Source organism: Paraburkholderia jirisanensis, from assembly GCF_054782355.1.
The window spans coordinates 1-56846 of sequence record NZ_BAAGSQ010000005.1; the positions used below are offsets into that span (position 1 = coordinate 1).

Below are 56846 nucleotides of genomic sequence, written 5' to 3' on the forward strand. Positions count from 1 at the left end.
GCCGTATGCACATAGCCATGATGCGGCAGGTATGACTGGTCAGTCTGCTGCATCCAGAGCGTGACGGGCTGCGCGATCAGTTGCTTGAGTTCGATCTGGCTCGCCGTCGAAACGGTATCCACCTTGAAACTATAATTGCGGCCGATGCGCGAATGCCCCACAACACGCAGCGGCAGCAATACGTCCTTGCCCAAAGGCGTATCCAGTTTCAGCATGCGATTGTTCTGGACCACGCCCCGGCTGACACTTTGAATCAGATCGTTGAGGTTCATCAGATGTGTTCCTGTCGTCGAGTCTGTGCTGGACTAAGCGAGAATCGACTCGCCACTACGGGCCTTGCAGCGGATGAGTTCCCGTCGGGTCTTCTTTGACAGGACTGTCAGTTGCGTGAAGTTGTTGATGTGGACGTACAGGCCAAAGAACCGGTCCAAGACACTGATGAAGGTGCTCAGACTGGAGCTGACGAAGTGTTCTTCGTCCAGAGTAAGCCGGATCTCGATGCCAGGAACGTAGATCGGAAACGGATGCTTACCCATCTCCGGTGTTGGTGCCATCCGCTCCATTGCGGGTGTCGCTTCGAGTGACGCGATTCCATTGATATGTAGCGCAGACACGGATGTGTGCCGTTGATCGTAGATCCTCAGCATTTCTTTTAGCGTTGTCTCGCCATTGGTTGCGAGCGAAAGCTGGTTCAGCGACAGATGCGAAATGATCTGCCAATGCGCCGCGTTCCGCCGGTCGAAGCGTGTAGTTTGCGTTGGCCTCATCAGCAGCGCGATTCTCTGGCCAAGTGGCGCGCCGCTGATGAAAAGATCGCCGCCCGGCTGCCCGATCGAAAGATGTTCAGGCAGTTCTCGATTGGTGGCGGTGACATCGATGCTGAGCGTATCGACCTGGGCCGCGGTTGGGTTGAAGCCCAGATCTACGACGGATAATTCAGTTTCGTAACCGGGGCTGTGCTGGGCCACCCAGTCATTTCGACGCGCGTACCAATAGAGCCCGGCCTGCGATGCCTCCGCGTGGCGCAGAGAAAAGAAAGGCCGGAGTTCGGCGATCTCCTCGCTGCGGTCCTTCTTCTTGTGCACAAGGCGAACAGAGTCGATGGAGTAAACCTCGTACGCAAATGCTTTATGGCTGTCGCTCACAACCGGGTATGCCGTGGCCTGCTGCGTGAGCAGCACAGGTGTGGCCGGCTTTCTGAACAGGTTGATGACCGGCGTGCAGAAGAGGCGCAGGTGATGTGCCGCGAGGGAGTCCAGTATTCCCGCCGCGTGTGAGCCGCCACGCATCTCCCTGACGGCCAGGTGCAACGTGATGCGCTGGCATGGACCAGCCGCTCTGGTCATCGCAGCCAGATCGAAATCGACGAAACCGAATTTTTCAGGGAACGCGAAATACTCGGTAAGCAGTCGATAGGCCGGGTTTGCGTGATCCGGGAAGTCGATCAGTGCATCGATCTCATCGAAGCCGACCTCGGCAACCGGAACGCGCGCCAGGCGCGTCCAGCGTCCTCCGGATTCTGTTTCGACGAAAGCTTCCAGCGAGTGAAGAAACAGTGCGTCGTTTAGTGATGCAACGATCGGTTGATCACCCGACAAATGCGCGCGCACCTGATCGAGCTTCAGGCTGCCCAAGTCAAACTGGGGTGCAGTCGATTCGAATGTGATTGAAAGCACGCCCGCAGTATTGGGCGGCACGACAGCTACGCCGGGGCCTGGGCCGCCTGGTGCGTAGCGGGCGCTGAGCACACGGATCGGAGCAAGCACTACATCATATGCCGTACGGAAGGTGCAGCGAACGCCGCGCACCGGATGGGATTTCGCTTGCGTACCTCGTGCAATAACGTGGGGCTTCGTCAACTGATTGATTTCGTCCCCACCGCTGAACTGTGCGATGGAACAAGCCGGAAATGGTCGCAAGTAGTGTGGATACTGCACTTCGAGCAGCGCGTCCGTAAATTCCGGGTAATCGTCTTCGAGTTTCTTGCTGATGCGCGCGTTCAGAAATGCCACAGACTCTATGAGCCGTTCGACGTGCGGATCCGCGGCCATCTCGCCACGCATGCCGAGGCGCCCCGCGGTCTTTGGATAGCGTTCGGAAAATTCGCCCGAATACCGGCGCAGATACGCCAACTCCTGCTCGTAATACGGCAACAGATCGTCCATCGCGGAAATTCCTTAAACCTTGCCTTTGGCCCGTGTCACGGAGTACTGGTGGGTCGATGGTTGCAATAGCGCGTCGAAATTAACCGGCGCTTGTGCCGGATGTACAACGAGCAAGGCCTTGATCGCGAAGTGCAGCACGCTGACGCACTGTTCACGAACGGCAAGCGCCACCTCGACACCTTGCAGCCGCGGCTCGTGACGCGTGATCGCACGCTTGATCGACGCACAGATGAAGCTTCGATCTTCGGAGCTCGCAAGACTGCGATCCGAGAAATCGTTTAGCCCGTAGGTCAGCATCGACCCGGCACATTCGCGAAACAGCTCCAACTGAGCTTCGGAAAACGCCATGCGGGTGTTCAGCAGTGACTCCAGATCGCGGGCCACGGAGTGCTTGATCTCATCCAGTGAATGGGTGCGCACGGTCGACGGGTTCGACTCCGTCGGATAGCCGCCAAACAGCTTGTCGAACAAACTCGGATTGAAACGCATCTGTGATGCCCGCCATTCGAATAAAGTCGATGCGGGCTGCGCGGAGGTGCTCCAGTGCGAACCCACGCGCTGGAGAATACGATAGACAGGGATGCGAAAGTTCTGCTTTTTGAGTCAGCCTTTTCCGCTATGCAGGCAGGCCAATCGAGTCGCTGATCATTACCTCTTTCCAGAGCGAAGAGTTTATCTAACGCGAAGCATCAATTTATCTGGTTTGCTGACTGGTTCGAGGGCAGGGTAAGCTTGCGACACCGCTGCGCCATCAAGCCCGCTCACTTACGCCGAGGATTGCGTCATGCTGAAAAACATCGTCACGCCACTGCTCGATATCGCCTACGACGAACAGGGCGATTCATCCGGATGGCCGGTCGTGCTGCTGCACGGCTTTCCCTACGATATCCATGCGTACGACGAGGTCGCGCCACTTCTCGTGCCGCGCGGCGCGCGCGTGATCCGTCCTTATCTGCGTGGCTATGGGCCCACGCGTTTCCTCGCATCGACAACCGTCCGCTCGGGCCAACAGGCCGCACTTGGCGCAGACCTGCTCGCGCTGCTCGACGCGCTAGAGATCGAAAAGGCCGTGCTGGGCGGCTACGATTGGGGTGGCCGCGCCGCATGCGTAGTAGCCGCGTTGTATCCATCGAGAGCACGTGGTCTGGTATCCGCCAACGGCTACAACATCCAGAACATCGCCGCTTCCGCGCGGCCGGACGATCCTGAGAAGGAATACCGCCTGTGGTACCAGTACTACTTCCATGGCGAGCGCGGACGCGCGGGCTTGACCGAAAAGCGCCGTGCGTTGTGCCGTCTCCTATGGTCGCAGTGGTCACCGACCTGGCGCTTCGACGACGCCACCTACGAGCGTTCAGCCAGCGCCTTCGACAACCCGGATTTCGTCGACGTCGTGATTCATTCGTATCGGCATCGGTATGCGCTCGTCGATGGCGATCCACAGTTCGAAGAGATGGAGCGTCGTCTGGCAGCGACGCCGCAGATTGCCGCGCCGACCATCACGCTCGAAGGCGACGCCGATGGCGTGACGCCACCGGGACGGTCATGCGATTTCTCTGCACGATTCACCGGCCGTCACGAGAATCGCCTCGTGCCGAATGCCGGCCACAACCTCCCACAAGAGGCGCCGCAAGCCTTCGCCGATGCGGTGCTCGACGTCAACAGCTGGGCGGGGTAACGCGTCGCTGTCAGGCGCCGTCGTGAGCGATGACTTTCTGAAGATAATGCTCGAGCACCGTCACGTCGTGTTCCGGTCCGCGCGCGGCGATCACCTGATCCGGCCGGATCAACACCCATCCCGCCGCGTCGAACCCGTAGCGGTTGCGCGCATCGCCCCGCGGATCCGCTGCTGTACCGATCGCGATCGTCTGCAGTGCGGCCGCGTGAGGTGCCGCACACAATGCCGCCGGCGCTTGCGCCGGGCTCCCATCGCCGAACACCAGCAGCGTGTGGCGCTCGTTGAGCAGCGGCCAGAGCCTGCGCTCATCGTCCGCATCGCCAAGCCAGTTGATCTCGAGCGCGCGGGTTCCCACCGAGCCGCGTGAGCGGTGCTGCGCCGCTCCACCCAGGGCCACCAGCGGACCGTTGCGATAGGCGATCTCCGTTTCCGACATCTCCGTGCGCAATTTATGCTGCAACGCCGGCATATGGTCGAGCACGCGTACTGCAGCATCGCGCACCACTCGCGCGAGCGCGTGCGGCGCCATGCCGACGTGCAACATGCGCGCCGCGTTGGTGATCACGTCGTGCGCAACCGGCCGCCGTTCGGCTTCGTAGCTGTCCAGCAGCGTCGGCGCATGGCCGCGGCCGTGGATCACATAGGCGAGCTTCCAGCCGAGATTGGCGGCGTCCTGAATGCCGGTGTTCATCCCTTGTCCACCGGCCGGGCTGTGAATATGCGCGGCATCGCCGGCAATAAACACACGCCCGCTTCGATAGTGCGCGGCTAAACGCTCGTTGATGCGGAACGTCGACATCCACCCCGGCTCCGACAGGCGCGCTCCGGGCGGGCCATGACGCGTCATGTTCTGCTGCAGTTCGTCGAGCGTCGGCGGTTCCTCGCCGCGCGCGTCCGCGACGTCGTCATGGCGCCGGCTGATCACGCGCCATACGTTCTGCGCGAACGGAAACAGTGCGATGGTCCCGCCGTCGTGCCACCAGATGTGGATGCTGTGCTCATCGAGTTCGGTATTGTCGATGCGCACGTCGCCGAGCAGATAGCTTTCCGATTCCGTATAGCCATCGAAGGGAATGTCGAGCGCGTGGCGCACCGCGCTGCGTGCGCCGTCGGCGCCGACCACCCACGCTGCGTGCGCCGTTTCCGTGCGTCCGTCGGCGTGGCGAAGCATGACCCGCACGCAATCCGCTTCTTCAGTCAGGCCGGTCAATTCGACGCCGCGCTCTATCGTGCCACCCAGTTTGACAAAGCGCTCGGCGAGGATCGCCTCGGTTTGCGACTGCGGCAGCAGAATCGGCTGCGGATATGCGCTGTCGATGCCTTCGCCCATCGGAATGCGCGCAAGACGCTGCGCGCCGTCGCCGAAGGTGACCTGCCGCAACGGCACGCTGGCGCGCCCGAAGTCCGGCCCGACGCCGAGGCTGCCCAGCACTTCGAGGCTGGCCGGCCACACAGCCAATGCCTTCGACAGGTTCGCCGGCTGTTCCAGCCGGTCGATCAGACGAACTTCGATGCCGTAGCGCTGCAGCGTCAGCGCTAGCGTCAAACCGGTTGGACCGGAGCCGACTATCAGTACGCGGGCAGGTTGCTCCATGACGATCTCCACGTTGGATGAAGAATGCAGGCAGGGAAGGCGACCACGAACGGCGACTACGAACGGCACAAGCGGCTTTGCATCAGTCTATTGGCTGGCGCGGAATTAGCAAAGGGTCGGCGCGCAGCGCGCGTTACGGCAGCTCCCTGACGTCGGTCGTCGCCAGTTTGCCGAATTCGTCGCCGAGCACATAGTCGAGCATCTTCGCCGCCGCGTCGTGCGGCAGCGTCAGCTTGCCGCTTTGTTTCAGCTCGACAAAGCGTTCCCGTTGCGGAAACTTTTCGAGTGCCGAAGCGCGCACCTCGGCCTGCATATTCGTATCGACCACACCGGGCGCGATGCTGCAGATGCGCAGCGCGCGATTCGCATCGAGCGCGACCGAGCGCGCGTGATGATCGAGCGCCGCCTTGGTTGCGCAATACACGCTCCAGCCGGGGTACGGATTGCGGCCTGCGCCGCTCGAGATGTGGACGATGCGGCGGTCCTCGGCCTGCGTACTGGCCGTCGTGACTGCGCTGGCGAGCATCAGCGGCGCCGCAACATTCAGGCTTACCGCTTGAGCGATCGTGGCGGGGTCTTGCGTGTCGAGCGGGCCGACCGGCTGCACCGTGCCTGCGTTGTTGATCAGCAGCACCTGCTGCGCATCGCCGATAAAACGCTGCAGATGATCGCCTGCCAGCCATTGCGCGACGCGCGCCGTATCGGCGAGATCGAGCTCGATTTGCTCGAACAGGTCCGCATGACGCTGCGCGAGCGTCGCGTGCCGCGAACGCGCGATGCCGAGCACGGCAAAGCCGCGGGCGAGCAATTGCTCGGCAAGCGCCTCGCCCAGACCATGTGTATGCCCGGTGACGATTGCGCGACGCGTGGAGGTGTGATTGTGGACCGACATGTTTTTAATTTCCGTGAAAGGTGGCCGTAACTTCGCAGTGGCGTATTTTCTCACGTGAGCTTTTTGTGTTGCCGGCGCGCAGCGCAAACCAGAAAAACGAACCTGCTACGGGCTCGGCTAGCAGGCTCAGGTGTTTTGAAAGCGCTCGCGATACTGCTTCGGCGTCGCACCTATCCGCTTCGCAAACACAATCCGCATGCGGTCGGCCGTACCAAAGCCGCAGTCGTACGCAATCGTCTTCAACGCGAGGTTCGTGCTTTCCAGCTGCGTGCGCGCCGCATCCATACGCGCGCGCTCGATGAACTCATGCGGCGTGACCTGCGTTTCCTGCACGAACACGCGCGCAAAATTGCGTGCGCTCATGCCGGCTACGTCCGCCAGTTCCTTCACGGTAAAGCTGTTGCCGATATGCGCCATCACATGCGCTTGCACTTTCGCGACCGGCGAGGTGTCATCGGCAGGCGCGGTCAGATACGGGCTGAACTGCGACTGCCCGCCCTGGCGCTGCGAAAACACCACCAGCCGCTTGGCCACCGCGAGCGCGACTTGCGGGCCGTGGTCTTCGGAAACCAGCGCGAGCGACAGATCGATGCCCGCAGTAACGCCCGCCGACGTGACGAGCCGGTCGTCGCGCAGATAAATGCGGTCGAAGTCGACCTGCGCCTTCGGAAATTGCGCGGCGAGTTGCGCTGCATGCTGCCAGTGAGTCGTCACTTTGCGTTCGTCGAGCAGCCCCGCATGACCAAGCGCGAACGCACCGGTGCAGATCGAGCCATAACGGTTGCAGCGCGCCGCGACGTTGCGCAGCCAGTCGACCAGACGCGCATCGGGTTCGGCCTCCGGCAACGTCGGGCCGCCGGCGATCAGCGCGAGATCGAAACCGTGCGCGCAGCGCTCGAAGGTTTCGTCGGCCGTGAGGGACATGCCGTTCGACGCGCGCATCGTGCCGCTATCGGCCGCCAGCAGCGTGACCTCATAGCGCTGCGCGGCATCGATGAACCGGTTCGCTTCGTCGAACACGTCGACCGGGCCCGCCACATCCAGTGCCTGTACGCCCGGAAAGATCGCAATCGCGACGCTCGACATCGACTCGTCTCCTGAAAAAACGTCCGCGCCGTGCCGTGGCAGCAGACGCGGTATGTCTGGCAGAGTTGTGCGGTGCGCCGCGATTGTCCGGCGAGTCTCGCTCGCCAATACTGCAATCAACTTATCCGTTTCGTCATCGATCAGGAGCGCACCATGAAACAGCATAGCAAATCCGTCCCCCAATCCTCGTCAGAGGGTAACGCTGCCCACGCGCCGCACGTCATCAGCGCCGAGCGACAAGAGCAACTGGTCGATCAGGCCTTGATGGATAGCTTTCCGGCGAGCGATCCGGCGCCGCTGTATTCGTTTAACTGATGCGGCATTGCAGTATCCGTATCGAAGCACGCGACGCGCGCAGCGGTAGCGCTTCCACACACGCAATGCGAAGCGGCATCGCGCGCGGCGCAGTGCGCATCGTGTTCGCGTAACGCCCGTGGGGCGGCACTTTGCCCGATTGCCAGCGATGTGAGCCGCATCACGGCAAAATACGGACCGACTCCCACTCCTCGCTTTGTGCGCACCAGACATATGGTTTTGAAGAACCTGCTTAGACGTCTCGATCTCACGACCTTGCAGCTATTCATCGCTGTCTATGAAGAAGGCACGCTGACGCGCGCTGCGGAACGCGAGGCCATTGCCATTTCAGCGGCGAGCAAGCGTCTGCTCGAACTCGAGCAGGCGGTCGGCGCGACGCTGTTCCAGCGCACCGCACGCGGCATGACGCTGACGGCGGCGGGTGAAACGCTGCTGCATCATGCGCGGCGCGTGATGCGCGACGTCGAGAATATCGGCATCGAGCTCGCCGGCCACGCAACCGGCGTGCGCGGCTACGTGCGGATGATGGCCAATCTGTCGGCCATCGTCGAATTTTTGCCGGAAGACCTGCGCGCCTTTCTGTCCGCCAACGAGCAGATCAAGATCGACCTCGAGGAGCGGCCGAGCGGCGGCGTCGTCGAAGCGGTTGCCGATAGCCTCGCGGACCTCGGCATCTGTTCCGGCGAGGCCGATACGCGCGGCCTGCAGGCCACCCACTATCGGCACGATTCGCTGGTGGTGGTGATGCGCGAAGACCATCCGCTGGCGGGCCGCGAGCGCGTAGCGTTCGCCGAAACGCTAGACAGCGATCACGTCGGCCTGCATTCGGCCAGCTCGATCAATGCACGCACGCACATGGCCGCGCGCCACGCGGGCAAGCCTTTGCGGCTGCGCATCCACGTGCCGGGCTTCGACGCGGTATGCCGGATGGTGCAGGCCGATATGGGCGTCGGCGTGCTGCCGGCCAACGTGTTCGAGATCATGGGGCGGCCGCTCGGCCTCGTCGCGGTGAAGCTCGAAGACGACTGGGCCGAACGCAATCTGGTGATCGTGGTGCGCGACGTCGGCGCGCTTTCGCCAGTCGGAAAACTGCTTTTCGACCATCTGCAAGCCGTCGAGAAGGCCGTCCCAGCAGGGGTTTGAGCCGGGTCCCGATGAGCGTTCGCGTTTCGCGAAAGCTCATTGGTAAATTGCGGTTGGAAGTCGCTGCGCGCCGCTTCTAAGCTGTTCTCCAACGTGTTTTCAAGATTCAGGAGACAGCATTATGAGTGGCCCCTTGAAGGGTATCCGGGTCGTCGAGATCGGAACGCTTATCGCCGCGCCGTTCGCCGCGCGGCTTCTCGCCGAATTCGGCGCCGAAGTCATCAAGATCGAAGCCCCCGACGGTGGCGATCCCCTTCGCAAATGGCGCAAGCTGCATGAGGGCACGTCGCTCTGGTGGTATCTGCAATCGCGCAACAAGAAGTCGATTTGCGTGAACCTGAAGTCGGCCGAAGGCGCCGACGTCGTCAAGCGTCTGGCTGCAGACGCGGACGTCTTTATCGAAAACCTCCGCCCGGGCGCGCTCGAAAAGCTCGGCCTCGGCTGGGACACGCTGCACGCGATCAATCCGAAGCTGACCATGGTGCGCATCTCGGGCTACGGTCAGACCGGCCCGTACCGCGATCGTCCGGGCTTCGGCGCGATCGGCGAAGCGATGGGCGGGATCCGCTTCACGACCGGCGAGCCGGACGGCGCTCCGGCGCGCGTCGGTGTCAGCCTCGGTGATTCGCTGGCTTCGCTGCATGGCGTGATCGGCGCGCTGATGTCGCTGCTGCGCGTGAAAACGGGGCAGGGCGAAGGGCAGGTGGTCGACGTGTCGCTGGTCGAGAGCGTGTTCAACCTGATGGAAAGCCTCGTACCCGAGTACGACCTGCTCGGCCACGTGCGCGAGCGTAGCGGCGGCGCATTGCCGGGCATCGCGCCGTCGAACACGTATCGCACCGAAGACGGCAGCTACGTGGTGATCGCCGGCAACAGCGATCCGATTTTCAAGCGGCTGATGCAACTGATCGGCCGTCAGGACCTCGCGGACGATCCGGCGCTCGCACGCAACGACGGCCGCGCCGCACAAAGCGCGATGCTGGATGCGGCGATTACCGCATGGACGTCGCATCACTCTGCCGCCGACGTGCTGGCTGCGCTGGAGCGCGCCGAAGTGCCGGCGGGCCGTATTTACTCGGTGGCCGACATCGTTAGCGATCCGCATTATCAGGCGCGCGAGATGTTGCTGCAGGCCGATTTGCCGGGCGGCGCGCAGGTGAAGATGCCGGGCATCGTGCCGAAGCTTTCCGATACGCCGGGTGAAGTGCGCTGGACGGGGCCGACGCTCGGCCAGCACACCGAGAGCGTGCTGGCGGATCTGGGTTTCAAGGCGGAAGACATCGAGCGGCTGCGCCGCGAAGGGGCCGTGCAATGAGAGACGACGTTCAATACGACAAGCTGATCGTTCAGGAAGTCGCACCGCGCGACGGCCTGCAGATGGAAAAGACGTGGGTCGAAACGGCCGACAAGGTCGCGATGATCGACGCGCTGTCGACCTGCGGTTTCACGCGCATCGAAGCGGGTTCGTTCGTGTCGCCGAAAGCGATTCCGGCGCTGCGCGACGGCGAAGCGGTGTTCCACCAGATCAAGCGCAACCCGGATACGGTCTACACCGCGCTGATTCCGAACCGGCGCGGCGCGGAGCGCGCGCTCGAAGCGAAGGCCGACGAACTGAACCTCGTGATGTCGGCGAGCCAGACGCACAACCAGGCGAACATGCGCATGACGCGTGAGCAGTCGCTCGCCGCGTTCGCCGATGTGATCGCGCTCGCGCGCGGCAGCGACGTGCTGCTCAACGGCACGGTCGCGACGACTTTCGGCTGCCCGTTCGAAGGCAAGATCGACGAAGACCTCGTGATGTCGATCGTCGATCAGTACCTCGAGCTCGGCATGCAGGGCATCACGCTCGCCGATACGACCGGCATGGCGAACCCGCGGCAGGTGGCGCGCATCGTCAAGCGCGTGCTGACCCGCATCACGCCGGGCCAGTTGACGCTGCACTTCCACAACACGCGCGGCCTCGGCCTCGTCAACGTGATGGCCGCGTATGAAGTGGGCGCGCGCCGCTTCGACGCGTCGCTCGGCGGCCTTGGCGGCTGCCCGTTCGCACCGGGCGCGTCCGGCAACATCTGCACCGAAGACCTCGTGAATATGTGCGACGAAGTGGGCATTCCGCACGGCATCGATCTGGACAAGCTGATCACGCTGTCGCGCGCGCTGCCTGCATTGCTCGGCCACGAAGTGTCGGGGCAACTGATGAAGGCTGGCCGCAACAAGGATCTGCATCCGGCGCCGGCTGGACTCGCTTGCCTGTAACGCTGGTTTTATCGACGTTTGTTCTTGAACAGCAGCACCCACACCGTAACCCAACCACATCGAACTACATTCATGACCGGAGGGCCTCGCCGAATCCGGCACGGAGACACAAATGAGTGACCTAGGCGCAGTCGCAGCACAGCAACCGACCACCACCGGCATACAGGACGCCGCGGCCATCGTCCGCAAGGTGGCCTGGCGGCTAATGCCGCTGATCATGATCTGTTATCTGTTCGCTTTCTTCGACCGGATCAACATCAGCTTTGCGAAGTTTCAGCTGCAAAGCGATCTCGGCTTTTCCGATACCGCCTACGGCCTGGGCGCCAGTCTCTTTGTGATCGGCTATGTGCTGTTCGAAGTGCCGAGCAACATGTTCCTGTTCCGGGTCGGCGCGCGGCGCTGGATCGCGCGCATCATGATTTCGTGGGGTCTCGCGACGGCCGCGATGGTGTTCGTGCATACCGAGTGGCAGTTCTACGGGCTGCGCTTCGTGATCGGCGCGATGGAAGCGGGCTTCGCACCGGGCGTGCTGTACTACCTGACGCTGTGGTTCCCGCAGAGTTTCCGCGGCCGCATTACGTCGCTGCTGTTCCTTGCGTCGGCGTTCTCGGGGCTGATCGGCGCGCCGCTGTCGGGCCTTGTGCTGAGCAACATGGATGGCGTCGCGGGCATTCGCGGCTGGCACTGGCTGTTCCTGCTCGGCGGCCTGCCGTGTATCGTGCTCGGCTTGCTGGTGCTGAAGGTGTTGAAGGATCGCGTCGAGGATGCGGGCTGGCTGAATCCGCAGGAGAAGGCGTATCTCGCGGGCCAGATTTCGAACCAGACGCAGCAGAAACATGGCAACCAGTCGCTTGCCGATGCGATCCGCACGCCGGGTTTCCTGACGCTTGGTCTGGTGTATTTCCTGATTCAGATCGCGTCGTATGGCCTGAACTTCTGGGCGCCGCAGCTGATTCGCAGCGCTGGCACGCACAACCCGACGATCATCGGTTTGCTGACCGCGATTCCGTATGTGTTCGGCGCGATCTGCATGGTCGTCGTAGGTCGCATTTCGGATGCGACCGGCGAGCGCCGCAAATACATCGCCGGCCTGCTGCTGATGGCCACGGTGGGCTTCCTCGCGGCCGGCATTTTCGACAAGCAGACTGTCTTCCTGGTAATCGCGCTGGCGGTGATGGGCGCGGGCGTGGTCGCATCGATTCCGGCGTTCTGGGCGTTGCCGCCGAAGCTGGTGACGGGCGCCGGCGCGGCAGGCGGCATGGCGCTGATCAATACGCTTGGGCAGTTGGGCGGCATCGTCAGCCCGGTGATGGTCGGCCGGATTCGCGATGTGACCGGCAGCACGACACCGGCCCTGTATGTGATCGCCGCGATGAGCTTCGTGTGCGCGCTGATCGTGATGTTCGGTTTGCCGGAGGCGCTGCGCCGCAAGGATCAGGTAGCAAACTGAACGATGCAGGGATCAGGTACGGCTCGCTGTATGCGGGCTGACGAGGGAGCGGGATGGGCGGTCTGCGAAGGCCGCGCTCCGGCTCCCTTGGCTTTTGTGCGAGTGTGTTCCGGCTTCCTCCGTTAGCGCGCGGCCTGCTCTTTCAAAAACCCGCTCACTCTCGCAAGCCCTTTTTCGAGCACCTGCCGGTTGTTCGCAAAGCCGATGCGCACGTAGCCTTCGATGTCGAACGCGCTGCCCGGCACGAACATCACGCCGGTCCGCTCCACCAGCGCGACGCACAAATCGCGCGAGTTCATACCGACATCGAAGCGCACGAGCGCCGTCGTGCCCGACCTGGGTTTCACGTACGAAACAGCGGGTTCCTGTGCAATCCACGCATCGAGCAGTGCGAGGTTGGTGCGCAGGATGTCGTGATTGCGCGCAAGCAACGCAGTACGATTTTCCAGCGCAAGCGACGCCAGCAGATCGTTCAGCATGCCGACGCTGATCGTGTTGTAGTCGCGATGGGTGCGCACGCGCGCGACCAGTTCGAGCGGCGCCGCCAGCCAGCCGATCCGCAGCCCTGCGAGCGACCACGTCTTCGACATGCTGCCGGTGCTGATGCCTTTCTCGTACAGATCCGCAATCGAAGCGGTGAAGCCGCTGCCGTGCTGGTCCGCGCCGCGATAGACCTCGTCGCACAGCACATATGCACCGCACGCGCGTGCGATGCGCACGATTTCTTCGAGAAACGGCTGGTCCATCAGCGAGCCGGTCGGATTGTTCGGGTTGTTCAGCGCGATGAGGCGCGTGCGTGGGGTGACCATGCGACGCAATTCGTCGAGGTCGGGCAGGAAGCCGTTTTCTTCACGCAACTGCAGAATGCCAACCTGCGCGCCGTAGCTTTCCGGAATCGAATAGTGCTGCTGGTAAGTGGGCAGTACCGAGATCACGTGATCGCCGGGTTCGACCAGCGTTTCGTACACCAGCGCGTTCGCGCCGATCGCGCCGTGCGTGATCAGCACGTTCGACGCCTGTTGATGGTCGTATAGCGATGCAACGTTGGTACGTAGCCGTTCGGTGCCGTCGATTGCGCCGTAGGTCAGCTTCATCGGCAGGATCTCGGCGAGGATCGCGTCTTCCTTGCCGGCGATGCGCAGCAGTTCGCCGACGGTCAGCGATTCGACGCAGGTTTCCGCCAGGTTCAGTTCACAGCGGTTTTCGTACAGGTCCATCCAGCGTTCGACTGCGAATTCCCGGATTTTCATGGGGTGTCCTTTCGGGGTGAATTCGTCGGTGCCGCAATGCGACGGGGCAGCAGGGCTGCAAGGCTTCGATGCGGCGCGCGTGGTCGGCGCGCCTATGGTGCGCGCGTGGGTGCCTTCGGCGTTCAGGCCGGCGTACGGGACGCGCCGCGCAGCGCTTCACGATACACGATCGGCGCGGCGCCGACCGCTTCGCGAAAGCGATGGCTGAAGTGGCTCGGGTTCGCATAGCCGCACTGCGCGGCGACTTCCGCCAGCGGCAACCCGGTGTGGCGCAATAGCGCCCGCGCGCGCTCGACGCGCTGCTGTGCGATCCACGCGTGCGGCGGCTTGCCGAACGACAGGCGGAACATTCGCGACAGATGATATTCGGACAGATTCGCGACCTGCGCGAGGTCGCCCAGCGTCAACGCTTGCGTCAGGTGCGCATCGATATAGTCGCGCAGCCGGCGGCGCGTCGCGCTCGACAGGCCGCCCTTGAGCGCCACGCCGGCGCGATTCACGCCCTGTACGCGCAGCAACTGCGTCAGTGCTTCGTGCGCGGTTTCATTTGCGCGCAGGCGGCCATCGGCATCGCTCCATGCGTCGTTTGCGAGCGACAGGCACAGGTTCGCGAGGCGCGCATCTTCGAAGTACGTGCGGTCCGCCAGCGTCAGTTCGCGCGGCTCGCGATCCAGTTCGCGGATCGCGCGCTGCGTGAAATGCGCGGGCAGAAAGTACAGATGAATGAAATGCATCGGCCCGCGCACCCACCAGCGCGACTGATGGTCGTCCGGCAGCGTACACAGCCGCGCCGGTCCGCCGAAAACGCCGGGCAGCTTTGCGCGTTCGGTGCGATAGCCGCCGTTCAGGTAGCACGACAGCGTATGGTGGCCTGGCTGGTCGTAGGCCGTTTCGGCTTCTTCCGCATTGCGGGTCCAGATCGCCGCGGCCAGCTGGTCGCCGAGCCATGCGAAACGCTCGAGCGTCGCATCGGTGTGCGCGAGCGTGTTGCAGATCGAGTGCGCGCCGAACGTAGCGTCGGCGGTAGCAGCGATGGCAGCAGCGGCGGTGGATGGACCGGGATTCACGACAGATTCGACAGGCGGTGCGCACGCGTTGAGGACCCACGCAGTATAAGGCGCGCCCCGCGAACCCGTGGCGCCGCCTCGAGAAAATGCGCAATTCTGGACAAGTGGCGGCGCGCGCCGCGGCGCACAGTGGCCAATCTGCTCACTCACTTCTTCGCGAACGCCCACTATGAATCTGATGCTCTACGCGCTGACCGTGCTGATCTGGGGCACCACGTGGATCGCGATCAAATGGCAACTGGATGTCGTGCCGCCGCCGGTTTCGATCGCGCTGCGCTTCTGGCTCGCGGCGCTCGTGATGTTCGCGCTGCTGGCCGTGCTGCGCCGGCCGCTACGCCCGCCGCGCGGCGCCTGGCGCTATCTGCTGGCGCAAGGAATCGCGCTGTTCTGCGTCAACTTCCTGTGCTTCTACTATGCGGAGCGCACCGTGCCGAGCGGCCTCGTGGCCGTGGTGTTCTCGGTTGCGCCGCTGCTCAATTCGATCAACGGCCGGCTGTTCCTCAAGCGGCCGCTGCAGCCGCAGGCGATTGCCGGCGCGCTGATCGGCTTTGCCGGCATCGTTTGCCTGTCGTTGCAGCAACTGCGTGGCCATCTTGGCGATACCGGCGTGCTGCTCGGCCTGCTGGTGGGCTTTGCCGGCACTATCTGTTTTTCGATCGGCAACCTGCTGTCGAGCCGCATGCAGGCGCTGGGGTTGCATCCGCTCACCACCAACGCCTGGGGGATGCTGATCGGCGCGACGGTGCTGACTGCCGGTAGCCTGCTCGCAGGCCTGCCGTTCGCGCCCGAAATGGATGCGCGCTACCTTGGCGCGCTGGTCTATCTGGCGGTGCCGGGCTCGGTGATCGCATTTACCGCGTATCTGACGCTGGTCGGGCGCATCGGGCCGGAGCGCGCCGCCTATTGCACGGTGCTGTTCCCGTTCGTCGCGCTGGCGGTTTCGACGGTGTTCGAGGGGTACCAGTGGTCAGCGCTAGCGGTGCTCGGCCTGGTGATGGTTGCGGTGGGCAATCTGGTTGCGTTCGGCTTCGTGCCGACGGTATTTCTGCGTAGTCGAAAAGTGCTTTGAAAATGCGCAAAAAATATCATTAAAAATCTATGCATAAATCATTCATCGATACGCATCAGACAGAAACATAAAAATTCAAATGCGCTAATAGAGTGGCTTTCTCTTCCTTGTGGACCGAATTGATGAATGCGGTTCGCGAGTAATGTTCGGATGAATCCAGGCTCCGCTGCCTGGCGGTTCATGCCGTCCATTTTCGCAAGGAAGTCCATCGTGAAAGCCCTGACACGTCTGGCGGCAACGCTATTGATGTTGAATAGCTTAGGCCCTGTTAATTGCAATGCGCAAAGCCAATTGAATTACACCACCTCGTGGATCGGTAATTCATTCGGTTTCGGCGACGGTAAATGGATGCAGCAGGATATCCAGGCAATTAACGTCGCACCGGACGGCACCGTCTATACCAACTCGCCGTGGGACGAGGCGGGCAGCGAAATCGCCGCGTACAAAGGCGGCGACAAGCTCGGCCTCGCTGCGGCTACGCACGGCTGGGGCGCAGCAGGCGGCGATGCCGTGACGTCGAACCACAGCTACGTGTATGCGGCCATGTCGATCGGCAACCAGAACGGCGGACTGGTCGGTGCCGATTACCCGCCGAACGGGCTGACGTGGTTCGGCATCACGCGTCGCACGGTTGGCAGCATCGGCAAGGGCGCACCGTTTGCGGGCGGCATTGCGAACAGCGCGAACGCCAGCAAGAACAGCTTTCTGGTGGTCGATACCGCGCCGGCCGGCGCCGATGCCGGCATTCGCGGGCTGGCGGCTAACGATAGCGAGCTCTACGTATCCAACCAGTACGCCAACCAGATCGTCGTCTACGACGCCAACACGATGTTGCGCAAGCGTGCTTTCAACGTGAGCTCGCCTGGGCGCCTCGCGCTCGATACGGATGGCACGCTGTGGGCGATTACCGGCGCGTTGGCGGGCCGTCCGGCGATTGCGCACTACACGGCGAGCGGTGCACCGCTCGCAGGCGCGCCGGTGCTACCGGCGAACGCGCTGCCCAGCGATCTGGCGATTGCGCCTTCGGGGCAACTGTGCATCGCCGACAACGGTCCGACCCAGCAGATCCTGGTCTACAACAAGCCAGCGAGCGGACGGGCCCAGCTTGCTTCGGCGATCGGCACCGCGAACGGCATTTTCCACGGTAATGCAGGCACGACCGGTGTCGGGCGCTTCAATGGCATTACCGGCATCGGCTTCGATGCGGCGGGCAACCTGTATGTCGCGCAGAACGGCGAAGGGCCGCGCGCGCTTGGGTCGGCGTCGGTGGGCTCGGGTGCGGTGCTGCAAAGCTTCGCGGGCATGTCGCGCGCGCTCAAATGGGAGCTCGACGGCCTGCTGTTCGTCGACGGCGCGACGTTCGACCCGGCATCGCCGAATACGATCTACACCGGCTCGAAGATCTTCACGATCGACTGGAGCAAGCCGGTCGGCCATCAGTGGACCTATTCGGCCTTTACAGTCGACCGCTTCGCGTATCCCGACGACCCTTCGCTGCGCATCGGCCGCAACGTGCGCGGCGAGCCGCTGGTGCGGCGCCTGAACGGCAACCGGCCGTATCTGTACACGCTCGATCCGTATTCGCATGAGCTGTACGTGTATCGCTTCGACGCCGCGCATGGCAGCATCGCGATCCCGTCGGGGATGTTTGCGGAAACGTCGGGCGCGAGCGATTTTCCGGCGGGCCAGCCGGCTATCGGCGAATGGCTATGGCGCGACCTGAACGGCGACGGCCATATCGCCGCCAGCGAGTTCAGCAGCAATCCGTCGACCGGCAGCAAGATCGGCAACAGCTTTATCTGGGTCGATACGCTCGGCAATGTCTGGTTCGGCACGCCGACGAGCGGTGTGCGCGAGCTGCCGTTGCAGGGCTTCGATGGATTCGGCAATCCGGTCTACCCGTACGCCGCGGCGAAGAGCTTCGCGATGCCGGCGCCGTTCACGCGCATCGGCCGCGTGCTGTACGTGCCGCAAACCGACACGATGTATATCGCAGGCTTTACCGCCGCGATTCCGTGGGATGCGTCGCGCTGGAAGGAGGCTGGCCCGGTGCTCGCGCGCTATGACAACTGGAGCTCGGGCACAGCCACGCCGCAATATGCGATCTCGCTGCCGTGGAATACGCAGGCCAATCCGCCGGTGACCACGGTCGGCGTGGCGACGGCCGGCAACTACCTGTTCGTGGCGGAGCTGTACACGCAGAAGATCACCGTGTATGACGCGCGCAGCGGGCAAATGGTCGGCGCGCTGACGCCGGATGCGAACGTTGGCAAGACGAGCGGCCAGGTCGACGTCGAACTGGGCATCAGCGCGACGCTGCGTGCGAATGGCGAGTACGACATTCTTGTCGAAGATGATGCGCGCGCGAAAATCCTGATGTACCAGTGGAAGCCGTAACGCGCGGCGCGCGCCAGTGCGGCGGAGCATGCGTTATGCGAGCGCGCGCGTGGACGAGCGTGCGCGATCGGTATATAACCAAATGACCCTTTCATTGGCCAGGCAATACGGAAACCATCATGACCGGCAATGCTGACGACCCCAAGCAACTCAACGACAAGCCCGATCTCGAGCACCTCGACGCGGCGGTGACGCACGTCGGAGAAATGGTGCAGTCCGGCAGTATCGCGGCGAGCGCGGCGCGCGGCATGCTGTACAGCCTGATCGAAACGCTCGGTACGCTGGTGGGCGACCCCGATCTTCCCGAGCATGCGCGCTCGGGTTATGAAGGTTTACTGGAAACGGCGCGTGAGTTGCGGCTCAAGATCGAGCGCTGAGGTGGGGCCCTGAGGTGAAGCGTTGAAGGTGAAGCGTTGAAGGTGAAGCGTTGAAGGTGAGGCGCTAACCCAAGGTGCTGACCCGAAGCGCCAAGGACATCGCGTGACGGCACGCATTGCTGCGCGTCGTCACGTCTGCTGCTTGCATCACGCGTCACGCGTACGCCATCACGCGTACGCCGTCACGCGCCCAGCGCCACCGCCTCGCCGTTGCGCACTGCCAGCATCTGATGGATCTGCGCGACCACCGCCGCGCCTTCACCCACAGCAGCCGCAACACGTTTGGTCGAACCGGCCCGCGCGTCGCCAATCGCGTACACGCCTTCTACGGACGTCTCGAGGTCGCACGACGAATCCGCGCCGGTCATCACAAAGCCCTTCGCATCGAGCTGCACGCCGCAGGTACGCAACCACGCGGTGTTCGGATCCGCCCCGGTGAACAGGAACAGATGCCGCACGTCGAGGCGATCCACGCCGTTCGCGAGCGGCGCCTTCAGCCCAACCGTCGCGAGCCCGCTGTCGTCGGTTTCGAGCCAACCCACTTCGCTGTGCGCGTGCACCGTCACGTTGGGCAGCGAGCGGATGCGGTCGATCAGATAGCGCGACATGGTTGCTTCGAAGCTGCCGCGGCGAATCAGCACGTGGATGTGCGCGCAGTGCGACGCGAGATAGACGATGCCCTGGCCGGCCGAATTGCCGCCGCCCACCACCACCACTTCCTGATGCTTGCACAGCTTCGCTTCGACCGGCGAAGCCCAGTAGTAGATGCCGCGGCCGTCGAGCGTGTCGAGCCCTTCGAGCTTGGGCCGCCGGTACACCGCGCCGGTCGCGATGACCACCGAATGCGAGCGGATATCGCCGATGTGGAAGCCCTTGTTGCAGGTCATTTCGAGCCGGTGCGGGCGCTCGTCGCAATGCAGCGTCTTGACCTTCATCGGAATCCCGACGTGCGCGCCGAATTTCTGCGCCTGCACGAAGGCGCGGCCGGCTAGCGCCTGGCCCGAGATGCCGGTCGGGAAGCCGAGGTAATTCTCGATGCGCGAGCTGGCGCCCGCCTGGCCGCCCGGCGCGCGGCTGTCGAGCACGATCACCGACAGACCTTCGGACGCCGCATAAACCGCTGTAGCGAGCCCTGCAGGGCCCGCGCCGACGATCGCCACGTCATACACGTGCCGCGCGTCGAGTTCGGGCAGCAGGCCGAGGGATGAGGCCAGTTCCGGGTCGGTCGGGCGGCGCAGCACCTTGCCGTCAGGGCACAGCACGAGCGGCAGATCCTCGGGCCCGGCGCCGAACTCTTCGGTCAGGCGCAGCGCGTCTTCGTTGGTTTCGTTGACGACCGAATGCGGATGACCGTTGCGGGTCAGGAAGCTTTGCAGTGCGACCAGCCGCGAGTCGTTGCTCTTGCCGACCAGCACCGGCCCCACGCCTTTTTCGATCAGCGCGACGCGGCGCAGGATCAGCGCACGCATGATGCGTTCGCCAAGCTCGGCTTCCGCGACGATCAGCGCGCGCAGCCGTTCCGGGGTGATCAGCACGGCGCTGACCGGCTCGATCGCGGTGCCGTCGACCAGCGCCGGACGGCCCGACAGCTGCCCGACTTCGGCGACGAACTGCGACGGCCCGTGCTCGACCACTGTTTGCTCGACGCCTTGCCAGCTGCGCTGCGTGACGCGTACCCGGCCCGACAGCAGCACGAACATGCCGGGGCTCACATGACCGGACCTGAACAGCATGTCGCCGGCGTGCCAGTGATGCAGATCGCCGAAGCGCCGCACGCGTTCGAGCTCGGCGGGCGTCAGCGTCAGGAACATCTGATGATGCCGTGTCGACAGTGACGAATAGGGCGCATCGGCGACTTCGGTGCCTTGCACTTCGCCTTCGCGGGATAAAAGCATCGGACCGCTCCTTGAATCGGTTGCGTAACTACATAACTGCGTGACTTCGTTGCTTCGGTACCCGGCATCGCGATGCACAGCGCGCACGCACCGGCAGCCGGTGCGCGCGCACTTGCAGCAGGGGTGCCGGCAGCGGCGCCTTTATACGGCTTTCGGCGAAATGCCGACGTTCACCGGCGGGGTTTCTTCTTCCTCGAGCGAATCGAGTTCACGGCCCGCATCGCGCCATGCGTCGAGGCCGCCACGCAGCGGCAGCACGTCGGTAAAGCCCACGTCGGTCAGTGCCTTGGCCATCCACGCCGCGGAAATTTCGTTCGGGCACGAGCAATAGATGACGAGCTTTTGATCACGCGGATACTTCGCCATGATGTCTTCGAGCTGGCGCTCGTCGGCGAACTGCGAGCCCGGAATCACGAATGGATCGAGCTTGCGCTTTTCTTCTGAACGAATATCGAACAGGATCGGCGATTCTTTTTTCAGCATCAGGTCGTACAGCTCGTCGACGCTCATGCGGGCCGATGCGAGCTTGTTGATCAGCTGACGGCGGCGCGTCCAGCGATACGCTGCGTATAGCACCAACAAGCCGACGATAGTGAGCCCGGTCACCTTGCCGTAGTGGCTGGCGGCCGCGAACAGCATGTCCAGCTGCTCGGCGAACAGCGCGCCGATGGTCAGCCCGACGCCGGACCACAGCGCCGCGCCGATGCTGTCGTAGGTGAGGAAGGTACGGTACGGCGTGTGCATCGCACCTGCCATCGGGATCGACACGATCGACAGGCCCGGTACGAACTTCGCCACGGCCAGCACGCGTACGCCCCAGCGGCCGAAAAAGCGCTCGGTCTTTTTCACACAGGTGTCGCGTGACAGCGACAGCTTGCACAAGGTTTTCAGCGTGTTGCCGCCGTAGATACGGCCGGCCATATACCAGGCGCTGTCGCCGATCAGCGTGGCGAAGATCGACAGGACCAGCACCGACAGGATTTGTGTGCCGACCGAATCCGGATGCATCGAGGCCATTGCACCGAACAGCACGAGGGACGGCATCGCGGGCACGGGCAGCCCGATCGATGCAGCGAGGACATTGACGAACACGAGTGCCGGCCCGTATTGCTCGACGAGATCATGTAGCATCGGTTTACCTTGGCGGTCGTATCAGCCGCATTCGCATCAGTTAGATTAAGGATTATGGACGCATTTCGGCGGTGTGCAAGCATCAGGGCGGGGCGCCCGCCGGGCTTGCCGGACCGGTTTGAGCACCGCGCCGCCGCTGCGTGCGAGGGGCGCACCGCGCACTGGGCAAGCGATTTCTGAAAGCCTCGCGCGGGTCGCTTCAGTTTGCGCGACGGTGCTCGCCGCACGGCCGCCGGACCGTACGGCATCGAGCAATCGGGTAAAACCTGCTGGTTACTGCGCGAAGCAAAAGGGATGAAGATCGAGCGGCTGGCGCGGTGCGCTGCCGCCTGACTCAGACTCCTTGCCGATGATTGTGCTGTTCGCCCGGTAGCTCGGCGCCGTGCGCGCGAATCGCCGCGATCAGTTCGGCCGGCGTGATTTCATAACGCACTTCGCGGTGAATGCCCGGTTTACGTTCGTCGACTTCGACGAGAAGAATGCCTTTGCCGTCTTCTGTCGCCTCGAGACGCAGCGTACGCAGTTCACGCCCGGTCGCGTCGTCGTGCTCGGTGAGCAGGGCCATTGCCCCGGAAGACCCGGTAGTGCGCATCGAAAATTTCCTCATCCGTTGTTGAACAGGCATTGTACGGGTGCTTGACCCTTCTGTCGCGCGGGGCCGCAAACCGCCAACCGGCGCGCGTAGTATGTTTTTCAGGTTGAGTTTAACGCGACTTGCTGCGCCGCCCATTGCATTTTTTGTGCCCCGCGCCGGTGCGAGGCACGGCATGCGGCCGCACTGGGCGGCGCTGTGCCTTGCAGTGCGGCAACCGGCAGCGAGCTGCATCGCCCGCGACGAAACGTTTGTATCGACACCGGTCTGCTGCGACCACGCAGGCGCCCGATTCAGCGTCGCTCAACGTGCAATGCGCATAGCGCGACGGTGCCGAACCGCCCGAGCGTAGCACCGTTAGATGAACGTTCCTGGACCATGCGCGATGCAATGCATGAGCTCACGCATTGCATCGCGCATGGCGGCAAATTATTCTTTGTCGAACTTTAGAGCCTGGATCAATCCGGTAGTTATTGCTTTGTGTTGCGTCAAGCATTGGATGAAGCTTTGCATCGCTTGGACTGCCGGCCCCGCATCGGTCCTGCAACGGTCCCGCATCGGCTACGCCATCGCCGCCCGGCAAAAAAATAGCCCGTCCCCAGACGAGGACGGGCCGCTAAAACGCCGTTGTTACTCGGGTCAGCCGGCCCGCACACACTTCGGGGCGCTGACGAACTGATGCTGACGGTTCATTGACGGTTTGTCGAGGTGGGGCTAACGCCGATCCATCAGACATAAACCTGGTTCGCGAGCCGAAACCGCCTACACTGAAGAGACTTTTTGCTGTGCCGCCGATCACTGCAGGTTATCGACGGTGCCTTCATCAATGCGACGCGATGCAGAACATCCTCGACCGTACTGAGGAGTCGCTTGCCGAGGCGTTTGCGTCCCTGGCAAGAAATGCCCGGCGTCAACAACGCCTGTACTTCGCGACGATTGCAGTCCTGATGTCGATTGTCGCTTTCTCCGCCTTGCTGCTTGCGCTGTTCGCAATCAACAAGCAGCTCGATCTGCAACGTACCGTCAGCACGCAGAACGCCTCCGATATTTCGCTGTTCCTGCATCGCGGCATGTCGTTCCTGATCCGCACGGAACTGACCGTGCAGTTCTACCTGCAAACCGAAGATACGCATCTGGCGACCGACGATGTCGTCGACGCGGTGCGCCGCACCGGCATGTCGGTGAGCCGCTCGGCGATGCTGGATACGCGCTTCGACCTGCTGGTGCCGCACGCGACCAGCGCGGCATGGAATGTCGATCTGCCCACCAGGCTGTGGCGGCTGCGGGAAGCCGCCGACGCGACGCTTGCCACGCGTCATTCGTTCGAGCTGCCGTATCGCGCGCTGCTGCTCGGGCTCGACGCGGACTACGCAGCGATCCTGCCCGCCATCGATCCGGCCAGCGACCCAAAAGCGCCGCCTGTGACGCCGCAGCTCGCGGCTTCGCTGCGCGCGACGATCCTCGACGCGCTCGCGGCCCAAACCGGCAAGCGCACACTGGGGAGCGGCGAGCGCCTGCTGATCGGCCCATATCGCGACCCGTTGCTGGGCGCGCCGGTGGTGACTGCGCTAACGGTCTTCAGCCCGGGCGGCACGCCTACGATGCTGATCGCGTTGACGATTCCGGCCGACACGTTCCTCGCTCATCTGCATGAACCGCCCAACTCGGCCACGCTGTTGCTGGTCTCCGCGCAGCATATGCCGGTGGTGTCGGTGCCGCCGCCCGCACCGGCCACGCTGCGGATGCTGCGCGACGCGGCCGCACAGATGCCGGACAACAGCATCCGCTATACGCCCGGCGGCGCGCTGTTTGTCGATCCATTGCGGCCGGGGCATAGCCGGCTTGTCAGCTACGTCACGTGGGGCGCGGTGATCGAGGCGATGGCATGGCAGGTGGCGGCGCTGGTCGGGCTCGGGCTGCTGCTGGTGGTGGCTATCGCGCTGACCGCGAAATTCTGGGGCATGCGCCTGTTGCGCGACTGGCACGACGAGGCGGCGCGCGCGCTGGAGAACGAGACGATCAATCACATCGTCGTCAGTGCCACGCCGATCGGCTTGTGCATCGTCCGGCAGCGCGATTTCTCGATCGTCACGTCGAACCGGCGTGCGCGCGCACTGCTGCATCTCGGCGACGCGGCGAGCCTGCCGCCGCACATCGCGACGCAAATGTCGCGCAGCATGCGGGCCCGCGCGGATGCGCAGCGCACGGCGCGCGAGATGGCGGAATTCCTGGTGCCCGCGTTGCCGGGGCCGGGCGATGCACCGGACGCGTCGATGCTGCAGATCAACTACGCAGGGGCGAGCCATCTCGACGAGCAGGTCTTCATCTGCGCGATTCTCGACGTGACCGCGCGCTATGCGCTCGGCCGCCAGCTGCGCGCGGCCAAGCGCGAGACCGAGTCGATCATGCGCGCGCAAAGCAGCTTTTTCGCGGCGATGAGCCATGAAATCCGTACGCCGATGAACGCGCTGCTCGGCAACCTCGAACTGCTGTCGCGGAGCCCCGGCCTCGAGCCGCATCGACAGCGCCTGCGTGCGCTCGCGATGGCGGCCGACGGGCTGCGCCGCATCGTCAGCGACATTCTCGATCTGTCGAAGATGGACGCCGGCAAGATGCAGCTCGTCAGCGAGCCGTTCGTGCCGCTCGACGATCTCGAACAGCTCGCGTTGTCGTATGCGCCGCTGGTCGGCGAACGGGCGCTGCGCTTTCATGCGTATCTGTCGCCGACGCTCGGCACGACGCTGCTGGGCGATCGCACGCGGGTCGTGCAGATCGTCAACAACCTGTTGAGTAATGCCTTCAAGTTCACCTCGAGCGGCAAGATCACGCTGCAGGCGAGGGTCGTCGCCGATGCGCAGCGGCGCGGCGTGCTGCAGTGCCGGGTCAGCGATTCGGGCATCGGCATCAGCGAGGCGCAACTCGCGCAGATCTTCAAGCCGTTCATGCAGGCGCAGCCGCAAACCTCGAAGCGCTTCGGCGGCACCGGGCTTGGCTTGTCGATCTGCGCACGGCTCGCGGAACTGATGAACGGCAAGGTGACGGGCGAGAGCGTACCCGGGGTGGGCAGCGCGTTCACAGTGACACTGCCGCTCGATGTGCCGCCGGGCGAAGCGGGCGGCCTGCTGGAGCCGGGCGCGCCGCCTGCCGCGCCGGTGCGTGGCAACGTGTTGGTGTTGTGCCAGGAAAGCGCGTTTGCCGATTGGCTCGACGAAGTCCTGACCTCGCGTGGCTGGCTGGCGACGTGCGCGGTTTCGCTGGATGCCGCGCAAGCCTGGCTGCGCATCAATCGCCCGGCTGCGATGATCGTCACCGAAGAGCACGGCAGCGAAGCGCTCGCGGTGTTGCGCGCGGCGCGAGCGGCGAAGGTGCTGCATATCATGCGCGCCGGTCCGCATCAACCGGCGTTGCGCGGCGATGGGGTGATCGAAGTGACGGAGTTCAGTCAAAGCGCGCTTGCGGCGGCGCTGGAGCTCGCGGTGAGCGGCACGGCGCCACCGGAGGTGCAGAGCGGTGCGCGTCACGGTGACGCGTCGCCGTCAGCAGAGCCTATGCATGCCGCGTCCGCGTCTGAGGCCGCGGGCATAACCGGCACGGCCGGCAGCGCCGGCTCCGGTTCCGGCTCCGGCTCCGGCTTAAGCGCGTTGCGCGTGCTGGTCGCCGAAGACAATCCGCTCAATCAGGCGCTGATCGCCGAACAACTGACGACGCTGGGCTGCGAGCCGATCGTGGTCGGCAACGGCAAGCAGGCGCTCGCGGTGCTGGCGCAAAGCGAAGTCGATCTGCTGATGACGGATATTCACATGCCTGTCATGGACGGCTATGCGTTGCTCGCCGCGCTCCGCGCTGCGTATCCCGCATTGCCGGTGCTTGCCTTTACGGCGGTGACCGGCGCCGGCCAGGCTGGCGAATGGCGACAGCGCGGCTTTGCCGGATGCATTGCGAAACCCGCATCGCTCGCGCAGCTCGCGGCGGGCCTGCGTGAAGCCGGCGCGCAGGCGTCCGCTGCTGCAACGGCTGCCATCGAGCAACCGGCGCAGCAAGCGGCAGAACAGGGCGCCGGACAAACCGCCGCGAGCGTACCGCCCGCCGCCGCGAGCGCCGACGACACCCTCGACGCGCTCGATCAGGCCCGCTACATGGCGATGCTGAAGGATCATTTGCGCACCGATCTGCCGCGCCTCGCCGCGCTGCTCGGCGAGCGCGATCACGGCGGCTTGCGCGACTGGGCGCACAGCGCCGGTGGTGCATTTCTGATCGTGCGCGAACCTCGTTTCGCCGAGCAATGCCGCGAACTGCAGCGTTTGTGCGACGTCTCCGGCCAATGGACCGCTGAGCTCGCGCAACGCGCGCTGGCACTGCATGACGAACTGCGCAACCGCTTCGGCGTCGACCTGCCGGCACCGACGCCGCATTGAACAACCCGCAACCCGCAATGGCGCGTCGCGCGCAAGCATGTATTGCGATGCGTCGGCACGACGCCACAGTCGAGCCTCGCCCGCCTTCTGTCACGTAATATTACGAACTGCGCACCGTGCCGGCCCGCCGGGCATTGCCGCTGCAACGGCTTGCGCTGGTCTGCCCCACACAGATTTTCAGAACGATTCGATTGACAGGGATTGCACCATGCCCGCGCCCATCCACCACTACCGCGTCGCCCTGTGCGCCGCCGCCGCTGCCGCCGCGTCGTTCGCCGGCATGCCGGATGCGGCTCGCGCGCAAAGCAGCGTGCAGCTATACGGCGAGATCGATACAGGTCTGGCGTATTTCAGCAATGTCGGCGGACATGCGCTCACGCAGATGTCCACCGGTCTCGTCGACGGCAGTTACTGGGGCCTGCAGGGAAGCGAAGATCTGGGCGGTGGCAACAAGGCCGTGTTCCGGCTCGAAAGCGGCTTTTCGTCGACCAGCGGCGAACGCTTCAACGATCATCCGCACTACGTCGGCCTCGAGAGCGACCGATATGGCACGCTGACACTCGGCCATCAGTACGACCTGATCCACGACTACTTCGCGCCGTACACGCTGACCGGCGGCACCGGCGGCACCGCCTTCGCACACGTGTTCGACAACGACAACGCGAACAACACGTTCCTCGCGAGCAATTCCGTCAAATATGCGAGCCCGAGTTTTGCCGGGCTAAGCGTGGCCGCGCTCTATGCGTTCTCGAACAGCGCCGGCCAGTTTGCGAATAACCGCGTGTACAACTTCGCGGCCAGTTACCAGCGTGGGCCGCTCAACGGGGGCATCACGTATCTGCACGCAAACGGCCGCGGCACTGACGGCGGTGCATTCGAGCCGGCCTTGCTGCCCGGCCCGGAGCGCAGCGTGTTCAATGCGCTCGCCGCGACGCAAGATACCTACGCGGCCGGCGCGAGCTACGTGATCGGCGGCCTGACGTTTGCGGCCGCGTGGTCGCGCTCGACTTTCGGCGGTGTGAGCGATGCCGATACCGGCACCGCGCAGCCGGGTATCGGCCTGAGCAATTACGAGCTAAACAGTATCTATCAGCTGCTGCCGAACCTCACGCTGGCCGGCATGTACGTCTACACCAAAAGTTCGGGCGCGCACTGGCACCAGGGCGCGCTGCAGGCCGACTACACGCTGACCAAGCGCACCGACGTGTACGTTGAAACGCTCTACGTACGCGCCACGCCGAATGCGCCGGCCGTGATCAACTCAGTCGATCCTTCCTCGAGCCGCAACCAGTTGATGATGTCCACCGGCATTCGCCACCGCTTTTAGCCCGCATTCAGGCTGCTTTTAGTGCCCGTGATGTTGCGGCACCGCCGGCGCGCCGATCTGCCGATACGGCGCGGCCTTGATGAAGGCTTCGTGCGCATCGCACTGCGCGATGATGCGGTCGATGGTCGGGGTATCCGGCAGCACGATGTTGAACACCCGCATCACCGCGACGATGCTCGCCAGCGCGAGATCGGCGAAGGTCGGCGAGTCGCCATGACACCACGTGCCGGTGCCGGTTTCGCTCGCGAGGCGCTTCTCGAATGCGTGCATGCCCTGGCCGAACCATTGCATCTGCCATTCGCGCCATGCGGCGAGATCGAAGCCGCCGCGCTCGAGCAAATACGTCTTCACGCGCGGCACGACGAGCGGGTGCGTGTCCGCGGTCAGCATCGCAGCGAGCGAGCGCACCCGCGCGCGGCCGTGCAAATCCGCCGGCAGCAGCGCGGGCGTCGGGCATAGCTCTTCCAGATACTCGAGAATCGCCACCGATTGCGTGAGCGGCTGTTGCCCGACTTCGATCAGCGCGGGCAGCGAACCAAGCGGATTCACGGCGAGGAACTCTGCGCTTCGTTGTTGGCCGGCATCGAGATCGATCGGCATTTCATGCGCATCGAGTCCTTTCAGATTGAGCGCAACGCGCACGCGAAAAGTAGCGGACGAACGCCAGAAGCCGAACAGTTCGAATGGGCTGGACACAGACATGGTGATTTCCTGACGGGGGTTAGAAGCGCCGTTAGGATAAACGCACCGCTAATTGTTTGCAGCGATGTGGTTAAGGGTTCTGACGAATTGTCGGGATTACATTTACACGACAGGTGCACAACAATTGCGCCACAGGTGCATGGCCGATCTGTGACACAAAAACACTGGAATAAACCGGTGCGGGCCGCGTTCGCCCCTTTGACCCCCATGCAAAGGTAGGCTTTATGAGCGAACGACCATTTTCATTCACCGACCTGATACGGCATCCGGGCCGGCATCCTGGTGCGATCGCCGGTCTATGCGCGATCGGCGCCGCGGTGCTCGCAACCGGGGGCGCCTTCGTCTACGTTGCAGGCTTCGCGGCACCGTCGCGGCTCACGCCGCAGCACATCGTCAATCGCTTCGAAGGCTATGGCGGCGTGCATCCGGGCTTTCGGCGCAATCATGCGAAAGGTGTCTGCGTAGCGGGCTATTTCGAAGGCAGCGGCAATGCGACGCGCATCTCGCGCGCGGAGCTGTTCGAGCACGTGCGTACGCCGGTGATCGGCCGGTTCGCGATTCCCGGACCGAACCCGGTGGCGCCCGACGGTAGCACGCCGGTGCGCAGCTTCGCACTCGAATTCCAGCTGCCGGATCATGCGCAATGGCGTACCGGCATGAATAACACGCCGGTGTTCGCGGTCAATACGCCGCAAGCGTTCTATGAACAGCTTGCGGCCGGTCAACCCGACCCCGCCACCGGCAAACCCGATCCGGCGAAACTGAAGGCGTTCTTCGGTGCGCATCCGGAGACGCAGCCGTTCCAGCAATGGGTGAAGGCGCATCCGCCATCGAGCAGCTTCGCCAATGCGGCTTACTACAGCATCAATGCGTTCAAGGCGATCGATGCGCAGGGCAATGAATCGTACGTGCGCTGGGCGATGGTGCCGGAAGCGGCCTATGCGCCGGCCAAACCGAGCGGCAATGCGCCGGACTACCTGTCGGATGAACTGTCGAGCCGCCTCACCCAGGGGCCATTGCGCTGGCATCTGATACTGACCGTCGCGCAAGCGGGCGACGTCACCGACGATGCGACGCGCGCATGGCCGGCCGACCGGCAGCAGATCGATGCAGGCACGCTGACCATCGAACAGGACAGTGCGCAAAGCAGCGGCGATTGTCGCGACGTCAACTACGATCCGACGATCCTGCCCGATGGTCTCGCACCGTCGAGCGATCCGCTGCTGGCGGCGCGCTCGGCTGCGTACTCTGTCTCTTATAATCGTCGGCTTCATGAAGAAGCCCATATGCCCGCGGGGCAGATTTCGTCGATAGAAGGCCATCAATGAGTACTGGTCACGCACATTTCAGCCCGCTCGCGCGTTTCTTCCATTGGCTGATGGCGCCGCTGGTCGTGGCGATGCTGTTTATCGGTGTGGGCATGGTCGCGACAGTGTCGCAAGCGCGTCTGACCTTGATCGCGATTCACCGGCCGCTTGGCATAGCGATTCTCGTGCTGGTCGTGCTGCGCTTTTTGTGGCGCCTCACGCATCGCGCGCCGCCGCTACCTGCCGATATGCCGGCATGGCAGCGTTTTGCGGCGTTGGCATCGCACTGGGTGTTGTACGCGCTGCTGTTCGCGATGCCGTTGGTTGGCTGGGCGATGCTGTCGGCGGGTGGTTATCCGGTGCATCTGTTCAGCGGCTTCGATCTGCCGCCGATCGTCGCGCAGGATCCGCGCATCTACGCGATGCTGCGCGGCGCGCATACGTGGCTCGCTATGCTGCTGTTTGTCACGTTTCTCGCGCATTTTGCGGCGGCATTGTTCCATGGTCTGATTCGTCGCGACGGTGTGTTCTCCAGCATGGCGCGCGGAAAATCGCGCTAGGCGCCACCAGGCCACACGACGCGACGGCTGACGACATTCATCGAATTGTTCGATCAACCAATCATGAATTGCTGATTCTCTCCGCAGGGCCGATTCACTACACTCGTGAGCGGTCCATCCTTACAGTGCGGCAAGCAGGCCGCTACATGGATGGACCGTTCACGACGATAAAAAACCCGGCCTATGCATCGCATTGCCTGACGGCGATGCGCGGAGGAGACAGGCATGTTGATGGTTCGGCACTACAGCCGCGCGTGCTTTACGCGCATCGCGGGTATGACTGCAGCGCGCTTCGTCTTCCGCCACACGCTGCCGCCGTTCGACTCCTTCGTTATTTCTTTGCCGACGGTGCGCGCATGACGTCCGTCGCTCGCCCCACCCAGACCTGCGACGTATCCGCACTTGTCGAGAAGCAGACGCTCGGCGGTTTCGCATTCGGCCTGATTGCATGGTGTTTTCTGATTGTGCTGATCGACGGTTATGACCAGGTGGCCGTCGCCTATTCGGCGCCTGCGCTGATCCGCGCGTGGCACACCACCGCAGTGGGTTTTGGACGCGTATTCGGTGTCGGCCTGTTCGGCGTGCTGGTCGGCTCGCTGTTGCTCGGCTTTTGCGGCGACCGTTTCGGCCGGCGCCGCACGATCATCTACGGCACGCTGTTTTTCGGCGTATTGACGCTTGCCTGTGCCCGCGCGAACTCGCTTGAAGAGCTGACCGTGCTGCGCTTTCTGGCCGGCATCGGGATGGGCGGCGTGGTACCGAATACGGTCGCGCTGGTGTCCGAATACGCGCCGAAAGCGCGCCGCGCAACATGGATCACGCTGATGTTCTCGGGTTTTTCGATCGGCGCCGGCGGTGGCGGCGCAGTCGCATCGTGGCTGCTGCCGAAGTTCGGCTGGCCGGTGATTTTCGTGGCCGGCGGCGCGGCAGCCGTGGTGGTTGCGCTCGCATCGTTTGCGCTGCTGCCTGAATCGATTCGCTTCCTGATCCTGAACCAGCGCGACACGCGGCAGATCGCGCGTCTCGCGCGGCGCCTGGGTGCGCCGCAAGCACAAACTGCGGATGCGCAAGTGCGCTACGTGCTCGACGACGAAACGGTTACGCGTCGCGCAAGCATCATTGCGCTATTCGGCGACGAACTGCGCGTGATTACGCCGCTGCTGTGGATCGTGTTCGTGCTGAACTCGCTTGCGCTGCATTTCCTGCAGAACTGGCTGCCGATTCTGTTCAGCATGAGCAACCTCGAGCCAGGCCGCGCCGCACAGGTCGCAATGATGTTCCCGGTGGGCGGTACGGTTGGCGCGCTCGCGCTGAGCCGCTACGTGGACCGCTACGGGATGGCGGTGGTGTTGTCGTTGGCCGTGCTCGGTTGCCCGCTGGCAGCCTCGCTCGGCATGACGATGCCGCTGGCCTTGCTGTTCGCTGCGGTATTTGCGAGCGGTGTATGCGTGATCGGCACGCAGTTCGGGCTTTATGCGGTAGCAGGGATGGTTTATCCGACCACGCTGCGCTCGGCGGGCGTGGGCACCGCGATCGGCGTCGGCAAACTCGGCTCGGTGGCCGGCTCGCTGCTCGGCGGCGTGCTGCTGGCGATGCACTTGCCGCTTGGGAAGCTGTTCGTCAATGTGTCCGCGATCTTTGTGTTTATCGCGCTGTTTTCGGCACTGCTCGGGTGGTCGCAGCGCGCGACGAATGGGGCGGCAGGGCGAGCGGCGTAACGCGTTTGCGCTCGCGCTGTCTGGCGGCGTGCGGTGCGCAGCGCACGCCGCACGAGTAACGGTGAAGCACGCCTGGCGGCCCGTGGCTTTACCTGCTTGCCTTTATTTGCCCGCCTTATTTACTAGCACCACGCCGCGCCGCGGCCTTCGGCGCCGCCACGGCGGTTTCCTCTTCATCGGCGACCGGACGCTGCCGCGCCGCTTCGCCGAACATCTCCGTGAACGCATCGAGCACCGGCAGCATGTCGCGGCCGCTGCGCGTGATACGGTAAAACGAGAATTCCACCTCCGGCCGCATCACGTCGATCTGCACGCGATAGTGCCGGCAGATGTGCTCGCAGAACGACGGCATGATCGCCACGCCGAGCCCTTCATGCGCCATCGCGATCGCGGTCTGCAAATGGCCGACCACCGTGCGGCGGCTAACGGTGACTTCTTCTTTCGACAGCGTGGCTTCGATCAGCCGCTGCAGCGGGTTGTCTTTCGGCAGCGTGATCAGCGGCAGCCCTTCTAGCGCGCTCCAGCGCACACCATGACGCTCGCGCGCGGCAGGCCCCCCCAGCGACATGTCGCCGGCCGCCGACACCGCAACGAGGCGCGTCGGGAAAATCGGCACGCGGTCGATGCCGGAGATCTGCGAGAAGAAAATGCCGAACGCCGCGTCGAGATCGCCTTCTTCGACCATCTTCAGCAGTTCGCTGGGCGGGCGGTCGACCAGTTCGACGGTGGTGGCGGGGGCGCTCTGCGCGAAGCGCGCAAGCACTTGCGGCATCAAACTCGCGGCGATCATCGGCGTGCAGCCGAGCAGCAGCGACGACTGCTTCTGCCGCCCCAGCTCATTGAGTTCGATCACCGACTTTTCGAGCGTCTCGACGATTTTCATCGCGGTCGGATAGAACACCCGGCCGGCTTCGGTCAGCGCGACGGTGCGCGTGGTGCGCTCCAGCAGACGGCACTGCAACTGGGTTTCGAGCTCGCGGATGATCGCGCTCAAGGCCGCCTGGCTCAGATGCATGCTCTGCGCGGTCTTGGTGAAACTCGATGCGTTCGCAACGCCGAGAAAAACTTTGAGCTGCTTGAGGGATAGGTTCATCTACAACGATCCTTCATTTTCGGCACACGAATGCCGCAGATTCTATCCCTTTCGTGCGGTACCCAGAAGCGCGCGTGGTTTTCAGGCCGCGCGCGCGGCTGGTTTTTTGCGGCGATGTGCTGCGCCGTGCCGTATCTACGCGCGCTTACGCAAAGCTGTAACGGCCTTCTTCATCGCGCGTGATGGCGCGGGTTGCCGCGATATCTTCGAGCTGACGCACCACATCGCGGCCATCGCGCGTGCCGGTTGCGGCCATCAGTTCGGCGAAACGTTTCGGGCCGTGCGCCAGCGCCGCTTCCAGCGACTCGAAGCGTTGGCCGTCGTACTTCGGCGCGTGGGGCACGCGGTGCTCGAGCGGCCGCAGCGCGCCCGGCGCGAGCAGCGGCAGCGTCAGGTCGAAGCCGGCCTTCGCGGTGCGCACCGCGCCATGCGGCATGCCATGCAGCGAAGGATCGAGCGGCATCGCGCGCAGGTTGTCCTGCACGACGAGGTCGCGGTCGGCCTGAAAGCGCGTGGCCAGCGCCCAGTCCATCTGTTCTTCGGAGAAGATGTCGATATCCGGATCGACGACGAACACGTGTTTGACGTTCGCGAGCGACGCGAACACCGCCGCGATCGCATTGCGCGCTTCGCCAGGCACGCGCTGCTGCAGCGCGACGCGCACGTTGAACATACCGCCGGTCGCCGCGCTGCAGTACACCGCCTTGACTTCGCGCACGGCAGTTTCCAGCGCACGCCATACAGTCACTTCGGTACGCAGCGCGGCGAGCTGCGCGGTATCGGTGCGCGCCATCGCGCTGCCGCCGATCGTGCAGGTCTGAAATACCGCGTCGCGGCGATGCGTGATCGCGGTCAGATGGAACACCGGGTTGGTCTTTACGCCGCCGTAATAGCCGAGAAATTCGCCATACGGGCCTTCCGGTTCCGCATGGCCGCGCTCGTCCAGATAACCTTCGAGGATAAATTCGGCATCGGCCGGCACCAGCAGATCGTTGGTCACGCATTTGACGACGCCCATCGCCGTGCCGCGCAATGCAGCGACCAGTTCGAGCTCGTCGGCGGGAATCCGCATTGTCGCGCCGACGTGATCGATCGGATGCGTGCCGACCGCGAAGGCGATCGGCAGGCGTTCGCCGCGCTTCGAATGCGCGATGCTGATGGCGCGCAGATCGGACGGCGCGACCAGATCGATGCCAGCTGTGCGGCGGCCGCGCAGCATCAGGCGGCGAATGCCGACGTTGGTCCAGCCGGTGTCCGGGTCGACGGCGAAGTCGATCGAAGCGGAGATGTACGGCGCGCCATCCAGATCGTGTTGCAGATGCACCGGCAACTTCGTGAAGTCGCAGGCGTCGCCGGTCAGCACCACTTGCTGCACGGGGGCTTCTTCGCGCGTGACTTCGACCAGCTTGCCTTTTACCGCGAGCCGCTCGCGCACGGTGGCGAGCAGGTTTGCAGGGGTCGTGTCGAACGCTTTTGCAAGGCGCGTGCGGCTGGCCGCAACGCTGCCTGCCAGCGAAATGTCGCCGCCCGACGGCTGTTTGAACCACACCGCGCGCGGGTTGCCTTCCATGATGGCGGCGACGTCCGCGAGATCGACGGGCGCGTCGCGGCGCTCGAGTTCGCTGTCGTCGAGCGCTTCAAGAAAGCGGCGCAGCCGGAACTGTTCGAGGTCCGGGGCGGTTGCGCCCGCAACGGTAGTGGGGATGGCTGTCTTCGGTCTCAAGTGGGGTTTCCTCGCGCAGTGCGGATGGACGTGTCGTGGGTGTCGGCGGGTTGGTTTGCAGGCTGCGTCAGCCGTGTTGGCTGACGCAGCCGCTCAGGTTCAGAAGCGCGCCGACAGCGCCGTCGCCGCCAGGTGCGCGGCGAAACCGCTCGCGCCCGAGGCCGGCATTTCCGGCGCCAGATGCAGGAACTGCTTGACCGCGCGCAACGTGACCGCGCTGTTGCCGAGCAGCGTTTGCGTCAGCGCGTCGGCGGCGGCATCGAGTTCGCTCGCCGCAACCACGCGGCTCACGAGGCCCGCCTGCAGCGCTTCGGCGGCGGACAGGCGGATGCGGCTCAGCACCATATGCGCGACCGTCTTCAGCGGCACGCGGCCGATCAGTGCCGACATCACCAGCGTCGGCGGAATGTCGCGCTCCATTTCGTGAATCTGGAACACCGCGCTATCGGCAGCCAGCGCGATGTCGCACACGCCCGCGAGCGCGCAACCGACGCCGATCGCTTCGCCACGCACCACCGAAATCACCGGCACGCGGACCGCTTTCAGCGCATCGTAAAGCGCGAGCGGCGGCGCGGCGACCACGCGACGCAGCGTTTCCGCCGAGGGTTTCGCATCGGCGGGCGGCATCGGCGACTGGCGGCCTTTGCAGAAATCCGCGCTGCTGCTGAGAATGCGCACGAGCTTGGCGTCATCGTCGAGGTTCGACACGGCGGCGATGATGGCGTCGCTCATTTCCGCGTTGATCAGATTGCCGTTGTCCGGGCGGTCCAGCACGATGTCGACGAGCGGGCCGTTTCTTTTGATGGCAACGAATTCAGAGGGCATGGCGTTTCCTTGTTCAGCGGGTTCGCAGCGAGTTCGTTCAGGCCGCGCGTGCGTGGATGTATTCCCACACCACCTTCGGCGTCGCGGGCATATCGAGTTCGTCGTTGCCGATTTCCCTTAGCGCATCGGCAAGCGCGTTGAAGATCGTCGCGGTAGCGGGTGTGATGCCGCTTTCGCCGCCGCCTTTCACACGCAGCGGGTTGCCGTGCGTTGGGTCTTCGGTCAATTCGACGCGCAGCGGCGGCACCACGCCGGCGCGCGGCATGCCGTAGTCCATATATGAGCCGGTCAGCACCTGGCCCGTTTCGCGGTCCACGTAACAGGTTTCCGACAGCGCCTGGCCGATGCCTTGCGCGAGGCCGCCATGCACCTGGCCTTCGACGATCAGCGGGTTGATCGGCTGGCCGACGTCGTCGACCGACGTGTAGTTGACCAGCGTGACGATGCCGGTGTCCGGGTCCACTTCGAGCTCGCACACGGCCGAGCCGGTCGGGTGAGCGGGCACGCGCGTGTTGACTTCGGCGTCTGCGTAGAGCTTTTTCGTAGCTGGCGCATCGGGCAGGCCGTCGCTCGCGATGCGGCGGGCGATGTCGAACAGGCTGGTGCGTTGACCGGATGACGGGCCGTTGAAATGGCCTTCCGCGAATTCCACCTGCTCCGGCGCGATATTGAACAGCCCAGCGGCGACGCGCTTGCCGGTGGCGACGATCTGCGCTGCGGTATCGACCAGCAGCATGCCGCCCAGACGCATCGAGCGGTCCGAATGGCTGCCGCCGCCGACGCTGACGAACGCGGTGTCGCCGGTGCGCAGTTTCACGGCAGACATCGGTACGCCGAGATGTTCGGCGATCACCTGAGCGAACGTGGTTTCATGTCCCTGGCCAGTGGATTGCGTGCCCGACACGAGGTCGATGCGGCCTTCCGGCAGCACGGTTAGCTCGATGCGTTCGCGCGGTGCGCCGACCGGTGACTCGATATAGTTCGCCACGCCAATGCCGCGCAGCTTGCCGTTCGCGTGCGACGCGGCGCGGCGTTGCTCGAAGCTGTCCCATTCGGCGAGTTCCAGCGCGCGTTCCATGTTGCGCTCGAAGGTGCCGCTATCGTAAGTGAGGCCCATCGGGCTGCGGTACGGCAATTTGTCATGCGTGACAAGATTGCGGCGGCGGATTTCCGCGCGCTCGATGCCGAGTTCCGCGGCGGCGAGATCGAGCATCCGTTCGATCACATGGTGCGCTTCGGGGCGGCCCGCACCGCGATACGGCGCGGTCGGCACCGTGTTGGTCAGCACCGCGCTCACATGCACCGCGGCCACTGGCACGTCGTAAACGGTGGTCATGATGCGCGTGCCATTCGACATCGGCACGTACGACACCGTATGTGCGCCGACATTGCCGATCCATTCGTTGTCGATCGCGAGGATGCGGCCTTCCTTCGAGAAGCCGATGGCCGAGCGGATGATCTGGTCGCGGCCCTGATAGTCGGACAGAAACGCTTCGCTGCGATCGCTGGTCCATTTGACCGGGCGGCCGATGCGACGCGCGGCCCAGATCACCGCGAGCTGTTCGACATAGACGAACGAGCGCGGGCCGAAGCCGCCGCCGGTGTCGGGGCACACCACGCGCATTTGTGCGGGCGGTACTTTCAGCGCGGTGGCGAGCACGAGCTTTTGGCGCACTGCGCCCTGGCTGCCGGAAATCAGCGTGTAGGTGCCGGTTGCCGCGTCGTAATCGCCGATCGCACTGCGCGGCTCCATCTGCGAATTGACGAGGCGGCTATGGTGAAACTCGCGGCGCAGCACGAGAGGTGCGCTTTCGAGAATCTTGCGCGCCGCTTCGCGGTCGCCGATTTGCGTCTGGAAACACAGGTTGTTCGGCGCGCCTTCCCACAGTTGCGGCGCGTCTTCGTGCATCGCATCGGCGCCGTTCACCACGGCGCCTAGCTCTTCGAAATCGACTTCGATCATCTCCGCCGCATTGCGCGCCTGCAGCGGCGTTTCGGCGATCACCATCGCGATCGCTTCGCCGACGTAGCGCACGCGGTCCACCGGCAGTGGAATATGCAGCTGATTGAAGATCGAACCGGTCAGCGAAGTCAAAAAGGCTTTCTTTGTTGCGTCGACTGCATCGATCGGATTCGGTATGTGGTCGCAGCCAAGGAAGCCGTCGTCGACATAATCCTGGCCGAGCAGCACTGCGATCACGCCGGGCGCTTCGCGCGCCATCGTCGTATCGATCGAGCGGAGCGTGGCATGCGCGTGCGGCGAGCGTAGAAAGGCTGCGTGAAGCTGGCCTTCGACGCGCAGGTCATCCGTGTATTGTCCTTTGCCCGTGACGAAGCGCAGGTCTTCGACGCGCGGTATCGGTTTGCCGATCATGCGTGTTCACCCTCTGCGTGTGTCGCGGCCGCGGGTTGCGGGGAGGTTTGCGGGTACATCTCGCGCGCTGCATGACGCACCGCTTCGATGATGTTCACATAGCCGGTGCAGCGGCAGATGTTGCCTTCCAGCGCGTGACAGATGCTGGCTTCGTCGAGTGCCGGCGCTTCGCGCAAAAAGAAATCGCACGACATGATCATGCCCGGCGTGCAGAAACCGCATTGCAGACCATGGCATTGCACGAATGCGTTTTGTACCGGATGCAGGCCGGTTTGCTCGCTCGGCTTCAGCCCTTCGACGGTGACCAGCGTGCCGCCGCTGGCCTGCGCCGCCAGCACCGTGCACGACTTGACCGACACGCCGTCCAGATTGACCGTGCACGCGCCGCACTGGCTCGTATCGCAACCGACGTGCGTGCCGGTCAGGCGCAGCGTCTCGCGCAGAAATTCGACCAGCAACGTCTGGTCCGGCACTTCACGCCGATACTCGACACCGTTCACCTGCAATTGGACTTCAACCATGATTCACCTGTACTGGATTTCATCTGCACACACGTTGCGCGCTTGCGTTGCCGCCTACTTCGCCGCTTCGGCCTCGGCGGATGCACTCATCATCGTGTTGAAACGCTTGAAGAACTCGGTTGCAAGCTTGTTCGCCACCGACGAAACGAGCCGCGAGCCGATCTGCGCGAGCTTGCCGCCAACCTGCGCTTCGGCCACGTAGTTGAGGACGGTGCCGCCTTCTTCCGCATCGGCGAGCGTGACGGTTGCGGTCATCTTGCCGAAGCCGGCGATGCCGCCTTCGCCTTGTCCTTCGATCTTGTAGCCGTTCGGTGCGTTGCGTTCCGATAGCAGCAGCGTGCCTTTGAAGCGCGCCTTCACGGGGCCGACCGATGCGACCACCACGGCCTTGAACTCGTCCGCGCTTTCCGCGGTAAAGGCTTCGCAGCCCGGCACGCAGGCCTGCAGCACAGCGGCATCGTTCAGGCCGTTCCACACCTGCTCGCGCGATGCGGCGATGGTTTGCGATCCGGTGAATTCCATTTGTTTCGTCTCCTTGGGGTCTGCCGTCAGGCAGGCTGTAAAGCGGGCTAGCGCAGCGGTTGGGCAAGCAGTGCCTGCAACGAGCGGCGCGTGTACGTCTGGATCAGATGGGCGCGATAGGCGGCCGATGCGTTCGGGTCGTCGGGCAGCGTCGACAGGTCGGGGCTCACGCTTGCGAGCGATGCTTCCGACAAGTCGGCGTTCAGTGCGGCTTCCGCGTCGAACCAGCGGAATACCGAAGCGCCCGCGCCGGTCACCGCGACACGCACCGCATCTGCGTACTGCGCGATAAACACGCCGACCACCGCATAGCCGGAAGCCGGCTGGCGAAACTTCGTATAAGCGGCGCGCTGCGGGATCGCGTATTCGATCGCGGTGACGAGTTCGCCCGGCTGGAGCGCGGTTTCGAACGTGTCGACGAAGTAATCGTCGGCGGCAATGCTGCGTTCGGATGTCACGACCTGCGCATTCAATGCGAGCACCGCGGACGGATAGTCGGCAGCCGGATCGTTGTTCGCCACCGATCCGCCCATCGTGCCGCGGTTGCGTACCTGCGGGTCGGCGATCACGCCGGCGAGCTGCGCGAGCGCCGGAATCGCGTCGATCACCAGCGGCGATGCAGCCACATCCGCGTGGCGCGTCAGCGCGCCGACGCGCAGCACGCCATTCGCGACGCTCACGCCACGCAGCGCGTCGAGGCGCGTCAGGTCGATCAGATGGGACGGTGCCGCGAGCCGTTGCTTGAGCGTTGGGATCAGCGTCATGCCGCCGGACAGCGGCCGCGCTTCTTCGTGCTCGCGCAGCCACGCAACGGCTTGCTCGAGCGAATCCGCGCGAAGGTAGGTGGTCTCGTACATAAAGTCTCCAGCGGCCGCGCGCCGGACCACGGCGCTAGCGGCCAGGTGTTGCTACGTCGTCTGCTTCAGCCAGTCTTCAAGTTTGGTTGCGAGCGCAACCGGTACTTCGTACATCGCATAGTGCCCTGCATTGGCGAGCGTTTCGAGCTCGGCGTTCGCGTACCACGTGAGCCACGTGCGCTGCATCAGTTCGGCGGTGAGCGTCGGATCGTATTCGCCGATGAACAGTTTGACCGGCACCTGGCTTGCCGCGCTTTGCGCGAGCTCTGCCGAAAAGTCGCGGGTTGCCCATTCAGGCAGATACGCAGCAAACGCTTCGCGGCGCGAACCGCGCATCGATTCGTCGGCAAGATGCGCGCTCCAGCGCGGCGTGAGCCGGTTGCCGGTCGAGAACGCAATGATGCCGGCGCGTTTCGCGACATCGGTGATCGTGCCGCTGAAACCGGCGAGGCGTGCCGCATCCATTCGCGAGCCGCAAGCCGGCACCGCGGAAATGCCCGCCATGCGCTCGACGCGTTGCGGCGCATCGAGCAGCACGCGCTGCATCGCCATGCCGCCCATCGAGTGGCCGATCAGGCTGAAACGGTCCCAGTCGAGATGATCGGCAAGCGCGAGCACGTCGCGCGAGGCTTCGGCGAAGGTGAATTCGCCGTCACGTTCGAGCGATTGACCATAACCGCGGTAATCGAAGAACACATACGTGAAGGCTTCCGTGTCGAGCGCCGGCGCAAGCGTCTGCCAGTCCGCCGAACTGCCGAACCAGCCGGACAGTGCCAGCACTTTGCGCGGACCGTGGCCGACTTTGACGAATCCATTGAGCGTGGTCATGCGTGCACCTCGTTGGCGGCTGCGGCGCGCGTTGCGTCGAGTTCGAGTGCCGGTGCGATCCGTCCGCGGCATTCGCCGAAGCCGATCGTCACGGCGCCGGCACGCGCGGCGCGCGCATGGAACAGGATCTCGTCGCCGTCTTCGAGTGCGGTGCGCGTTTCGCCGTTGGGCAACTGCAGCGGATCTTTGCCGGCGTTGGTGAGTTCCGTGATGCACGCGCGCGACTCGTCGCTCGCGCCGGAAATCGTGCCGCTGCCAAGCAGGTCGCCGGTGCGCAGATTGCAGCCGTTGCTCGCGTGATGCGTGACCATCTGCCCGAACGTCCAGTACAGATTGTCCAGATGCGTGCGCGTGATCCGCACCGGCTCGATGCCGGCGGCGCGCAACTGCGTGGTGGACAGGTACGCTTCGAGTTCGATGTCGAGGCCGCCGCTTTGCTGGTCCTGCACGCCGTCAAGGTGCGCAAGAATCGCCGGGTCGCCTGCCGCGCGCGGTGCAGCGGCCTTGCGAAACGGTGCGAGCGCCTCGGCGGTGACGATCCACGGCGACAGGCTCGAATGAAAGCTTTTACCGAGGAACGGCCCGAGCACCTGCTCGAACCATTGAATGCTTTTTGCGGACCAGTCGTTTAGCAGGCAGTAGCCGAAAATATGGTCGCGCGCATCATCGATACGGATCGGTTGCGTCAACGGATTGCCGCGGCCGATGAAAGCCGCGAGCTCCAGTTCGAAATCCATCGCAGGCGCAGGGCCGAAACTCACGTTGCCTTGAGGATCGCGATACTGCCCGTGCGGACGGCGCACGTCGCCGCCGCTCACACGCAGCGACGAAGCGCGACCGTGATAGGCGATCGGCAGCGATTTGAACGCGGGCGGCAGCGGGTCGGCGAGGCCTTTGTAACGGCCGTGCCGTTCGGTGTGATACAGCGAAGTCAGGAAATCGGTGTAATCGCCGATCTCGCACGGCAGGCGCATCGTCACGTCGGCATGGCGCGGCAGCAGCGCGGCGGCGCGTTGCTGGAGCACGGCTGCCTGCTGCGAGCCGCTGCGCAGCAGATCGGATACCGCACGGCGCAGCGCGCTCACGTAGCGCGGCTCGAGCGCCATCAGCCGGTTCAGCGAGCCGCCGCAAGCCGTCGCACATGCAATGGCTGCGTCGCCTTCGAGCAAACGGGCATCGTGCAGCGCTTGTAAATCGAGCACGTGCGCGCCGATCGCGATGCCGGTGCGCGCTTCGCCGTCGCGCTCGAAAGCGCCGAACGGCAGGTTCTGAATCGGGAAATCCGCGCCGGGCAGGTTCGCCGATTCGATCCAGCTTTGCAGGGCCGGATCGTGAGTCGAATTCAGGGCGGTCATGCGGGGCGCGTCTCCGTTACGGCTTTTTTCTGTTCGTCGGTCCACGCATCGAGCGTGGCGCGAGCGTGCATTTTATAGCCCGCGAGCGTTTCTGCGGACGCGACCGGCACCGTGAATTCCAGACGGAAGCCGTTCGGATCGAAGAAATAGATCGAGCGCACGAAGTGGTGATCGGTGACGCCGAGCACTTCGATGCCGTGTTCGATCAGGCGCTGCTTCATCGTTTCGAGTTCTTCGATCGACGACAGGCGCAGCGCGATGTGATTGACCCATGCCGGCGTATTCGGCGAAGGCAGCGCAGCGGTTTTATCGCCGAGATCGAAGAACGCGATGTTCGAACCATCCGCCATTTCGAAGAACAGGTGCACGTACGGGCAGTGCTCGCCGGTGCTCGGCACGCGGTCCAGACGGATCACGTGCGTGAGCGGCAGGCCGAGGATGTCTTCGTAGAAGTGACGGGTTTCTTCGGCATCGCGGCAACGCCATGCGAAGTGATGCAGACCGAGGACTGCGGGAAGCGTGGACATGTATCGTCTCCTTGCCCGGCGGACGATGGCCGCACGGGCTTTTGCCTGAACAGTAGCGACGCCGTTGCCGGAATCAGACTTCGACCGTATCGACGTTGTACTCGAACAGCCAGTTGTAACGTTCCTTCACACGCTCTTCGCTCCACTCGCGGTCGACGTATTCGGCCGCGCCTTCCGCGTGCGCAAGCTGCGGATTGTGGAAGCGCGTCGCATTGGCCGCCGAGCCGCGCACGACACGCGCGGTGCGCTCGAGCCGCAGTTCTTCGTAGCGGGCGAGTGCGCGTGGCAGATCGTCTTTATACCGCTCGAGACAGCGCGCAATCAGATAGCCGTCTTCGATCGCCATGCCGGCGCCCTGGGCGAGGAACGGCAGCGTCGGGTGGCAGGCGTCGCCGAGCAGCGTCGCGTTGCCGGAACTCCAGCGCGCCATCGGTTCGCGCACCATCAGCGCCCACTTGTACGGAATGTCGATGGCCGAGATCAGCGCGCGCACGTCTTCGTGCCAGTTGGCGAAATCGTTCAGACATTCTTCGCGCGTGCCTTGCTCGGACCACGATTCCACTTGCCAGCCGTCGCGTTCTACCGCGCCGACGAAGTTGATCAGCTTGTTGCCGCGCAGCGGATAGTGGATCACGTGCGCGCCTGGGCCGACCCAGTTCGTACCGTACGCGCTGCGCAGATGTTCGGGCAATTTTTCCGCGTCGATGACGCCGCGCCATGCCATCACGCCGGAGTACACCGGTTCGTCCGGGCCGAACAGTGCGCGCCGCACGCGCGAATGCACACCGTCCGCGCCGATCAGCAAATCGGCTTCGTAGACCTTGCCCTGAACCGTGGTGACTTCAACCTTGCCGCCGTTCTGCTTCAGGCCTTCGACTTTTTCGCCGAGGTGGATTGCATCGGGCGATAGTGCAGACACCGCGTCGGCCAGCGCCTGATGCAGATCCGCGCGATGCAGCGTGAAGTACGGATAGCCGTAAATTCCGCGCGAGGCCGCGCCGAGATCGAACAGACGCCACGACTGCCCCGTGTTCCACAGCCGCACGCGCTTGCCGGGCGGCTCGCAGGCGAGCCCTTCGAGCGTATCGCCGACGCCGATCTGATAAAGCACGCGCGTCGCATTCGGGGCCAGCTGTACGCCCGCGCCGATCTCCTTGAGCGCCTGCGCCTGTTCGAGAATGGTGACATCGAAGCCCCGTTGGAGCAATGCGACGCCGGCGGTGAGGCCGCCGATCCCGGCACCTGCAATGACTATCTTCATTCGTCGAATCAACCTCTTTTCGTGTTGGGCGCGTTTTATCGGTTTGATCTATCAATCAATCGATAAATCTTGTGAATGCCGTTTTTAATGCTTCACCCGTTGAAACCGGAATCCACTTTAAAACAACGCCTGACACTAAAGAAGCAAAAGAATCCGAACGAATCATCAAGCAATTTTGTTAATACACGCAGCGATGTATATATGTGCTTTTACATGCCCCAGCGGTGCACCACGTTAGTCTCGATATTGAACAGATCGAGTACGCGGCCAAGCGTGTGATCGACCATATCGTCGAGCGATTCCGGGTTCGCGTAGAATGCCGGCACCGGCGGATAGACGATCGCACCCGCTTCGGTCACGCTCGTCATGCTGCGCAGGTGGCCCAGATGCAGCGGCGTTTCGCGCACCATCAGCACCAGCCGGCGGCGCTCCTTGAGCGTCACGTCGGCGGCCCGCGACAGCAGGCCGCTGGTCACGCCGGTGGCGATTTCCGACAACGACTTGATCGAGCAAGGCGCGACGATCATGCCCATCACAGGGAACGATCCGCTCGAAATGGCGGCGCCGATGTCGGTATTCGAGTAGCAAACGGTGGCGAGCGCACGCACGTCGGCCACGCTGTAATCGGACTCGTGCGCAAGCGTGACCTGCGCGGAACGGCTCATCACCAGGTGGGTTTCGATATCCAGCTGCCGCAGCAACTGCAGCAGCCGTACGCCGTATACGACGCCCGACGCACCGCTGATGCCGACGACCATGCGCCGCGGCGGTACTGCTCTGACTTGCATTCGGATTCTCCTCTCGCGGGGCGCGGACTGCGCATTGCGAGTTGCGCTCGATCACGCAGTAGCGTTGGCTATGTATCTGACGCGCGGATGTTAGCACGCTGAATGCGCCGCTTTAAAGCGCTATTGGAACGTGGGTGACCGGTTTTTAGGGATTCCTGGTAAATACCCTGATCGAGTATTCGCTTTGTTCTATTGGTTGATAAATATTTGGCGATTCAAAAGCGTAAATGACCCCGCTACACTCTGCGCAGCGTGAGGAGACACGCGTCGCACACATGCGGCAGCGAACTGATGTGCGGCGCGTCGAACGCGACATCCGTGCCGGCCAGTGAGACCAGGCCCCAGGCACGATAACAACATCGGATAACAAGATTCGGAGGCAAGTTGAAGACCAGATTGTTTGTCGGCGGTTGTGCCGCACTGTTGAGTTACCCTGCGTTCGCGCAGTCGTCCGCCACGATCTACGGAAGCATCGACACGGGTATCGATTACGTGACGAATTCGCGCGGTGCCCACCAGTTTCAGGAATCGGCCGGCAAGCGGACGCCGGATCGCTGGGGCTTTCTGTTGAGGGAAGATCTGGGCGGCGGCAACGCGGTGTTCGCGCGGCTCGAATCGGGGTTCCTGTCCAACAGCGGCGCGCAGATCAATCCGACCAGCTTCTTCAACCGCGATGCCTACGTCGGCCTGGGTAACGACAAGTGGGGCGCGCTGAGCTTCGGCAACATCCCCGATTTCATCTATCAATACGTCGGCGCACTGAACAACTCGGTACCGGGTATTTCGTCGTTCTATACGGTCGGCAACCTGGACGGGCTGGCCAATACGCACGCGCTGGTCAATTCGGCGAAGTACGAAACGATCGATTTCCACGGTTTGCAGGCCGGCTATATGAACAGCTTCGGCGGCCAGGCGGGCGATTTCAGCTCGGGGCGGCAGTACAGCTTCGGTTTGCAGTACAAGGACAATATCTTCCGGTTCGGCGCCGCGTACACGATGTCGCACAACCGCACCGCGGACGTGTTCGGCATTTTCAGCGTGAGTTCGCTGCTCGGCCAGCAGCTGCGCTCGGGCGTGATGTTTAACGCAACCCGTTACAGCACGATCGCGATCGGCGGCTCGGCGGTGATCGGCGCCTTTGTGCCGCACCTGACCTATACCGATGTGAAGCTCGAAGATACGCGCGGCGCCGAGCACGAGCACAACTATCAGGCAGGCGTGAACATCGACGTGAGCGGTGGCAATCACACGTACATTCTGGGTATTTCGTACAACCGTTCGACCTTCGACGATCTGACGTTCAATCAGTACAACCTGTTTCTGACGCACTACCTGTCGAAAGTCACGCAGATTTACGCGGGTGTGGGCCTGCAGCGCGCCTCGGGCCCGAACGCGAAGGCCGAGCAGTTCGGCTACAACCCGTCGAGCTCCGGTTCACAGACGATCGGCCGGGTCGGTATTAATCACATGTTCTGAAGCGGAGGAATCATGGCGTGACGAGATGCGGAGTAGTCCCGGCTTTATTCACTTTTTTCGATCTCTTCATCGCTATTTTTTGATTCTGCCGCCGCACGGCGAGCCTTATATTGTGGCTCCCGGGCGGCGGCGCTGCCACGAGGGGCGTGAGGAGAACACGGCAGGCGCGCCGCAGCGTGCTTGCCGACGCATATGGAACGCACATGCAAGCAGACCGGACATTCAATATCGCGACACTGGTAGAAGAACAGAAGATGGGCCGATTCGCCATCGGCCTGTTGTTCTGGTGTTTCATGATCATGCTGATGGATGGCTACGATCAAACCGCCGTGTCGTTCGCGGCGCCTGCCATCATCAAGGAGTGGCACGTGTCGCGCGGCGGATTCGGCCCGGTGTTCGGCGCCGGTTTGTTCGGCACGCTGATCGGCTCGTTTATTTTCGGCTATATCGGCGACCGCTTCGGCCGCAAGCGCGCGATCGTGTCGGGCAGCCTGTTTTTCGGTGCGCTGACGCTGGCGTCGGTGTGGGTCACGTCGCTGCAGGAATTGATGCTGCTGCGTTTTATCGCCGGCATCGGCATGGGCGGCGTGATTCCTAACTCGGTGGCGCTGGTTGCCGAGTACGCGCCGAAGCGCTTGCGCGCGACGTGGGTCACGTTGATGTTCTCCGGTTTCTCGATCGGCGCGGGCTCAGGTGGGTTGGTGTCCTCGTCGCTGATTCATCACTACGGCTGGCCGGTGATGTTCGTGGTGGGTGGTGGCGGTTCGCTGCTGGTCGCGTTCCTGCTGATCTTCACGCTGCCTGAATCCGCGAAGCTGCTGGTGGTGCGTCAGCGCGGCATCGACACGGTGCGCGCGCTGGTGGCACGCCTGCGTCCGGAACTGAAGCTGCCGGCCGACGCGCAATTCGTTGCCGGCGAAGCGCAGGAGAAGAAACAACGCTTCGTGCTGCGGCTGATCTTCTCGGACGGCCTCGCTGCCATCACGCCGTTGCTGTGGATCGTGTTCGTCGTCAATTCGATGGCGCTGTATTTCCTGCAGAACTGGTTACCGATCCTGATGGAAGGTGTCGGCATCGATCCGAGCGGCGCCGGTTTGATCACGACGATGTTCTCGGTTGGCGGCGTGCTGGGCGGTTTGATCCTGTGCCGCTTCGTCGATCGTCACGGTGTGCTCGCGATCATTTCGCTGCCTGCCATTGGCGCACCGATCGTCGTGGCGTTGGGTTTGACGTCGTCCCAGGCGTGGCTGATGCTCGCGGTGTTCGCTACCGGCTTTTGCGTGGTCGGTGCGCAATACGGGCTGTATGCGGTGGCCGGCATGATCTACCCGACTTCGTTCCGCTCGGCGGGGGTGGGCAGTGCGATTTCGGTCGGCAAGATCGGCTCGGTGTCCGGGCCGGTGATCGGCGGGTTGTTGCTGTCGATGCATTTGCCGATTGCGCAGCTGTTTTACGCGGCCGCTGGGCTGTTTGTCGTGACGGCGGTATTTTCCGCGGTGCTGTCGCTGTTGTATCGCACACGCTTTGGCAACCAGCAGGGCAATCCCGCTGCACAACCTGTCGAATCGATGCAGCGCCGCTCGGCGCTCGGCGATTCCTGAACCGAGCAAGGTGCCGATGATGCAGACTCTGGCTGCCAATGCAGGCGCCGCCGCTGCGCTTGCCGATGATTTCACCGATTCGTTCGCGCGGTCGCAGGCGGCGCCACGCCGCCGCGCGCTGTCGCTGCAGGCGCGTATCGCGCTGACTGTCGGGCTGCTCGCCGGGCTGATGCTGGTGATCGGCGCGCTGGGGCTGCAGGGCAGCTACCATGCGAACCGCGCGAACCGCGATACGTATCAGAACAAACTGGCCGCGGCGATGCACATCGGCGACGCGGAATTGATGATTGCGCGTACGCGCATGGTGCTCGGTGGCGCGACGTCGAACGTCGACGCGGCAACCGCGCAGCGTTTGATTGCGCGCGCAACCGATTACTTCCGCGCTTCGGATGACGCGTGGCATCGTTTCGTCGCGCAACCGCACGAGTCCGGCGAAGCACCGCTGATCGAAGCGGCCGATCAGCGCCGCGAAGCATTGCGCAGCGCAATGCTCGCGTTTATCGATGCGTTGAAAGCGGACGACCGTGCCACCGCGGAAAAGATCGGCACGGTGCAGTTGAGCCCGCTATTCAACGATATGAGCAGCGCCGACGAGCAGCTGAAGCACACGCTCTATACGAACGCGCAACACAGGTACGAAGAAGCGGAGCAGTACTTCAGCAGGTTCGTTGCCGTGTCGGGCGCATTGATTGCATTCGGCGTGCTGGCCGCGGTGCTGAGCTGGGTCACGCTGCGCCGCGCGATCATGAATCCGCTGCGCGGCGCGCTCGGCCATTTCAACGCGATTGCGGCCGGCGATCTGAGCCGTCATATCGAAAGCGGCCGGGCCGACGAGATGGGGCAATTGCTGGGCGGCTTGCATACGATGCAGGCGCAACTCGCGCATACGGTGACGGCCGTGCGCGAAAGCTGCGATGCGATCGGCACCGCGACGCGCGAGATCGCCGCGGGTACGCTCGATCTATCCGCGCGTACCGAAGAGCAAGCCGCTTCGCTCGAACAAACCGCGGCGAGCATGAGCGAGCTGACCGCTACGGTCAAGCAGAACGCCGAGCATGCGCAACAGGCACGCGAGCTGGCCAGCGATGCGTCGTCGGCGGCGCAAGACAGCAGCGCGGTGATCGGTCGCATGACCGGCACGATGAGCCGCATCGACGTGAGCTCGCGCAAGATCGCGGACATCACCGGCATTATCGAAGGGATCGCGTTTCAGACCAATATCCTTGCGCTGAACGCGGCGGTCGAAGCCGCGCGGGCCGGCGAGCACGGGCGTGGATTTGCGGTAGTCGCGGCAGAAGTGCGTGCGCTCGCGCAGCATTCGTCGGCGGCGGCCAAGCAGATCGGCGAACTGATTGCCGATTCGGTCAGCGCAGCGGCGGATGGCAACGGCCTCGTCAATGAAGCGGAACAGGCGATGCGGCAGGTGCTGGCGCGCGTCGAGCGCTTTGCCGTGATGATGCACGAGATCGTCGCTGCAGCGCTCGAGCAGCGCACCGGTATCGAGCAGGTGGATAGCGCGATCAGTCTGATGGACTCGATCACGCAGCAAAACGCGGCACTGGTCGAACAGGCGAGTGCGGCTGCCCAGGCTTTGGATCAGCAGTCGCAACAATTGGGACGGCAGGTCGCGGTGTTTAGCGTTCGCTGAATCTGCGCCGCGTTGCGGTGTATCCGGCAAAGTTGCAGATGCCTTGCGCCGCAAGCGTTTCGCTAGCTCCTTTGCAGGTTTCTTCCGAATGGCCTACATTGCTGGGAGTTGTAACCATCAATAGACAACAACATCCAGTGAGGAGGTCAAGATGAAAGGAAAGATGATTCAGGCGATGTTGCTGGCGGCCAGCGTGGCCATCGCAATGCCGGCATTTGCGCAGGATGACGCAACGCAAAGCGGCCAGAGCGCGGCCGCCAATCCGAAGGCGACCAAGCAGGCCGATCGTGCGCTCGCCAGAGCGGTGCGTCGTGCACTTGGCAAGACGCCGGGCTTCGATGTGTCGGGTGTGTTCGTCAAGGCCAGAAGCGGTGCCGTCACGCTGAGCGGTAGCGTGAAGGACGGTTCGCAGATCGAGCAGGCCGGCGAAGTGGCGAAGTCGGTGCAGGGCGTGAACTCGGTGTCGAACAAGCTCACGCTGTTCCATGGCGGCAATGGCTGATTGCAGGTAGGTGCGGCAGGGCGGCCGGCTGGGTTGCCTTGCCGGTTACCCTGCCGGGCCGGCATGGCGACCATGCCGGCGCCGGCTGCTTACCCGATGCTTGATCAGGCAGCCGTGCAAACATGCGTTTTAATTCCCTTCCATTCTGCTTTCGGCGAAACTGACGCCCGCACGATCAATCGGGTCCTCGCGTACAATTCCGGCGCTTGTCCGGCCCCGTCTGTGCGCAGCAAAAAAAGTTGTAACCCAATACACGTCTCCATCGAACTACACAGTCGGCGAGGCTCGTGCCGTTACGGCGCGAGCGGCGGCATCCGCAACGGCGCAGCTTGATTGCGATGTCGAGTGCAGGCAAACCCCACAACGAGTATTCGATGGCGATTCATTTCAGCTGTACCCAATGCGGCGCGTGCTGCCATAACCTGCGTTTGCCGCTGAGCCTTGCAGAGTCCGCGGACTGGATCCGCCGCGGCGGCGACGTCCAGTTGTTCGTCGAGGCGATTCCGTGGCCGGTCGAACCGCCGGACACCGACGTGCAAGCGGCGCATAAGCGCAGACGCTCGTTCGCTGCAGCAAGCGGTACGCTGCCGATCCGCGTGATCGTCAACACGGTCGCGTCGTTCGAGGGCGCCTGCCCGCATCTGCTGCCCGATGCCCGATGCGGCGCGTATCTGGAGCGGCCGCGTGTATGCCGCATCTATCCGGCTGAGATCAATCCTTTCGTTGAGCTGACGCCCGCTTCGAAGGCCTGTCCGCCTGAGGCATGGGGTGCCGGGATGCCGGTGTTTTCGGCGGCCGGGAAGATCGTCGATGAAGAGACGCTTGCGCTGATCCAGGGATCGAGAGCCGCGGATGCGCAGGACGCGCCGCTCAAACAGCAACTGTGCGAGTACCTCGGCGTCACGCAGACTGCGCTGGCCAACGAAGGCTTCCTGATCTACTCGTTTGCGCGCGACACGTTATTGTCGGCGCTCGAGCGTCTGACGAGTTCCGCTGCTAAAGCGTCGTCGCAACCCGGTGCGTGGGAATTCGTTTCGAATCGGCGTGCGACGGTCGACACGCTGGTATCGATCGACGCAGGCTGCGTCGTGCCTGCGGATCCTGCGGTTCCCAACGTGAACTACATGGCGTTTTTCGCAGCGGATCTATAGCGCAAGCTACTGCACCCACGACGCGCCTCGCGGCTGCGAGGCGCGTGCCGCTGGCACGCGCGCGGCCAGCGTCTTCATGCCGCGATGCAGCCCAGTCTTGATTGCCGATTCGGACCAGCCCGTCATCTGTGCAGCCTCAACGACCGACAGGCCGCGTAGCTTGATGCAGACAATCAGCATTCGTTGTTTGCGCGGTAAGCGGCGCAACATCGTTTCCACGTCACGCCTCGCGTCGGCGCGCTCGACGTCTGGCGCGCACCACAGTTCTTCGTGCGCATCGAGCGGGTCGTGCAACGCCGTGCCGCGTGAGGCGGCACGCAGATAGTCGGTCAGCTTGTGGCGTGCGATCCCGTGAAGCCACGGTGTAAGCGGCTCTGCGGGCCGGTAGGTGGCGCGCCTCGCGTGCACCGCAATGAGAATCTCCTGCACGAGGTCTTCGATATCGTCTTGCACACGGTATAAACGCCTGTGCAGAAATCTTCGCAAGTGGTCGGCGAGTTTCTCGAGAAATCGGCTGTACGCGGTGTTGTCGCCCGCGAGAGACTGCATCAACAATGCGTGGAGCATGCATTCAAGATCGTTCGGCTGCAGCGGACCGGGTCGTTTGGCCATGGCACTGGCGTGCTGATTCACGCGTTGGACGGGGTATCCGGCCTTGGTCGTCGGAGCGTGTCAGTTCTGACAGCAAGCCTGCAAAAATTCGCGAACGAAGAAAACTGCTGGGCGTCTTGAGGGTTTTATGTAAGTTTTCTGGCGTGATCGCATGCGGCAAGGCGGCCGGATGCCGCCGCCTTGCCGAACGCTACGTCTGATGGCGCTCAATCCTGCGCTGCTGCAACCACCGGAGCAGGAAGGAAGCCTGCGTCGATCTCCGGCCGCGACAGATGCGCAACCGTGTTGACCAACGTCTTTGCCGCAGCAGCCAGTGCGATGGCAACCACAGCCCGTTGATCGAAGCCGGCCGCTTTCAGTGCATTGACGTCGCTGTCGGATACTTGCGTGCGCTTTGACGCGATTGCCACAGCAAAGCGCCGCACCGCTTCAAGCTTCACGTCCTGCAGTTCGCCGCCGTTGCGCAGCGCATCGACGACCTGCGCGGACGCGCCGAGTTTGCCCGCCACCGTGGCGTGCACTGCGACGCCATAGTCTGCTGCGTTCGCGCGACTCGCTGAAGCGAGCGCGACCTGCTGCGCGATCGGATCGAGTGAAGTCGCGCCGAGCGACTGCAGCATCGTGATGTAGGCAGCCAATACGGTTGGTTCTGCTGCCAGCGCATAACCGAGATTCGGCGTGAAGCCAAATACGCCAGCCATGCCGTCCAGCAATTCCCTGGCGGCTTCCGGCGCATTCGCCGCGTTGAGCTCGCCAAACAGCGCCTTGCCCTGCGCCTTGTCGAGCGTACGCGCGAGGAACGCGCGAATGATGCGGGCTACCTGGTCCAGATGCGTTTCGAGCGGGAAGTGGCCTGCATCGACGAAATGAATCTCGGCGTCCGGCAGATCGCGGCGATACGCGTCTGCGCCGGCCGGCAGAAAGAACGGATCGTGCTTGCCCCACACCGCGAGCGTCGGTGGACGATGCGTGCGGAAGTATTCGTGGAATTGGGGATACGCCGCAACGTTCGCCTTGTAATCGCCGAACAGGTCGAGCTGGATATCGTCGCTGCCTGGCCGGTCGAGGAAATGCTGGTCGAGCGTGTATGACTCCGGCGCAATCAGCGACGTATCCGCTTCGCCATGCGTGTACTGGAACGACGTCGTCTCCGCCTTCAGGAACGCACGCAGGTTGTCGCGGTTTTGTTGCGTCGGAGCTTGCCAGTACGCCCGAATCGGGTTCCAGCCATCGCTTAGCCCTTCTTCATACGCGTTGCCGTTCTGCGAGATCAGCGCTGTCACCCGTTCCGGCCGCGCTGCTGCGAGCCGCAAACCCACCGGTGCGCCGTAGTCGAACACATACAGTGCGTAACGATTTAACCCGATCGTGTCGGTGAAGCTTTCGATCACTTCCGCAAGATGGTCGAACGTATAGCCGAAAGTCTGCGCCGCGGGGGCATCGGAGAAGCCGAAGCCCGGCAGATCGGGTGCAATCACGCGGTATTTGTCCGCCAGCCGGCTGATCAAACCGCGGTATTGATGGCTCGAGGTCGGGAAGCCATGCAGCAGCAACACCGCTGGCGCGTCTTTGGCACCTGCGTCGCGATAGAAGATGTTGAGCGCGGTGCCGGTGCGGCGGTCGTTGACGGAGACGGTTTGATACGAAGCGGCGACTGACATGAGGACCTCCAGATTTTGTTGGCGAAAGGATATGTTCAAAACAACAACTGAACCGAACGATCGGTACAATAGATGTCTCAAAGTATCGAGTCAAGAATGGATCTGCAATCCGTTATTCCGCTGGCTGATACAATTGCCGCTCTGGACCGAACGTTCAGTTTATTGCGAGGTGTTTGATGTTTGCCGAACCCGGCTCCAAAGACGAGATCGTCGAGCGGTTGTTCACCGTGTTCCAGAAGCGTGGCTTTGATGGCGCATCGCTTACCGAGCTGTCGCGCGCGACGGGGCTCGGTAAATCGAGTCTGTACCACCATTTCCCGGACGGCAAGGCGCAGATGGCGCAAGCTGTGCTCGAGCGCGCGACTGAACTGATCGACAGCGAGATCCTTCAGGTCGCCCAGATGTCCGGGTCGATGAAGGCGCGTATTCGCAAGATCATTGCGATACTCAATCAGATCTACGAAAACGGGCGTGCACCTTGTGTGCTTGCTGGAATGGCCACCTCGACGCTCGCTGGCGATCTGCAGCAAGGCCTGCGCAAAGCGTTTGGGAACTGGAGCGAAGCAATAGAAACGCTCGCGAAGGAAAGCGGCATGTCGCCGGTGCGCGCACGGCATTTCGCCGAAGACTGGATTGCACGGCTGCAAGGCGCGTTGATCCTGCAAGCGGCAACTGGCGACGCTGGCGTGTTCACGCGTGCGCTGAACAGTCTGCTCGACCTCGCGAAAGAAGGTGCGGCGCGCGACCCGGTTTGAAGGTCGCGCTCACCGTTTTGCCAGATAGTCGCTCGGCGATTGCCCGAGCACTTTGCGAAACATCGCTGCGAATGCGCTTGGGCTCGCGTAGCCGAGATCGTGCGCAACGCTCGCCACCGGGGCACCGTTCTCAAGCCTGTTCAATGCCTCGGCAAGACGCACCTGCTGCACCCAGTGCCGAAAGGTCTGCCCCGTCTCCTTGATGAACAGGCGTATCAGCGTGCGCGAGCTGGCCCCGACGTGCTCCGACCAGTGTTCGATCGTCATCGGCGCATGCGGCGCGTTCATGACCGCTTCGCAGATCATCAGCAGCCGGCGGTCTTTCGGCCATGGAATCTCCAATGCCATTGCACGAGCGGTTTCGAGCTCGTGCAGGATCAGCGCGACGATATGTTCATTGCGCGCATTCAACGCATATTCGACCGGCTCGGTGACCAGCGACAGAATCAGTTCGCGCAACAGCGGGCTGACCTCGATGGTTCGACATGTATCGCCGAATCGTTGCGCCGTCTCCGGTTCGACATAGATCGTACGCATCGTCGTCGGGCTCAGCATGCGTTGATCGTGCACGACGTTAGGCGGAATCCATAACCCGCGTTGCGGAGGCAATAGCCAGATGCCCCGGTCGGTCGCGGCGCGCATCAGGCCGGAGGTCGCGTAAAGCAACTGGCCACGCGGGTGGCTGTGCGGCTCGACGTAGCCGCCGGTCGGTACGTTGCGCGCGAGGGCGGTCATCACGCGCGGTACGGCCTGATAGTCGTCGTAATCGAGACTTCGTTCGGGCAGCGGACGGTTGGCACTTTCGCGACGAATCTTGTCATGCATAGCCGTTTTCTCGTGCGCATCGGCACACTACTATCCACCTGCGACGAAACTTCCACTTTGCAGCGCAGGCGGCCAGATGAGTGCTCAGATTCAAATTAGCAGGGGTTCGGAAAAACACCGGGCAGTTGCCATTTTCTGTTTGCTGGTGCTGTCGTTTGCGTTGAGGCCGGGCATCGTGTCGGTCGGGCCGTTGTTGCTGAAGATCCGGCAGGATTTCGGGCTGACCTATTCCGAAGCATCGTTATTGACCTCGATTCCCGACGTATGCATGGGTCTGTTCGTGCTGTGTGTGCCGGCTATCAGCCGGCGCCTCGGGGCCAATCAAACGGTGTTGCTGTCGCTTTGGCTACTTGGTGCAGCGATGCTGTTGCGGGCGGCTACGCACTCGACGCACCTGCTGCTATTTTGGACCATGTTCGTTGGAATCGGGATTGCGATCGCCGGAGCGTTGATCGGCGGGTGGATCAAGGAGCACTTTCCGCACGAATCGTCGCTGTTTATGGGCATTTACGCAGGCGGGTTGAGCATCGGCGCGACCATCGCTGCCGGCACGACGGGCTTCGTTGCGGAAAGCTCGGGTAGCTGGAGGGTCGGCGCGGGGATGTGGTGTGTGCTTGCGGTCACGGCAATCGTGAGTTGGTCGTTTCTGACTCGGCGGTTTAATGGCGCGGCGAGCGGTGGCAGCCCTGGGAAAAGCACCGGCGCCACGATTGCGCTGCCGTGGCGTAATGGACGTGCCTGGCTGCTCGCGATCTTCTTCGGTTTGAGCCAGTACATTGCTTATGCGTGCCTCGCATGGATTGCTCCATGGAATAGCGAGGTGCATGCGAGCAGTGTGCCGAGCGGCCTGATGCTAAGCCTGTTCACGCTTTTGCTTGCTGCCGGGAGTTTCGCTGCGGGAGCCGCGGCTGGCAGGTTCGCCGATCGACGGGCACTACTGGCGTTGGGCACCGTTGTGACGGTGGCAGGTTTTGCCGGCCTTGCGTTTGCACCTCACGCATTGCCTACGGCGTGCATCGTGTTAATCGCTTTCGGCCAGGGAATATGCTTTGCTTTAGGCATGACGCTGCCGTTGGACTACACGGACAACGCAAAAGAGGCGCATGCGTGGACGATGTTCGTGCTGTGCATCGGCTACATGATCGCGGCGCTAGGGCCGTTGAGCTTCGGTTTTTTGCGCGACAGGACCGGTGGGTTTACCGGCTCGTATACGGTGTTGGTGCTGGTCAGCGTGCTGATGCTGGCGATGATCCCGTTCCTCAAGAGGCCGGCGAACCAGAAGCCCTAGTTGGCGCTAGAAGTATGCTGCGCCCGGCAGTCGGCATTGAAGACACGCTCGGTAGACGCCGGAGATTTTGCCAGCTTGCCGGCCGGGCGCCGCGGACGCGCGAGCAGTTCTCCGCCGCAATTCGGGCATACGTGCTTCAGGACATTTTCGGTGCAGTCTCTGCAGAAAGTGCATTCGAACGAGCAGATGAAGGCATTGGCCGAATCAGGCGGCAAGTCCTTGTCGCAACATTCGCAGCAGGGGCGTAGTTGTAGCATCGGTCTCTCC

At 63.4% G+C, this 56846-nt stretch carries 49 protein-coding genes; 21 read left to right on the forward strand and 28 right to left on the reverse strand.

Annotated elements, in window-relative coordinates:
* The 3 genes from ACYVNQ_RS03320 to tssE all read right to left on the reverse strand — a co-directional run.
* Positions 1-272: contractile injection system protein, VgrG/Pvc8 family (locus tag ACYVNQ_RS03320; protein WP_460900845.1), on the reverse strand; the 272-nt coding region annotated here is incomplete at its 3' end.
* 33 nt (positions 273-305) lie between these two features.
* On the reverse strand, positions 306-2165 hold the full coding sequence (gene tssF / locus ACYVNQ_RS03325) for a type VI secretion system baseplate subunit TssF (protein ID WP_460900846.1): 1860 nt from the start codon (positions 2163-2165) through the stop codon (positions 306-308).
* Between the two features lie 12 nt (positions 2166-2177).
* Positions 2178-2654, reverse strand: coding sequence for a type VI secretion system baseplate subunit TssE (tssE, locus tag ACYVNQ_RS03330; protein WP_460900847.1), 477 nt, complete (start codon positions 2652-2654; stop codon positions 2178-2180).
* Between the two features lie 295 nt (positions 2655-2949).
* Between tssE and ACYVNQ_RS03335 the strand changes: the two genes are divergently transcribed.
* Positions 2950-3843, forward strand: coding sequence for an alpha/beta fold hydrolase (locus ACYVNQ_RS03335; RefSeq protein ID WP_460900848.1), 894 nt, complete (start codon positions 2950-2952; stop codon positions 3841-3843).
* A 10-nt stretch (positions 3844-3853) separates the two neighbouring features.
* Here the strand turns inward: ACYVNQ_RS03335 and ACYVNQ_RS03340 are convergent, their stop codons facing one another.
* The 3 genes from ACYVNQ_RS03340 to ACYVNQ_RS03350 all read right to left on the reverse strand — a co-directional run bounded on the left by ACYVNQ_RS03340 (position 3854) and on the right by ACYVNQ_RS03350 (position 7415).
* Positions 3854-5437 (reverse strand): FAD-dependent monooxygenase, encoded by a 1584-nt coding sequence (locus ACYVNQ_RS03340; protein ID WP_460900849.1) that lies wholly within the window; start codon positions 5435-5437, stop codon positions 3854-3856.
* Between the two features lie 133 nt (positions 5438-5570).
* The gene (locus ACYVNQ_RS03345; protein ID WP_460900850.1) at positions 5571-6329 is read right to left on the reverse strand and encodes an SDR family oxidoreductase; all 759 of its coding nucleotides are present in this window, start codon (positions 6327-6329) and stop codon (positions 5571-5573) included.
* Positions 6330-6455: 126 nt separating this feature from the next.
* Positions 6456-7415, reverse strand: coding sequence for a GlxA family transcriptional regulator (locus ACYVNQ_RS03350; RefSeq protein WP_460900851.1), 960 nt, complete (start codon positions 7413-7415; stop codon positions 6456-6458).
* A 153-nt stretch (positions 7416-7568) separates the two neighbouring features.
* Here ACYVNQ_RS03350 and ACYVNQ_RS03355 point away from each other — a divergent pair, with 153 nt between their 5' ends.
* The 5 genes from ACYVNQ_RS03355 (at position 7569) to ACYVNQ_RS03375 (ending at position 12579) form a co-directional block, all read left to right on the forward strand.
* On the forward strand, positions 7569-7730 hold the full coding sequence (locus ACYVNQ_RS03355) for a hypothetical protein (protein ID WP_460900852.1): 162 nt from the start codon (positions 7569-7571) through the stop codon (positions 7728-7730).
* Positions 7731-7943: 213 nt separating this feature from the next.
* Positions 7944-8873: a LysR family transcriptional regulator gene (locus ACYVNQ_RS03360; RefSeq protein ID WP_460900853.1), complete on the forward strand. Its 930-nt coding sequence runs from the start codon at positions 7944-7946 to the stop codon at positions 8871-8873.
* 121 nt (positions 8874-8994) lie between these two features.
* Positions 8995-10188 (forward strand): CaiB/BaiF CoA transferase family protein, encoded by a 1194-nt coding sequence (locus ACYVNQ_RS03365; RefSeq protein WP_460900854.1) that lies wholly within the window; start codon positions 8995-8997, stop codon positions 10186-10188.
* Positions 10185-11129: a hydroxymethylglutaryl-CoA lyase gene (locus ACYVNQ_RS03370; RefSeq protein WP_460900855.1), complete on the forward strand. Its 945-nt coding sequence runs from the start codon at positions 10185-10187 to the stop codon at positions 11127-11129. Before ACYVNQ_RS03365 ends, ACYVNQ_RS03370 begins: the two co-directional genes overlap by 4 nt.
* Positions 11130-11241: 112 nt before the next feature.
* Positions 11242-12579 carry an MFS transporter gene (locus tag ACYVNQ_RS03375; RefSeq protein WP_460900856.1) on the forward strand — a complete coding sequence of 446 codons (1338 nt, stop codon included), beginning with the start codon at positions 11242-11244 and terminating at the stop codon, positions 12577-12579.
* Positions 12580-12701: 122 nt separating this feature from the next.
* On the opposite strand, the gene ACYVNQ_RS03380 is transcribed toward ACYVNQ_RS03375, so the two are convergent.
* Together ACYVNQ_RS03380 and ACYVNQ_RS03385 are read right to left on the reverse strand one after the other, a co-directional pair.
* On the reverse strand, positions 12702-13829 hold the full coding sequence (locus ACYVNQ_RS03380; RefSeq protein ID WP_460900857.1) for an aminotransferase: 1128 nt from the start codon (positions 13827-13829) through the stop codon (positions 12702-12704).
* Between the two features lie 122 nt (positions 13830-13951).
* The gene (locus tag ACYVNQ_RS03385) at positions 13952-14896 is read right to left on the reverse strand and encodes a helix-turn-helix domain-containing protein (protein ID WP_460900858.1); all 945 of its coding nucleotides are present in this window, start codon (positions 14894-14896) and stop codon (positions 13952-13954) included.
* Between the two features lie 169 nt (positions 14897-15065).
* Between ACYVNQ_RS03385 and ACYVNQ_RS03390 the strand changes: the two genes are divergently transcribed.
* From ACYVNQ_RS03390 to ACYVNQ_RS03400, 3 genes are all read left to right on the forward strand, one after another.
* Positions 15066-15965, forward strand: coding sequence for a DMT family transporter (locus ACYVNQ_RS03390; protein ID WP_460900859.1), 900 nt, complete (start codon positions 15066-15068; stop codon positions 15963-15965).
* Between the two features lie 180 nt (positions 15966-16145).
* On the forward strand, positions 16146-18362 hold the full coding sequence (locus ACYVNQ_RS03395) for an NHL repeat-containing protein (RefSeq protein ID WP_460900860.1): 2217 nt from the start codon (positions 16146-16148) through the stop codon (positions 18360-18362).
* A gap of 119 nt (positions 18363-18481) precedes the next feature.
* Entirely contained in the window at positions 18482-18739 is a 258-nt protein-coding gene (locus ACYVNQ_RS03400; RefSeq protein ID WP_460900861.1) for a hypothetical protein, read from the forward strand.
* Between the two features lie 182 nt (positions 18740-18921).
* Here the strand turns inward: ACYVNQ_RS03400 and ACYVNQ_RS03405 are convergent, their stop codons facing one another.
* The 3 genes from ACYVNQ_RS03405 to ACYVNQ_RS03415 form a co-directional block, all read right to left on the reverse strand.
* Positions 18922-20634 (reverse strand): FAD-dependent oxidoreductase, encoded by a 1713-nt coding sequence (locus tag ACYVNQ_RS03405; RefSeq protein WP_460900862.1) that lies wholly within the window; start codon positions 20632-20634, stop codon positions 18922-18924.
* Positions 20635-20775: 141 nt separating this feature from the next.
* Positions 20776-21765 carry a DedA family protein/thiosulfate sulfurtransferase GlpE gene (locus tag ACYVNQ_RS03410; protein WP_460900863.1) on the reverse strand — a complete coding sequence of 330 codons (990 nt, stop codon included), beginning with the start codon at positions 21763-21765 and terminating at the stop codon, positions 20776-20778.
* Positions 21766-22099: 334 nt separating this feature from the next.
* Positions 22100-22357, reverse strand: coding sequence for a hypothetical protein (locus ACYVNQ_RS03415; RefSeq protein ID WP_460900864.1), 258 nt, complete (start codon positions 22355-22357; stop codon positions 22100-22102).
* An 836-nt stretch (positions 22358-23193) separates the two neighbouring features.
* On the opposite strand from ACYVNQ_RS03415, the gene ACYVNQ_RS03420 reads away from it, so the two are divergent.
* Both ACYVNQ_RS03420 and ACYVNQ_RS03425 read left to right on the forward strand, forming a co-directional pair.
* A complete protein-coding gene (locus ACYVNQ_RS03420) occupies positions 23194-26772 on the forward strand; it encodes an ATP-binding protein (RefSeq protein ID WP_460900865.1) in 3579 nt (1192 codons plus the stop codon).
* Between the two features lie 208 nt (positions 26773-26980).
* Entirely contained in the window at positions 26981-28099 is a 1119-nt protein-coding gene (locus ACYVNQ_RS03425) for a porin (protein ID WP_460900866.1), read from the forward strand.
* Between the two features lie 18 nt (positions 28100-28117).
* Here ACYVNQ_RS03425 and maiA read toward each other — a convergent pair whose 3' ends face one another.
* Positions 28118-28801, reverse strand: a complete 684-nt coding sequence (gene maiA / locus ACYVNQ_RS03430) for a maleylacetoacetate isomerase (protein WP_460900867.1) — start codon at positions 28799-28801, stop codon at positions 28118-28120.
* 257 nt (positions 28802-29058) lie between these two features.
* Here maiA and ACYVNQ_RS03435 point away from each other — a divergent pair, with 257 nt between their 5' ends.
* The 3 genes from ACYVNQ_RS03435 (at position 29059) to ACYVNQ_RS03445 (ending at position 32386) form a co-directional block, all read left to right on the forward strand.
* Complete coding sequence (locus ACYVNQ_RS03435; protein WP_460901024.1) at positions 29059-30129, forward strand: catalase family peroxidase; 1071 nt, start codon at positions 29059-29061, stop codon at positions 30127-30129.
* Positions 30126-30668 (forward strand): cytochrome b, encoded by a 543-nt coding sequence (locus ACYVNQ_RS03440; RefSeq protein ID WP_460900868.1) that lies wholly within the window; start codon positions 30126-30128, stop codon positions 30666-30668. The genes ACYVNQ_RS03435 and ACYVNQ_RS03440 overlap by 4 nt, the downstream gene beginning before the upstream one ends.
* A 356-nt stretch (positions 30669-31024) precedes the next feature.
* Positions 31025-32386 (forward strand): MFS transporter, encoded by a 1362-nt coding sequence (locus tag ACYVNQ_RS03445; protein ID WP_460900869.1) that lies wholly within the window; start codon positions 31025-31027, stop codon positions 32384-32386.
* Between the two features lie 115 nt (positions 32387-32501).
* Here ACYVNQ_RS03445 and ACYVNQ_RS03450 read toward each other — a convergent pair whose 3' ends face one another.
* The 12 genes from ACYVNQ_RS03450 to ACYVNQ_RS03505 all read right to left on the reverse strand — a co-directional run bounded on the left by ACYVNQ_RS03450 (position 32502) and on the right by ACYVNQ_RS03505 (position 45060).
* Entirely contained in the window at positions 32502-33479 is a 978-nt protein-coding gene (locus ACYVNQ_RS03450; protein WP_460900870.1) for a LysR family transcriptional regulator, read from the reverse strand.
* Positions 33480-33624: 145 nt separating this feature from the next.
* Positions 33625-35202 carry a UbiD family decarboxylase gene (locus tag ACYVNQ_RS03455; RefSeq protein ID WP_460900871.1) on the reverse strand — a complete coding sequence of 526 codons (1578 nt, stop codon included), beginning with the start codon at positions 35200-35202 and terminating at the stop codon, positions 33625-33627.
* 99 nt (positions 35203-35301) lie between these two features.
* Positions 35302-36027 (reverse strand): enoyl-CoA hydratase/isomerase family protein, encoded by a 726-nt coding sequence (locus ACYVNQ_RS03460; RefSeq protein WP_460900872.1) that lies wholly within the window; start codon positions 36025-36027, stop codon positions 35302-35304.
* 37 nt (positions 36028-36064) lie between these two features.
* On the reverse strand, positions 36065-38401 hold the full coding sequence (locus ACYVNQ_RS03465; protein WP_460900873.1) for a xanthine dehydrogenase family protein molybdopterin-binding subunit: 2337 nt from the start codon (positions 38399-38401) through the stop codon (positions 36065-36067).
* Positions 38398-38922 carry a (2Fe-2S)-binding protein gene (locus tag ACYVNQ_RS03470; protein WP_460900874.1) on the reverse strand — a complete coding sequence of 175 codons (525 nt, stop codon included), beginning with the start codon at positions 38920-38922 and terminating at the stop codon, positions 38398-38400. The genes ACYVNQ_RS03465 and ACYVNQ_RS03470 overlap by 4 nt, the downstream gene beginning before the upstream one ends.
* 54 nt (positions 38923-38976) lie before the next feature.
* Entirely contained in the window at positions 38977-39444 is a 468-nt protein-coding gene (locus ACYVNQ_RS03475) for an SRPBCC family protein (RefSeq protein WP_460900875.1), read from the reverse strand.
* A 47-nt stretch (positions 39445-39491) separates the two neighbouring features.
* The gene (locus ACYVNQ_RS03480; protein ID WP_460900876.1) at positions 39492-40301 is read right to left on the reverse strand and encodes an FAD binding domain-containing protein; all 810 of its coding nucleotides are present in this window, start codon (positions 40299-40301) and stop codon (positions 39492-39494) included.
* Between the two features lie 51 nt (positions 40302-40352).
* Positions 40353-41129, reverse strand: coding sequence for an alpha/beta fold hydrolase (locus tag ACYVNQ_RS03485; RefSeq protein ID WP_460900877.1), 777 nt, complete (start codon positions 41127-41129; stop codon positions 40353-40355).
* The gene (gene fahA, locus ACYVNQ_RS03490; RefSeq protein WP_460900878.1) at positions 41126-42484 is read right to left on the reverse strand and encodes a fumarylacetoacetase; all 1359 of its coding nucleotides are present in this window, start codon (positions 42482-42484) and stop codon (positions 41126-41128) included. Before fahA ends, ACYVNQ_RS03485 begins: the two co-directional genes overlap by 4 nt.
* A complete protein-coding gene (locus ACYVNQ_RS03495; RefSeq protein WP_460900879.1) occupies positions 42481-43011 on the reverse strand; it encodes a VOC family protein in 531 nt (176 codons plus the stop codon). Before ACYVNQ_RS03495 ends, fahA begins: the two co-directional genes overlap by 4 nt.
* Before the next feature lie 73 nt (positions 43012-43084).
* Positions 43085-44272 (reverse strand): FAD-dependent monooxygenase, encoded by a 1188-nt coding sequence (locus ACYVNQ_RS03500; protein ID WP_460900880.1) that lies wholly within the window; start codon positions 44270-44272, stop codon positions 43085-43087.
* 209 nt (positions 44273-44481) lie between these two features.
* Positions 44482-45060, reverse strand: a complete 579-nt coding sequence (locus tag ACYVNQ_RS03505) for a UbiX family flavin prenyltransferase (protein ID WP_460900881.1) — start codon at positions 45058-45060, stop codon at positions 44482-44484.
* A gap of 384 nt (positions 45061-45444) precedes the next feature.
* Between ACYVNQ_RS03505 and ACYVNQ_RS03510 the strand changes: the two genes are divergently transcribed.
* The 5 genes from ACYVNQ_RS03510 (at position 45445) to ACYVNQ_RS03530 (ending at position 51438) form a co-directional block, all read left to right on the forward strand.
* A complete protein-coding gene (locus ACYVNQ_RS03510) occupies positions 45445-46536 on the forward strand; it encodes a porin (RefSeq protein WP_460900882.1) in 1092 nt (363 codons plus the stop codon).
* Positions 46537-46739: 203 nt separating this feature from the next.
* The gene (locus ACYVNQ_RS03515) at positions 46740-48137 is read left to right on the forward strand and encodes an MFS transporter (protein ID WP_460900883.1); all 1398 of its coding nucleotides are present in this window, start codon (positions 46740-46742) and stop codon (positions 48135-48137) included.
* A gap of 16 nt (positions 48138-48153) precedes the next feature.
* Entirely contained in the window at positions 48154-49785 is a 1632-nt protein-coding gene (locus ACYVNQ_RS03520; protein WP_460900884.1) for a methyl-accepting chemotaxis protein, read from the forward strand.
* Positions 49786-49936: 151 nt separating this feature from the next.
* Positions 49937-50287, forward strand: a complete 351-nt coding sequence (locus ACYVNQ_RS03525; protein WP_460900885.1) for a BON domain-containing protein — start codon at positions 49937-49939, stop codon at positions 50285-50287.
* A 374-nt stretch (positions 50288-50661) separates the two neighbouring features.
* Positions 50662-51438, forward strand: a complete 777-nt coding sequence (locus ACYVNQ_RS03530; RefSeq protein ID WP_460900886.1) for a YkgJ family cysteine cluster protein — start codon at positions 50662-50664, stop codon at positions 51436-51438.
* A gap of 6 nt (positions 51439-51444) precedes the next feature.
* Here the strand turns inward: ACYVNQ_RS03530 and ACYVNQ_RS03535 are convergent, their stop codons facing one another.
* Both ACYVNQ_RS03535 and ACYVNQ_RS03540 read right to left on the reverse strand, forming a co-directional pair.
* Positions 51445-52050, reverse strand: coding sequence for a sigma-70 family RNA polymerase sigma factor (locus ACYVNQ_RS03535; RefSeq protein ID WP_460900887.1), 606 nt, complete (start codon positions 52048-52050; stop codon positions 51445-51447).
* A gap of 206 nt (positions 52051-52256) precedes the next feature.
* On the reverse strand, positions 52257-53711 hold the full coding sequence (locus tag ACYVNQ_RS03540) for an alpha/beta fold hydrolase (RefSeq protein ID WP_460900888.1): 1455 nt from the start codon (positions 53709-53711) through the stop codon (positions 52257-52259).
* Between the two features lie 176 nt (positions 53712-53887).
* On the opposite strand from ACYVNQ_RS03540, the gene ACYVNQ_RS03545 reads away from it, so the two are divergent.
* Positions 53888-54466, forward strand: a complete 579-nt coding sequence (locus ACYVNQ_RS03545; RefSeq protein ID WP_460900889.1) for a TetR/AcrR family transcriptional regulator — start codon at positions 53888-53890, stop codon at positions 54464-54466.
* 9 nt (positions 54467-54475) lie between these two features.
* Here the strand turns inward: ACYVNQ_RS03545 and ACYVNQ_RS03550 are convergent, their stop codons facing one another.
* Positions 54476-55291, reverse strand: a complete 816-nt coding sequence (locus tag ACYVNQ_RS03550; RefSeq protein ID WP_460900890.1) for an AraC family transcriptional regulator — start codon at positions 55289-55291, stop codon at positions 54476-54478.
* Here ACYVNQ_RS03550 and ACYVNQ_RS03555 point away from each other — a divergent pair.
* The gene (locus ACYVNQ_RS03555; protein WP_460900891.1) at positions 55260-56579 is read left to right on the forward strand and encodes an MFS transporter; all 1320 of its coding nucleotides are present in this window, start codon (positions 55260-55262) and stop codon (positions 56577-56579) included. The two genes, ACYVNQ_RS03550 and ACYVNQ_RS03555, sit on opposite strands and share 32 nt — an antisense overlap.
* On the opposite strand, the gene ACYVNQ_RS03560 is transcribed toward ACYVNQ_RS03555, so the two are convergent.
* Positions 56576-56836 carry a DUF1272 domain-containing protein gene (locus tag ACYVNQ_RS03560; protein ID WP_460900892.1) on the reverse strand — a complete coding sequence of 87 codons (261 nt, stop codon included), beginning with the start codon at positions 56834-56836 and terminating at the stop codon, positions 56576-56578. The genes ACYVNQ_RS03555 and ACYVNQ_RS03560 overlap by 4 nt on opposite strands.
* Between the last annotated feature and the right edge of the window lie 10 nt (positions 56837-56846).

Excerpts from the sequence above, each read along its gene's own strand:
- tssF (WP_460900846.1), bottom strand. The coding sequence starts at position 2,165 with ATGGACGATCTGTTGCCGTATTACGAGCAGGAGTTGGCGTATCTGCGC.
- tssE (WP_460900847.1), bottom strand. The coding sequence starts at position 2,654 with ATGCGTTTCAATCCGAGTTTGTTCGACAAGCTGTTTGGCGGCTATCCG.
- ACYVNQ_RS03335 (WP_460900848.1), top strand. The coding sequence starts at position 2,950 with ATGCTGAAAAACATCGTCACGCCACTGCTCGATATCGCCTACGACGAA.
- ACYVNQ_RS03340 (WP_460900849.1), bottom strand. The coding sequence starts at position 5,437 with ATGGAGCAACCTGCCCGCGTACTGATAGTCGGCTCCGGTCCAACCGGT.
- ACYVNQ_RS03345 (WP_460900850.1), bottom strand. The coding sequence starts at position 6,329 with ATGTCGGTCCACAATCACACCTCCACGCGTCGCGCAATCGTCACCGGG.
- ACYVNQ_RS03350 (WP_460900851.1), bottom strand. The coding sequence starts at position 7,415 with ATGTCGAGCGTCGCGATTGCGATCTTTCCGGGCGTACAGGCACTGGAT.
- ACYVNQ_RS03355 (WP_460900852.1), top strand. The coding sequence starts at position 7,569 with ATGAAACAGCATAGCAAATCCGTCCCCCAATCCTCGTCAGAGGGTAAC.
- ACYVNQ_RS03360 (WP_460900853.1), top strand. The coding sequence starts at position 7,944 with ATGGTTTTGAAGAACCTGCTTAGACGTCTCGATCTCACGACCTTGCAG.
- ACYVNQ_RS03365 (WP_460900854.1), top strand. The coding sequence starts at position 8,995 with ATGAGTGGCCCCTTGAAGGGTATCCGGGTCGTCGAGATCGGAACGCTT.
- ACYVNQ_RS03370 (WP_460900855.1), top strand. The coding sequence starts at position 10,185 with ATGAGAGACGACGTTCAATACGACAAGCTGATCGTTCAGGAAGTCGCA.
- ACYVNQ_RS03375 (WP_460900856.1), top strand. The coding sequence starts at position 11,242 with ATGAGTGACCTAGGCGCAGTCGCAGCACAGCAACCGACCACCACCGGC.
- ACYVNQ_RS03380 (WP_460900857.1), bottom strand. The coding sequence starts at position 13,829 with ATGAAAATCCGGGAATTCGCAGTCGAACGCTGGATGGACCTGTACGAA.
- ACYVNQ_RS03390 (WP_460900859.1), top strand. The coding sequence starts at position 15,066 with ATGAATCTGATGCTCTACGCGCTGACCGTGCTGATCTGGGGCACCACG.
- ACYVNQ_RS03395 (WP_460900860.1), top strand. The coding sequence starts at position 16,146 with ATGCCGTCCATTTTCGCAAGGAAGTCCATCGTGAAAGCCCTGACACGT.
- ACYVNQ_RS03400 (WP_460900861.1), top strand. The coding sequence starts at position 18,482 with ATGACCGGCAATGCTGACGACCCCAAGCAACTCAACGACAAGCCCGAT.
- ACYVNQ_RS03405 (WP_460900862.1), bottom strand. The coding sequence starts at position 20,634 with ATGCTTTTATCCCGCGAAGGCGAAGTGCAAGGCACCGAAGTCGCCGAT.
- ACYVNQ_RS03410 (WP_460900863.1), bottom strand. The coding sequence starts at position 21,765 with ATGCTACATGATCTCGTCGAGCAATACGGGCCGGCACTCGTGTTCGTC.
- ACYVNQ_RS03415 (WP_460900864.1), bottom strand. The coding sequence starts at position 22,357 with ATGCGCACTACCGGGTCTTCCGGGGCAATGGCCCTGCTCACCGAGCAC.
- ACYVNQ_RS03420 (WP_460900865.1), top strand. The coding sequence starts at position 23,194 with ATGCAGAACATCCTCGACCGTACTGAGGAGTCGCTTGCCGAGGCGTTT.
- ACYVNQ_RS03425 (WP_460900866.1), top strand. The coding sequence starts at position 26,981 with ATGCCCGCGCCCATCCACCACTACCGCGTCGCCCTGTGCGCCGCCGCC.
- maiA (WP_460900867.1), bottom strand. The coding sequence starts at position 28,801 with ATGTCTGTGTCCAGCCCATTCGAACTGTTCGGCTTCTGGCGTTCGTCC.
- ACYVNQ_RS03440 (WP_460900868.1), top strand. The coding sequence starts at position 30,126 with ATGAGTACTGGTCACGCACATTTCAGCCCGCTCGCGCGTTTCTTCCAT.
- ACYVNQ_RS03445 (WP_460900869.1), top strand. The coding sequence starts at position 31,025 with ATGACGTCCGTCGCTCGCCCCACCCAGACCTGCGACGTATCCGCACTT.
- ACYVNQ_RS03450 (WP_460900870.1), bottom strand. The coding sequence starts at position 33,479 with ATGAACCTATCCCTCAAGCAGCTCAAAGTTTTTCTCGGCGTTGCGAAC.
- ACYVNQ_RS03460 (WP_460900872.1), bottom strand. The coding sequence starts at position 36,027 with ATGCCCTCTGAATTCGTTGCCATCAAAAGAAACGGCCCGCTCGTCGAC.
- ACYVNQ_RS03465 (WP_460900873.1), bottom strand. The coding sequence starts at position 38,401 with ATGATCGGCAAACCGATACCGCGCGTCGAAGACCTGCGCTTCGTCACG.
- ACYVNQ_RS03470 (WP_460900874.1), bottom strand. The coding sequence starts at position 38,922 with ATGGTTGAAGTCCAATTGCAGGTGAACGGTGTCGAGTATCGGCGTGAA.
- ACYVNQ_RS03475 (WP_460900875.1), bottom strand. The coding sequence starts at position 39,444 with ATGGAATTCACCGGATCGCAAACCATCGCCGCATCGCGCGAGCAGGTG.
- ACYVNQ_RS03480 (WP_460900876.1), bottom strand. The coding sequence starts at position 40,301 with ATGTACGAGACCACCTACCTTCGCGCGGATTCGCTCGAGCAAGCCGTT.
- ACYVNQ_RS03485 (WP_460900877.1), bottom strand. The coding sequence starts at position 41,129 with ATGACCACGCTCAATGGATTCGTCAAAGTCGGCCACGGTCCGCGCAAA.
- fahA (WP_460900878.1), bottom strand. The coding sequence starts at position 42,484 with ATGACCGCCCTGAATTCGACTCACGATCCGGCCCTGCAAAGCTGGATC.
- ACYVNQ_RS03495 (WP_460900879.1), bottom strand. The coding sequence starts at position 43,011 with ATGTCCACGCTTCCCGCAGTCCTCGGTCTGCATCACTTCGCATGGCGT.
- ACYVNQ_RS03500 (WP_460900880.1), bottom strand. The coding sequence starts at position 44,272 with ATGAAGATAGTCATTGCAGGTGCCGGGATCGGCGGCCTCACCGCCGGC.
- ACYVNQ_RS03505 (WP_460900881.1), bottom strand. The coding sequence starts at position 45,060 with ATGCAAGTCAGAGCAGTACCGCCGCGGCGCATGGTCGTCGGCATCAGC.
- ACYVNQ_RS03515 (WP_460900883.1), top strand. The coding sequence starts at position 46,740 with ATGCAAGCAGACCGGACATTCAATATCGCGACACTGGTAGAAGAACAG.
- ACYVNQ_RS03520 (WP_460900884.1), top strand. The coding sequence starts at position 48,154 with ATGATGCAGACTCTGGCTGCCAATGCAGGCGCCGCCGCTGCGCTTGCC.
- ACYVNQ_RS03525 (WP_460900885.1), top strand. The coding sequence starts at position 49,937 with ATGAAAGGAAAGATGATTCAGGCGATGTTGCTGGCGGCCAGCGTGGCC.
- ACYVNQ_RS03530 (WP_460900886.1), top strand. The coding sequence starts at position 50,662 with ATGGCGATTCATTTCAGCTGTACCCAATGCGGCGCGTGCTGCCATAAC.
- ACYVNQ_RS03535 (WP_460900887.1), bottom strand. The coding sequence starts at position 52,050 with ATGGCCAAACGACCCGGTCCGCTGCAGCCGAACGATCTTGAATGCATG.
- ACYVNQ_RS03540 (WP_460900888.1), bottom strand. The coding sequence starts at position 53,711 with ATGTCAGTCGCCGCTTCGTATCAAACCGTCTCCGTCAACGACCGCCGC.
- ACYVNQ_RS03545 (WP_460900889.1), top strand. The coding sequence starts at position 53,888 with ATGTTTGCCGAACCCGGCTCCAAAGACGAGATCGTCGAGCGGTTGTTC.
- ACYVNQ_RS03550 (WP_460900890.1), bottom strand. The coding sequence starts at position 55,291 with ATGCATGACAAGATTCGTCGCGAAAGTGCCAACCGTCCGCTGCCCGAA.
- ACYVNQ_RS03560 (WP_460900892.1), bottom strand. The coding sequence starts at position 56,836 with ATGCTACAACTACGCCCCTGCTGCGAATGTTGCGACAAGGACTTGCCG.